The 57,671-nt window shown below is 64.1% G+C and carries 43 protein-coding genes, 2 tRNA genes and 3 pseudogenes (1 of these 48 running past the window's edge); 13 read left to right on the forward strand and 35 right to left on the reverse strand.

The window, feature by feature from the left end:
* Positions 1-239 precede the first annotated feature (239 nt).
* Both AB4Y44_RS12165 and AB4Y44_RS12170 read right to left on the reverse strand, forming a co-directional pair.
* A complete protein-coding gene (locus AB4Y44_RS12165; protein WP_368699764.1) occupies positions 240-740 on the reverse strand; it encodes a helix-turn-helix transcriptional regulator in 501 nt (166 codons plus the stop codon).
* Between the two features lie 45 nt (positions 741-785).
* Positions 786-875: pseudogene (locus tag AB4Y44_RS12170) on the reverse strand (helix-turn-helix domain-containing protein); the annotation flags it as partial.
* Between the two features lie 373 nt (positions 876-1,248).
* Here AB4Y44_RS12170 and AB4Y44_RS12175 point away from each other — a divergent pair.
* Entirely contained in the window at positions 1,249-1,593 is a 345-nt protein-coding gene (locus AB4Y44_RS12175) for a response regulator (protein WP_342923327.1), read from the forward strand.
* A 168-nt stretch (positions 1,594-1,761) separates the two neighbouring features.
* On the opposite strand, the gene AB4Y44_RS12180 is transcribed toward AB4Y44_RS12175, so the two are convergent.
* The 3 genes from AB4Y44_RS12180 to AB4Y44_RS12190 all read right to left on the reverse strand — a co-directional run bounded on the left by AB4Y44_RS12180 (position 1,762) and on the right by AB4Y44_RS12190 (position 3,447).
* On the reverse strand, positions 1,762-2,007 hold the full coding sequence (locus AB4Y44_RS12180; RefSeq protein ID WP_342923412.1) for a hypothetical protein: 246 nt from the start codon (positions 2,005-2,007) through the stop codon (positions 1,762-1,764).
* Positions 2,008-2,833: 826 nt separating this feature from the next.
* Positions 2,834-3,211 carry a type II toxin-antitoxin system VapC family toxin gene (locus AB4Y44_RS12185; RefSeq protein WP_342923328.1) on the reverse strand — a complete coding sequence of 126 codons (378 nt, stop codon included), beginning with the start codon at positions 3,209-3,211 and terminating at the stop codon, positions 2,834-2,836.
* Complete coding sequence (locus AB4Y44_RS12190) at positions 3,211-3,447, reverse strand: type II toxin-antitoxin system Phd/YefM family antitoxin (RefSeq protein ID WP_342923329.1); 237 nt, start codon at positions 3,445-3,447, stop codon at positions 3,211-3,213. The genes AB4Y44_RS12185 and AB4Y44_RS12190 overlap by 1 nt, the downstream gene beginning before the upstream one ends.
* Positions 3,448-3,781: 334 nt before the next feature.
* On the opposite strand from AB4Y44_RS12190, the pseudogene AB4Y44_RS12195 reads away from it, so the two are divergent.
* Positions 3,782-4,228 (forward strand): annotated as a pseudogene (locus tag AB4Y44_RS12195) (PHP domain-containing protein); the annotation flags it as partial.
* A 557-nt stretch (positions 4,229-4,785) separates the two neighbouring features.
* Here AB4Y44_RS12195 and AB4Y44_RS12200 read toward each other — a convergent pair.
* From AB4Y44_RS12200 to AB4Y44_RS12215, 4 genes are all read right to left on the reverse strand, one after another.
* A complete protein-coding gene (locus AB4Y44_RS12200; RefSeq protein ID WP_342923330.1) occupies positions 4,786-6,441 on the reverse strand; it encodes an ABC-F family ATP-binding cassette domain-containing protein in 1,656 nt (551 codons plus the stop codon).
* Positions 6,442-6,602: 161 nt separating this feature from the next.
* Complete coding sequence (locus tag AB4Y44_RS12205; RefSeq protein ID WP_368699669.1) at positions 6,603-7,640, reverse strand: porin; 1,038 nt, start codon at positions 7,638-7,640, stop codon at positions 6,603-6,605.
* 139 nt (positions 7,641-7,779) lie between these two features.
* Positions 7,780-10,293 carry a glucose/quinate/shikimate family membrane-bound PQQ-dependent dehydrogenase gene (locus AB4Y44_RS12210; RefSeq protein WP_368699670.1) on the reverse strand — a complete coding sequence of 838 codons (2,514 nt, stop codon included), beginning with the start codon at positions 10,291-10,293 and terminating at the stop codon, positions 7,780-7,782.
* A gap of 53 nt (positions 10,294-10,346) precedes the next feature.
* The gene (locus AB4Y44_RS12215) at positions 10,347-11,450 is read right to left on the reverse strand and encodes a porin (protein WP_368699671.1); all 1,104 of its coding nucleotides are present in this window, start codon (positions 11,448-11,450) and stop codon (positions 10,347-10,349) included.
* 253 nt (positions 11,451-11,703) lie between these two features.
* Between AB4Y44_RS12215 and AB4Y44_RS12220 the strand changes: the two are divergent.
* Positions 11,704-11,838, forward strand: a pseudogene (locus tag AB4Y44_RS12220) (cysteine hydrolase); the annotation flags it as partial.
* Between the two features lie 11 nt (positions 11,839-11,849).
* On the opposite strand, the gene AB4Y44_RS12225 reads toward AB4Y44_RS12220, so the two are convergent.
* The 12 genes from AB4Y44_RS12225 to AB4Y44_RS12280 all read right to left on the reverse strand — a co-directional run bounded on the left by AB4Y44_RS12225 (position 11,850) and on the right by AB4Y44_RS12280 (position 23,247).
* Positions 11,850-12,572, reverse strand: coding sequence for a trimeric intracellular cation channel family protein (locus AB4Y44_RS12225; protein WP_342923334.1), 723 nt, complete (start codon positions 12,570-12,572; stop codon positions 11,850-11,852).
* Positions 12,569-13,837 (reverse strand): M20 family metallopeptidase, encoded by a 1,269-nt coding sequence (locus AB4Y44_RS12230; RefSeq protein ID WP_368699672.1) that lies wholly within the window; start codon positions 13,835-13,837, stop codon positions 12,569-12,571. Before AB4Y44_RS12230 ends, AB4Y44_RS12225 begins: the two co-directional genes overlap by 4 nt.
* Positions 13,838-13,893: 56 nt before the next feature.
* Entirely contained in the window at positions 13,894-14,322 is a 429-nt protein-coding gene (locus AB4Y44_RS12235) for a MarR family transcriptional regulator (protein WP_342923336.1), read from the reverse strand.
* 207 nt (positions 14,323-14,529) lie between these two features.
* A complete protein-coding gene (locus tag AB4Y44_RS12240; RefSeq protein WP_368699673.1) occupies positions 14,530-15,690 on the reverse strand; it encodes a porin in 1,161 nt (386 codons plus the stop codon).
* A gap of 484 nt (positions 15,691-16,174) precedes the next feature.
* A complete protein-coding gene (locus AB4Y44_RS12245) occupies positions 16,175-16,909 on the reverse strand; it encodes an ABC transporter substrate-binding protein (RefSeq protein ID WP_368699674.1) in 735 nt (244 codons plus the stop codon).
* Positions 16,910-16,997: 88 nt separating this feature from the next.
* On the reverse strand, positions 16,998-17,774 hold the full coding sequence (gene benD / locus AB4Y44_RS12250; RefSeq protein WP_368699675.1) for a benzoate diol dehydrogenase BenD: 777 nt from the start codon (positions 17,772-17,774) through the stop codon (positions 16,998-17,000).
* Complete coding sequence (gene benC / locus AB4Y44_RS12255) at positions 17,771-18,793, reverse strand: benzoate 1,2-dioxygenase electron transfer component BenC (RefSeq protein WP_368699676.1); 1,023 nt, start codon at positions 18,791-18,793, stop codon at positions 17,771-17,773. Before benC ends, benD begins: the two co-directional genes overlap by 4 nt.
* A gap of 52 nt (positions 18,794-18,845) precedes the next feature.
* A complete protein-coding gene (gene benB, locus AB4Y44_RS12260; RefSeq protein ID WP_368699677.1) occupies positions 18,846-19,334 on the reverse strand; it encodes a benzoate 1,2-dioxygenase small subunit in 489 nt (162 codons plus the stop codon).
* Positions 19,331-20,701 (reverse strand): Rieske 2Fe-2S domain-containing protein, encoded by a 1,371-nt coding sequence (locus tag AB4Y44_RS12265; RefSeq protein ID WP_368699678.1) that lies wholly within the window; start codon positions 20,699-20,701, stop codon positions 19,331-19,333. Before AB4Y44_RS12265 ends, benB begins: the two co-directional genes overlap by 4 nt.
* Positions 20,702-20,814: 113 nt before the next feature.
* Positions 20,815-21,750, reverse strand: a complete 936-nt coding sequence (gene catA / locus AB4Y44_RS12270; RefSeq protein ID WP_368690461.1) for a catechol 1,2-dioxygenase — start codon at positions 21,748-21,750, stop codon at positions 20,815-20,817.
* Between the two features lie 41 nt (positions 21,751-21,791).
* Positions 21,792-22,082 (reverse strand): muconolactone Delta-isomerase, encoded by a 291-nt coding sequence (gene catC, locus AB4Y44_RS12275; protein WP_254317753.1) that lies wholly within the window; start codon positions 22,080-22,082, stop codon positions 21,792-21,794.
* A 28-nt stretch (positions 22,083-22,110) separates the two neighbouring features.
* On the reverse strand, positions 22,111-23,247 hold the full coding sequence (locus AB4Y44_RS12280; RefSeq protein ID WP_368699679.1) for a muconate/chloromuconate family cycloisomerase: 1,137 nt from the start codon (positions 23,245-23,247) through the stop codon (positions 22,111-22,113).
* 194 nt (positions 23,248-23,441) lie between these two features.
* Here AB4Y44_RS12280 and AB4Y44_RS12285 point away from each other — a divergent pair, with 194 nt between their 5' ends.
* Complete coding sequence (locus AB4Y44_RS12285; RefSeq protein ID WP_368699680.1) at positions 23,442-24,362, forward strand: LysR substrate-binding domain-containing protein; 921 nt, start codon at positions 23,442-23,444, stop codon at positions 24,360-24,362.
* Positions 24,363-24,471: 109 nt separating this feature from the next.
* Here the strand turns inward: AB4Y44_RS12285 and AB4Y44_RS12290 are convergent, their stop codons facing one another.
* The 3 genes from AB4Y44_RS12290 to ssuD all read right to left on the reverse strand — a co-directional run bounded on the left by AB4Y44_RS12290 (position 24,472) and on the right by ssuD (position 27,341).
* Positions 24,472-25,797 (reverse strand): type II toxin-antitoxin system HipA family toxin, encoded by a 1,326-nt coding sequence (locus tag AB4Y44_RS12290; RefSeq protein WP_342923346.1) that lies wholly within the window; start codon positions 25,795-25,797, stop codon positions 24,472-24,474.
* Between the two features lie 2 nt (positions 25,798-25,799).
* Positions 25,800-26,045, reverse strand: a complete 246-nt coding sequence (locus AB4Y44_RS12295; protein WP_342923347.1) for a helix-turn-helix transcriptional regulator — start codon at positions 26,043-26,045, stop codon at positions 25,800-25,802.
* Between the two features lie 150 nt (positions 26,046-26,195).
* On the reverse strand, positions 26,196-27,341 hold the full coding sequence (gene ssuD, locus AB4Y44_RS12300) for an FMNH2-dependent alkanesulfonate monooxygenase (RefSeq protein ID WP_342923348.1): 1,146 nt from the start codon (positions 27,339-27,341) through the stop codon (positions 26,196-26,198).
* A gap of 214 nt (positions 27,342-27,555) precedes the next feature.
* Between ssuD and AB4Y44_RS12305 the strand changes: the two genes are divergently transcribed.
* Both AB4Y44_RS12305 and AB4Y44_RS12310 read left to right on the forward strand, forming a co-directional pair.
* Positions 27,556-27,933 (forward strand): DUF427 domain-containing protein, encoded by a 378-nt coding sequence (locus tag AB4Y44_RS12305; protein WP_342923349.1) that lies wholly within the window; start codon positions 27,556-27,558, stop codon positions 27,931-27,933.
* Positions 27,934-28,082: 149 nt separating this feature from the next.
* The gene (locus AB4Y44_RS12310) at positions 28,083-29,585 is read left to right on the forward strand and encodes a diguanylate cyclase (RefSeq protein WP_368699681.1); all 1,503 of its coding nucleotides are present in this window, start codon (positions 28,083-28,085) and stop codon (positions 29,583-29,585) included.
* Positions 29,586-29,810: 225 nt separating this feature from the next.
* Here the strand turns inward: AB4Y44_RS12310 and AB4Y44_RS12315 are convergent, their stop codons facing one another.
* The 6 genes from AB4Y44_RS12315 to AB4Y44_RS12340 all read right to left on the reverse strand — a co-directional run bounded on the left by AB4Y44_RS12315 (position 29,811) and on the right by AB4Y44_RS12340 (position 35,000).
* A complete protein-coding gene (locus tag AB4Y44_RS12315) occupies positions 29,811-30,089 on the reverse strand; it encodes an HU family DNA-binding protein (protein ID WP_028207645.1) in 279 nt (92 codons plus the stop codon).
* 600 nt (positions 30,090-30,689) lie between these two features.
* Positions 30,690-31,247 carry a helix-turn-helix domain-containing protein gene (locus AB4Y44_RS12320; protein ID WP_368699682.1) on the reverse strand — a complete coding sequence of 186 codons (558 nt, stop codon included), beginning with the start codon at positions 31,245-31,247 and terminating at the stop codon, positions 30,690-30,692.
* Between the two features lie 13 nt (positions 31,248-31,260).
* The gene (locus AB4Y44_RS12325; protein WP_368699683.1) at positions 31,261-32,556 is read right to left on the reverse strand and encodes an NAD(P)/FAD-dependent oxidoreductase; all 1,296 of its coding nucleotides are present in this window, start codon (positions 32,554-32,556) and stop codon (positions 31,261-31,263) included.
* Positions 32,557-32,738: 182 nt separating this feature from the next.
* Entirely contained in the window at positions 32,739-33,422 is a 684-nt protein-coding gene (locus tag AB4Y44_RS12330; protein ID WP_368699684.1) for an amino acid ABC transporter permease, read from the reverse strand.
* Complete coding sequence (locus AB4Y44_RS12335) at positions 33,419-34,150, reverse strand: amino acid ABC transporter permease (RefSeq protein ID WP_342923354.1); 732 nt, start codon at positions 34,148-34,150, stop codon at positions 33,419-33,421. Before AB4Y44_RS12335 ends, AB4Y44_RS12330 begins: the two co-directional genes overlap by 4 nt.
* 16 nt (positions 34,151-34,166) lie before the next feature.
* The gene (locus tag AB4Y44_RS12340; protein ID WP_342923413.1) at positions 34,167-35,000 is read right to left on the reverse strand and encodes an ABC transporter substrate-binding protein; all 834 of its coding nucleotides are present in this window, start codon (positions 34,998-35,000) and stop codon (positions 34,167-34,169) included.
* Positions 35,001-35,234: 234 nt separating this feature from the next.
* Here AB4Y44_RS12340 and AB4Y44_RS12345 point away from each other — a divergent pair, with 234 nt between their 5' ends.
* On the forward strand, positions 35,235-35,894 hold the full coding sequence (locus AB4Y44_RS12345) for a hypothetical protein (protein WP_368699685.1): 660 nt from the start codon (positions 35,235-35,237) through the stop codon (positions 35,892-35,894).
* Between the two features lie 376 nt (positions 35,895-36,270).
* Positions 36,271-37,482 carry a GNAT family N-acetyltransferase gene (locus AB4Y44_RS12350; RefSeq protein WP_368699686.1) on the forward strand — a complete coding sequence of 404 codons (1,212 nt, stop codon included), beginning with the start codon at positions 36,271-36,273 and terminating at the stop codon, positions 37,480-37,482.
* Positions 37,483-37,498: 16 nt separating this feature from the next.
* On the opposite strand, the gene AB4Y44_RS12355 is transcribed toward AB4Y44_RS12350, so the two are convergent.
* Entirely contained in the window at positions 37,499-38,194 is a 696-nt protein-coding gene (locus AB4Y44_RS12355; protein ID WP_368699687.1) for a pyridoxamine 5'-phosphate oxidase family protein, read from the reverse strand.
* A 245-nt stretch (positions 38,195-38,439) separates the two neighbouring features.
* Between AB4Y44_RS12355 and AB4Y44_RS12360 the strand changes: the two genes are divergently transcribed.
* Both AB4Y44_RS12360 and AB4Y44_RS12365 read left to right on the forward strand, forming a co-directional pair.
* A tRNA-Asn gene (locus AB4Y44_RS12360) sits at positions 38,440-38,515 on the forward strand.
* 5 nt (positions 38,516-38,520) lie between these two features.
* Positions 38,521-38,596, forward strand: a tRNA-Gly gene (locus tag AB4Y44_RS12365).
* 39 nt (positions 38,597-38,635) lie between these two features.
* On the opposite strand, the gene AB4Y44_RS12370 is transcribed toward AB4Y44_RS12365, so the two are convergent.
* The gene (locus tag AB4Y44_RS12370; RefSeq protein WP_368699688.1) at positions 38,636-43,828 is read right to left on the reverse strand and encodes an AAA family ATPase; all 5,193 of its coding nucleotides are present in this window, start codon (positions 43,826-43,828) and stop codon (positions 38,636-38,638) included.
* Positions 43,829-43,908: 80 nt separating this feature from the next.
* On the opposite strand from AB4Y44_RS12370, the gene AB4Y44_RS12375 reads away from it, so the two are divergent.
* The 3 genes from AB4Y44_RS12375 to AB4Y44_RS12385 all read left to right on the forward strand — a co-directional run bounded on the left by AB4Y44_RS12375 (position 43,909) and on the right by AB4Y44_RS12385 (position 46,104).
* A complete protein-coding gene (locus AB4Y44_RS12375) occupies positions 43,909-44,139 on the forward strand; it encodes a hypothetical protein (protein ID WP_368699689.1) in 231 nt (76 codons plus the stop codon).
* 28 nt (positions 44,140-44,167) lie between these two features.
* Entirely contained in the window at positions 44,168-45,475 is a 1,308-nt protein-coding gene (locus tag AB4Y44_RS12380; protein ID WP_368699690.1) for an MFS transporter, read from the forward strand.
* Between the two features lie 254 nt (positions 45,476-45,729).
* A complete protein-coding gene (locus AB4Y44_RS12385) occupies positions 45,730-46,104 on the forward strand; it encodes a response regulator (protein ID WP_368699691.1) in 375 nt (124 codons plus the stop codon).
* Positions 46,105-46,107: 3 nt separating this feature from the next.
* Here AB4Y44_RS12385 and AB4Y44_RS12390 read toward each other — a convergent pair whose 3' ends face one another.
* The 3 genes from AB4Y44_RS12390 to AB4Y44_RS12400 all read right to left on the reverse strand — a co-directional run.
* On the reverse strand, positions 46,108-51,264 hold the full coding sequence (locus AB4Y44_RS12390) for an AAA family ATPase (RefSeq protein WP_368699692.1): 5,157 nt from the start codon (positions 51,262-51,264) through the stop codon (positions 46,108-46,110).
* A complete protein-coding gene (locus tag AB4Y44_RS12395) occupies positions 51,261-57,191 on the reverse strand; it encodes an AAA family ATPase (RefSeq protein WP_368699693.1) in 5,931 nt (1,976 codons plus the stop codon). The genes AB4Y44_RS12390 and AB4Y44_RS12395 overlap by 4 nt, the downstream gene beginning before the upstream one ends.
* 129 nt (positions 57,192-57,320) lie before the next feature.
* Positions 57,321-57,671, reverse strand: partial view of a response regulator gene (locus tag AB4Y44_RS12400; protein WP_342923363.1) — the 3' portion only. The gene runs 306 nt beyond the window's last position; only the last 351 of its 657 coding nucleotides appear in the window; its start codon lies off the right edge, out of view; its stop codon occupies positions 57,321-57,323.

Raw genomic sequence — 57,671 nt, forward strand, 5'->3', positions numbered from 1 at the left:
CACCAGCGTCGTGTCCGGCTTCATGGCAGGCCCCGCAGCGGTTGCAGCAGTCTGCCAGCTTGCCAGCGCTCAAAAACACGACATCTGTAAATAGCCAGAACACGACATTAGGACGTAGCCCCCACAGTAAAAACTGCGATAATTTATGTTATGTCAAATCACGTAGTGTTCCTAAGTAGAGCGTTGAAACGTATTCCGTAGCGCCCTCATCAGCGCGTCGCCCTCAATTCCCTCGACTGTCATGCTTTGTCAGCAGTCTGCTCGTAGGTGGAACGCGCCAGATGCTCGTGCAATCCGGCTATCAATTCCGCACGCCGGGCCGGATAGCGCGAGCCCTCGACTACCGAAAGAATCCGGTCGGTCCGGAATGTCCGAAAGGCGCCTCGCAGTTCACACCAGGCGGCAAGCACGCGGGCGCTATCCATCAAGCCGATCTGTACGGGCCAGACCACGCGTTGCGAGCGACGCCCGGCTGCATCGGCATAGACGATCTTCAGGCGGTATTGCGCCCGGATTGCTGCACGCAGACGGTCGAGCTCAACCACATTGTCGGGAAAGGACGTTGCCGACGGCCCAGGCAGCGCCAGCGGCAGATCGAGCGTCACAGCCGCATCCGGCGGCAACACGGCGCTGATTTTCGCCCTCGCTGCTTTGGCAGCTGCTATCAGCACGTCATCGCCGCGCTGATCGACGTAGCGCAGACCCAGCATGATCGCCTCGAGCTCCTCGCGCGCGAACATCAGCGGCGGGAGGAAATAGCCGGGTTTCAGCAGATAACCGACACCCGCACTGCCTTCGACGGGTACACCCTGCGCCATCAACTCCGCCACGTCGCGATAGATCGTCCGTTCCGAAACAGCAAGCTCGTCCGCGAGCCGGGCGGCGTTCGGTTGCCGAGCTTGTCAGCAAGCTCGGATCGTTGGGCATTGTTTCGCGTGCAAAAAATGGCTAGTACCCTATGCGTAATCGCGCGAGCAGTTGCATCACGAGGGAGTATTTCCGCAGCTGGCTGCGAGCGCACGGGTCGATCTCTGGTTACCTGCAGACAGCGCTGTGGCGTTGCTCGGTCACCGGACATTGCGCTTACCAAAGGGCTAGCATACCCCGTACCTTTGTACTCTTCCCGGACTGGTCTTTAAGGACTAGGCTACTCATCGTGTCGTTGCGTTTCGCCGATTCAGGGCAAGATGAAAGACTTACATTGTCTGGAATTCACGTGCATACCGAACCAAAAAAACTATTGCTGTCGTGGACGATGACGCGGCCGTCAGGATCGCGATCGCTGGTCTGGTGAATTCGATGGGCTGGGATGTGCGCCCGTTTGCCTCCGGATTCGAATTCTTGCGGTCGAACATCATGAGTGACGTCGCATGCCTGATTACCGACGTGAGAATGCCGAATATAACTGGGGTGCAGCTGCACGACCGACTCGTAAGTCAGGGCTTCGTTGTACCCGTAATTTTTATCACGGCGTTTCCGACAGCCGATCTCACTGCGAAACTGAACAAGGATGGTGTCATCGCCATTTTTGAGAAACCTGTCGACGCAAACGTGTTGGCAGACTGCATCAATACGAATCTAGGCAAGCCGTAGTAGGCTGGATCGGCTCGTGCTCGTGCTCGTGCTCGCGGTGCGGTACTTACGCACGCCGTCGAAAGCCTTGTTGACTACATCGGCGTCAAGTTGACGCAGAGCCGTATTGCAGCCATTGCAATTGTTGGTGCTCTTAGTTCCTACGTAAGCGGGCGGCCACCCTCGCAATTACCGGATCTGGTGTGCAAACATGTGACGTTCCTGCGTGCCGCTTATAGATAAGGATACCTTATCGGTTAGGACAGCATTCCAGATAGCGCCTTGCTCGTCGACCGCTATGCAGCCGGGTTGCCAATGTTCAGGGTTGCGCAGTTGGTTCACCCAGCCTTGAACCTCTCCTTGGAAGAAGACCACGACGCCACCCTTGCCAACCAGCGCCTCCTGCTCGCGATAGCGACGCGCATCATCGAACATTGTCACAGTCGAATTTCCTTGGTCAATCGGTGACGGCTTCGACCCGAAACTGGTTGCTGAGCGAAACCGTCGAATCCTTACCGCACGACGTGCACGTAACCTGGTCAACAAAGCCCGACAGATCACCCTCGTGGCATGCGCCTGCAAGCGTGCTCTCGAAACGATTGTGTTCCTTGCACCAGGGGCACTTCCAGTCGTCAATGGATAGGGTCGGTCGCGGCATATCGCTTTCCAATTTTCCGATATGTTGCGATTCGCGGTGAAACGCCGATTGCGCGCCGCGGACCCGTTCAGTAGAGAAGTTTTATGGCGATAACAAATACGATAAAGCAAAGTGCCCAAAGCACTATAGGTCCAGAGGCACCCTTGAACTTAAACCCCAGCCCCTCGAACTCGATCCGGCCGGATGAGCTCTCCAGAAACACGACTATGCATATTGAAGCGAACGCTGCGGCCGGTAAGCCCATGGTAGCCGCGAAGTGCTCCTGGCCAATACGCCAGACATCCGGGCTCAAGATCATCGCGATCGCCGCAGCCACGATGAACGTGCCGCAAAAAATGACGGCCGCGACTAGAACGAGCCGGTGGGCGATCTGCGGGCAAGCGGTTGTTCAGCCCTGTCGCGCTCACTAGTGGATGCGCTAGCGGCAGCCCCCCCACGACGACGTCTACTTAAGTTCCACGTTACAAGACCAAGCACGGTAAGGACAAGCACGACCCCAAGTGCCGCTACCACGCGCACAAACAAAGCAGCGTGTGAACCGATATCGGTCATCATCGTGCCACTCCTCCTATGAAGGCCAATCAGTGAGTTTGCACTGTTTTCCTACACGGTGATGACGAGTTCGGTGTACTTCGACAGATGCCCGTCCGAAGTTACCAACCGCAACGGCTCCGACATTGCCTGCGCAACCAGAAGTCGGTCAAATGGATCGCGATGAATGTCAGGCAGGTTGCGAACCAACGCTGCGTGAACCGCCCGTACCGGCAGTTCCAAGAATCCGCTGGCTGCAATCTCCGAGACAAGCAGATCGACGTCGGCCTCAAGTTTGCCTAGACCGACCTTGATTGAGGCCTCCCAGATGCTAGCGGCGCTTACAAATACTTCCTCGGCTTCCAGAATCAGCGTGCGCGCCGCTTTGGTCAGCTTGCGGTCGTCCATGACCGACCAGAGGTAGACGTGTGTATCAAGAAGCAGACGCATCAACGACCCTCGAAGGCTGCGATCAGATCATCGGGGAGCGGCGCATCGAAGTCGTCCGCAATACGGACCTTGCCCTTGAGGCCACCGAAGCGCCGCGTGACCTTCGTCTTTTCAATTGGCACCAGTCGGGCGGCCGGCTTGCCGGCCTTGGCGATGACGATTTCCTCGCCGCCGGCGGCGGCATCGACCAGCCGCGAAAACTGCGTTTTCGCTTCATGAATATTGACGGTCTGCATAACTACTCCTAGTGGACTAAGCCCATGTTAGTCCACCTGCTCACGCCGGTCAAGCGGCAACCGCTTGTCAATGAATAAACGGCACAAACACACGAGGCTCGAACTGCGACTGCGTCTCGGAATACGCGCACTCCTCGGCTTGTTCAGAGGGAGTTTGGGACCAACAGACCCAAAATGCGCGTGTGTGGGCACTTCCACCCCTTGATCTCTACCGATCTCCCGGCGCACACTGTATAAACGTACAGCATTGGAGGCGGTATGGGGCGACGCGACGTCTGGGTGATGGCGGCTGGATGGAAGGCCGATGCGAAGCCATGGTCCCGCGCCTGATCCAATGTCCACGCCAGCCTATGGCGCGCTGCCCGACTACGCGGAACTGCAGTGTGCTTCGAACTTCTCCTTTCTGCGTGGCGCCTCACACGCGGACGACCTGGCCGCGCGGGCGGCACAGCTGGGCTATAACGCGATCGCCGTAACCGATGAGTGTTCGCTCGCGGGCGTGGTGCGCGCGCACCTCGAGGCGAAGGAGGCGGGTATCCCGTTCATCGTCGGCTCGGAATTCGCGTTGACCAATGCTGACGGTGCGCCGGCCCTTCGGTTTATTGCACTCGCCATGACGCGGGACGGCTACGGCAATCTGAGCGAATTGATCACGCTTGGGCGCATGCGTGCGGACAAGGCCAGCTACCGGCTCGCCACCCGCGACCTTGACCACCCGGAATCGTCGCAGGGGCACCTCAAGGGCCTTCCGGATTGCATTGCGATCCTGAGCCCAGATTACCAACCAGGCACACCTCCTGCGCCGCCAGCCCGTGCCGCCTCACAGGAGGAACCCATGACGTCCGCCCCCACATCCGGGCAACCCACCGGCGCCGGCTCGCACCCTGAGCCGACGCGCGCACAGCGCGTCGCCGCCTGGCTCGGTCTGTGCGCGGTGCCACTCATCTGGCTGCTGCATCTGGCGCTCGGCGTCACGCTCGTTTCGACGGCCTGCGCCGACGCTGTCACGCAGGATCCAATACCAGGCTGGCACGGCACGCAGTGGATCCTCGGCATCGCCTCGGTCTGCGCGCTCGTGCTTGCGCTCGCTATTACGTACGCTGCTGGTCGCGCCTGGCGCAAGATTGCCTACGTCGCGCACGAAAAGCACGACGCCAGGCGCTTCATCGCATGGTGCGGCGCGACAGCTTCCGTAGCCTTTACCTTCGGTCTCGCGTTTTCGATCTGCATACTGATCGCGGTACCGATCGAGCGTCTCTGTACGGCCTTCGACTAGGCATCGCGATCTCCGCGTTGCAACCGCCGCCAAACAGCCCGAATACGCCTGTATAGCGCCCGTTATCCGATGGATCGGATGACGGGATCGTAGCGCCATCCCTCGCGGCTCCATTGCATCGTATGCGTCGGCGCGAGCGCGGCGATGAAGTCGGCGTCGTGCGAGGCCACGATCAGCGCGCCCGGGAAGTCGGCTAGCGCCTCTTCGATCGCGCGCACGGATTCCAGGTCCAGGTGGTTGGTCGGCTCGTCGAGCAGCAGCAATTGCGCCGGCGCGCCGCGCCAAAGCGCGCAGGCGAGCGCGGCCTTCAGCCGCTCGCCGCCGCTCAGATGGCGCGACGGTTGCGTCACGCGCGCGGCATCGAGTTGCAATAGCGCGAGCCGGCTGCGCAACTCCCCTTCTGCGAGCGGTGTGTCGAGCAACCCGAGCTGTTCGACGATCGTGCGGTCGGGATCGAGCTGCGCGAGTTTCTGGTCAAGGTACGCGCTGCGGACATGCGTCACGCTGTGCCCCGCTTTGGGCGCGAGCTGTCCCGCGAGGAGGCGCAGCAGCGTCGACTTCCCGCATCCGTTCGGGCCCGTCAGCGCGACGCGCACAGGGCCGCTGCACGACCAGGTGAGCGTGGCGGCGGGATCGTCGTGCGCGTGCCAAGGCAGCCTCGCGGCTTCGAGCGTGAAGACCTGGCGGCGCGCGCTGACCTCCGCGCCCGGCAGCGCCACCAGCACGGGCGCATCGGGCTCGACACGCGCGGCGGCCTCGCTAACGCGCTCATCGAGCGCCGCCTTGTGCTCGCGTTGTTCGGCCCTCACCTGCCCCATCACATTGCGCGCACCGCACTTGATCCCCTCTTTCGCCATCGAGGATAGATTGGCCGTCTTCGCGTCACGCAATGCTCCGGCGGCATGTCGCTGGATCGTGTCGTGTTCGCGCTGAAGCCTGCGCGCGGCGCGCTCGCGTTCGGTACGCGCATGGCTGAGCGCGTTTTTTGCCGCCTCGTGTTCCGCATCGCGCTGGCCGCGGTAGCTGGCATAGTTGCCGCCATAGCTTCGCAGTCCCCTGGGCGTGACCTCGACGATGCGCTGCATGTGCGCAAGCAGCGCACGGTCATGGCTCACGACGACGAGGCCGCCGCGCCATCCCGCCAGCGCGCCGCGCAGCCACGCGCGGCCGACGGCGTCGAGGTGATTGGTCGGCTCGTCGAGCACGAGCAAGCCGGCGTCCGCCAGCAGCGCGCCGATCAGGGTGACGCGCGCAAGCTCGCCGCCGCTGAGCGTTTGCGCCAATGTGTCGGACTCCAGATGATCGAGCCCCGCCGCATCGAGCGCCGTGCGCAGGCGCGCGGCGAGATCCCAGCGCTCGCCGATTTCGTCGAAATCGCCGGTGTCGGCCACGCCGTTTGCCAGCCGCGCCAGGGCCGCGAGCGGCGCGTCGAGCCCCGCGACCTGGGCGACGGTCTGGCTGTCGTGCGATGCGTCGAGGGGCTGCTGGGCCGCGAACGCGACCCTGATGTGCCGGTCAATCGAGCCTGATGTCGGCGCGATTCGCCCGGCGATCAGTTGCGCGAGCAGGCTTTTGCCGACGCCATTGCGGCCGACAATGCCCGTGGGCACGCGATCGAGAACGAGGTCCAGCGAGTCGAATAGCGTGACGCCGCTATCGAACCGGAACGAAACGTGATGGAATGCGACAAGCGTCGCGGCTGGCGTGACTCGCGCCATAAGCTTCTCCCGAATGTATGAATCCACTCGCGCAGCGTGTATCACGCTGGCGCGAAAACATTTTTGGGGAAAGCTTAGTTGTCCACTTTGGCTGGAGTCCGGTGTGCAGGTATGGAAGGCGCATGATAACAACGAGCGATGCCTGGCACAAGCCGTACGCTTTAAAAGCGATCGATCATGCCGAACTGCACGCCGCGCACAGGCGCGCCCGGCCATGAAGGCGGCAGGCCGGTGACGTTCACGCCGCGCAGCGTGAAGGTCGCCTCATTGCGATTGCGCAGCCAACCTGCGCTCGCGTAGAGCAGTACGCGCTTCGAAAGGTCGTACTCGCACGCGGCGCTGAACTGGTCGGCGTCGTTGTCGGCGCCCGAGAGGTCGTGCACCCACGCGTAACCGAGCGAAGCGCGAAACCGCGAGGTGATCGCATAGCGCGCCGAGACCGAGACGCCGTTGTTGTGGTTGCGCGGCGTGCCGCCATCGCCGTTGAAGTACGCGAGAAATCCGGTCACCGGGCCGAGCACGTACGACACACCGCCCAGATTGGCTCGCAGCGCGCCATCGCCGTTTTGCTGTTGATGCGCGTAGGAGATGCGAAACGGCCCGTGCCGCCACTCGACGGTTTCGATGTTGCCCGCCAGCCCGTTACTGCCCGTGGACGGATCGCGCAGCGAGGCCATCAGCGTGGTCGAGAAGCCGTAGATGTCGGGAGACAGATACGAGATCGCGTTGCTTTCATAAGGCGTGATCTTCGAAAGATTGTTGAGGCCCGAAGCGATGGTGCCCGCGCCGAACGCGTCGAGCTGTCCCTTGAACGGGATATAGATCGGCGAGTATTGCCGCCCCACGCGCACCGTGCCCCACTGTGTGCCGAGTCCTATCCACGCCTGGCGGTTGAAGATCGTGTTGGCGACGGCAAAGGTGCCGTCGTTGGAGCCGAAGCCGTTTTCCAGCTCGAACAATATCTTGATGCCGCTGCCGATATCCTCCACGCCGCGCAGCCCGAAGCGCGAGCCGCGATACGCGCCCGAGTCCATGCGTGCGACCCAGCCCGCGCCCGGGTTCGTCACTTCGATGCTCGTGTCGAGTGCCCCGTATAGCGTGACCGAGCTTTGCGCGTGTGCGCTTATCGTGTGCAACGTGGCGAAGGTTGCCGCAGACAACACCGCCCAGGCGCGCGTCGCGCGCAATGTTCGACTCATGAGGGAAAAGCGGGTGAAGCGCACGAGCGGTGCGTCGCATGCTGCATGAAGGGCGGCAGGCGCCGTGCTTGTGGCCTGCCGCCGCGTGGAAAAACCGCAAGCCGCGGCCACCCGTTGCTGCCGGGCGGCCGCGCGTTGCTTATTGCTTCGGCAGCGCGTAGGCAATCACGTAGTCGCCGAGCTTCGTGCCGAACGAGCCGTGCCCGCCTGCCGCGATCACGACGAACTGGCGGCCATTCACCGCATACGTCATCGGCGTGGCCTGACCGCCTGCTGGCAGACGCGCTTGCCAGAGCCGATTGCCGTTGTTTACATCGAAGGCGCGCAGGTAGTTATCCGCCGTCGCGCCGATGAAGATCACGCCGCCCGCCGTCACCATCGGGCCGCCCAGCATCGGCATGCCCGTGCGGAAGGCCACGGGAATCGGCGAACTGTCACGCGTCGTGCCGATGCGCTTTTTCCAGACGATCTGATTGGTCTTCAGGTCGACGACGGAGATATAACCCCACGCCGGCTGCTTGCAGGGCAGCCCGATCGGCGACATGAACGGATTGAGCGTCACGCCATAAGGCACGCCGTATTGCGGCTGGATGCCCGCCTCCGTGCCGCTGCCCTTCGCGCCCGGCTGCGGCTCGATCGGATTGCCAGGTCCGCGCGGAATGAGCCGCGAGACGAATGGCAGCGCGATGGGGTTCGCCACGGCGATCTGCCGGTCGGTGTCGATAGCGAGGCCGCCCCACTCGAACATGCCGAGGTTGCCCGGGAAGATCAGCGAGCCTTGCAGCGAAGGCGGCGTGAAGGTGCCTTCATAGCGCAGCTGGTGGAACATCACGCGGCAGATGAGCTGGTCGTACATCGTGGCGCCCCACATGTCGGCGTCGGTGAGATTCTTCGACGGCCGGAACGTGAGCGCCGAGAACGGCTGCGTGGCCGAGACGTGGTCGCCGGGCGCGGCGCCCTGCGGCACCGGCATTTCGGGCGCGGGCACGACGAGTGCGCCCGTGCGGCGGTCGAGCACGAACAGGTTGCCCGTCTTCGCAGGCGCGTAGACCACCGGCACGGTCTTGCCGTCCTTGTCGGTGATGTCGGCGAGCGTGGGCTGCGAGGGCTGATCCATGTCCCACAAGTCGTGGTGCACCGTCTGGTAGAACCAGGCGAGCTTGCCGGTCGACGCGTGCAGCGCGAGCAGGCCCGTCGCGTAGCGCTCGAGGTCGGGCGTGCGGTCGCCGCCCCAAATGTCCGGTGTCTTCACGCCCATCGGCAGATAGACGATGTCGAGCTTCGCATCGTAGGCGGCCGGCGCCCACGAGTTCGGCGAGTTCCACGTGTAGTGCTCGCCGGGGCCCGGAATCTTGTTCGGGTCCGCCGCGCCCGGATCGAACGCCCACAGCAGTTGACCCGTGCGCACGTCGAAGCCGCGAATCACGCCCGAGGGCTCGCGCGTCGAAAAGTTGTCTTCCACGGCGCCCGCCACGACGATCACCTTGTTCGTGACGACGGGCGGCGAAGTGGGCTCGTACATGCCCGGTGTCGTCACCGGCATGGCGTGCTGCAGGTCGAGGTCGCCGTTGTTGCCGAAGCCCGCGCAGCGCTCGCCCGTCAGCGCATCGAGTGCGTAGAGGTGGCCGTCGTTCACGGGCAGCAGGATGCGGCGCATGCAGGTGCCGTTCGCGGCGACCGGCGTCGCTGCGGCCGCGGGTGCGCTCGCGGGCGCGGCGGCTTCCGTCGCCGACGCGGGATCACTGGCTGGCGCAGCCGCTTCGGTGCCCGACGCCGCCGCGGGCTTCGTCGCCGTCGCGGCCAGGTCCGCCGCCGCGGCGTTCACAGACGCCGCCGAAAGATCCACGAACGACACGCCCCGGCAGGTCACGTGCTGGAACGAGGGATCGGCCTGCAGCTTCGGATCGAACTTCCATTTGAGCTCGCCGGTTTGCGCGTCGAGTGCGAACAGGATCTGGTGCGGCGAGCACAGGTAGAGCAGATCGCCGATCTTGATCGGCGTGACTTCGTTGGTGATCTCGACCGGATCGTTGGGACCTTTCGTGTCGCCGGTGCGGAAGGTCCAGGCCACCTGGAGGTTATGCACGTTCTCGGGCGTGATCTGCTGCAGCGGCGAATAGCGCGTTCCTTGCTGGTCGCGTCCATAGGCGGGCCATTCGGACGGCTCGATGCCGTCGACGTTCGGTGCGGGCGTGGCCCTCACCGCCGCGAGCGAGCCGTTGATCTGCTGCGGGTCGTTGAAGTGCGCATACACGAGCACGCCGCCCCACACGAGCAGCCCGACCACGAGCGCAAGCACGCCGAACTGGCGCGGGCGCTCGAGATGCCAGCTCATGAGCACGAGCAGCCAGATGCCGAACACCACCAGCACGCCCGAGCGCGGCACGAGGGCCCAGAAGTCCGGCCCCGACTCCCAGAGGCCCCAGATCGCCGTCCCGATCAGCACGATCGCATAGAGCACGAACGCCGAGGGGCTCGCGCGCCACAGCAGCCACGCGAAGACAAGCAGCAGCACGCCCGTCACGACGTAGTACGGCGAGCCGCCGAGCGACATGAGCCACGCGCCGCCAGCCAGCAGATACACCGCCGTGAGCAAGGTGAACAGCACGGAAATGACGCCGATGAAGCCCAGCGGTTTCGATAGTCTGGCCATGATCTCAACCTTCCTCGAAGAATGTCGTCTGCGATGGCGGAAAAAGCGTGGCGTCAGAACACGTGCATCATCCCGACATAGGCGCCCGTCTGCGATTGGCCAGCCATGGGGCTGGTCGGCGTGCTCGAGTCGCGCGGCGTCGCGAACACCGAGAACGTGCCGTTCTTGCTGTTGTCCACGTAGGCCACCGTGCCGTACAGGAACGTGCGCGCACTGAGGTTGTACGTCGCGCCGAGCGCGTAGAGCATGGCGTGGCTCGCGGGGTCGTGCGAGGCGTCGCCGCCGCCCTCGCCGACGTGAATATAGAAACCCGCGGCGGTCACTGCCCACTTCGGCGTGGCCTGGTAAGTCGCGCCCAGCCAGTAGTGGTCGGCGGTATCGGAAATGCCGGGCGGCGAATCAGGTGCGGAGTAATGCGTGTACGCGGCCTGGATCTTGAACTTCTGCACGCGCAGGTTGCCGCCCACGAAGTATTCGCGCGAGGCCGTGAAGATGTTGGAAAAACGCCCGCTCGAATCGCGCAGTTCGTCGTAGATGCCGCGCAGGTCGAAGAGCGGCGAGTGATACGAGAGCATGATGCCGTCCGAGCGGCCGAACTCGCCTTCGGCGCCGGCGTTGAAGTTGCCTGGCTGGTTGCCGAACGAATACTGGCCCTGCACGTCGAGACCGTTCCACACCGGGCTGTGATATTCGACGTTGTTGCTCGTTTGCTGCCAGTTGCGCCCACGCACGAGCGAAGCCGACGACACCGCCTGCTGCACGAACGGGTCGAATGCCCACACGCCGTCGCTGTCGATGAAGAGATTACGGCCGGCTTGCAGTTGCCCCCATGTGTCGTTCTTCAAACCCACATACGCGCGCCGCGACCAGAGCCGGCCGCCGCCTGTGGTGCCGTTCATGATCTGCACGGCGGTTTCGAGGTTGAAGATCGCGGCGCTGCCGCCGCCCAGGTCCTCAGTGCCTTTGAGGCCGAACATGCTGGTGCCCCAGTCGCCGCCTTCGGCGCTCCAGCGGCTCGAACTGCCGCCGCTGCCGTTCGCGATGTGATTGAGGTATTCGATGCCGCCATCCACGCGGCCATACATCGTGACGCTCGATTGTGCGCTCGCGGCCGAACTGGCGGCGAGCAGAACCACTGCGCCCAGAGTCGTTTTCACGTTGGCTCCCTCGTGGAGTCTTCTTGCTTGGTCCGGTCCATGCCGGGGCGGATAACGTGGTTGAACGTGCAGACAAGCCGGCGTGGCCGGGCCCATGCCAGCCACATCGCGCACTAAAAAGCATAGCGCGTGGTGAAGAAAGCCGTATTCTGGCTGGACGGTGGACAGTTGCATGCGCGCGACGGCGCCACTGGCGCCGGGCATATTGCGTGCCGCGCCGCACCATGCGCGGCGCATCGTGGGGGCGACTGCCACGCACGACAAACCGAACGCGAACGCGGTGCTGATCCGCGCGCATCACAACGCGACGCTTTCGAACATCCGCAGCTTCGGCCCGACGATCAGCGCGGTGCGTATCGGCGAAATCGCGTTCGAACCTGCGGCGTGAGGTGATTGACGCTAGCGCGCGTCGTGCCGCGAATCGGCCTTCGCGGCGTCGCCACGCTGCGCCGGTTGCGGCTGAGCCGAGCGCACAGCGTGAAAAACCGGCAAACGCCAGCCGAAGTAGAGCGCGGCCAATCGCAGCGACACGCAGGAAATCACGGCCACCCAGGGGGTCCAGAACGTCGACCAGCCCGCGTACGTGAGCCCCACCTGCACGGCGGCCCCAAGCAGCGCCGCCGACGCATAGATCTCGCGCTCGAGTATGGCGGGCACGCGAGAGAGCAGCACGTCGCGCATCACGCCGCCGCCTACCGCGCTCACGATGCCGAGGATGATGGCCGGCTCCGCACTCTGGCTGTACGCGAGCGCCTTCTGCGCGCCCGCCACGGCAAAGAGCCCAAGACCGATCGCATCGAACAAGAGCACGGGATGACGCAGTCGCCGCACCTGCGGATACGCGGCAATGGTCAGTCCCGTCGCCAGCAGCGTGACGGCGAGGTAGGCCCAGTTCGCGAGCCCCGCGGGCGGCACCGCGCCGATGCAGAGATCGCGGATGATGCCGCCGCCGCACGCCACCATGAAGCTCACGACGACGATGCCGAACAGATCGAGCCGCCGCTGCCGCGCGGCCACGGCGCCGGAGATCGCGAAGGCGAACGTGCCGATCAGGTCGAGTGCCGTATAGGCCGTGTGGGCGTTGAGATGCGCGCCCACGTGCGCCCCGAGTGCCACGCTCACGCCGCCTCGCTTTCGCGGCCGAGCCACGCGGCGGCCGCGCACAGCATCGCTTCGAGGCCGGTGCGCAAGGTAGGGTCGAGCGCCGGCGCGAACTTCGGCGAGTGGTTGCTCGGGATTTCGTTGAGCTTCTTCGCGGCCCTGGCTTGTGCGTAGACCTCGGGGTCGGTGCTGCCCACGAACCAGAACGCGTACGGCACGCCCCATTCGCGGCCGAACACGCTGAAGTCCTCGCTGGCGGCGGCCGGCTGCGTTTCGTAGGCGCGCTTGCCGAACCATGCCTCGAAGGCCTTGCGCAGGCGCGCCGTGGTGGCGTCGTCGTTCACCGTGAGCGGATAGCTCGACAGCATCGTGAATTCCGGCTCGCGCGGCGCATTCGAGGCCGCGCATTCGGCGCAACAGATGCGGCGGATCGCGCCCAGCATGTACTCGCGCACGTCGTCGTCAAAGGTGCGCATGTTGAGCTTGAGCGTGGCGTCGTCAGGGATGATGTTTTCCTTCGTGCCCGCCTGCAACGAGCCCACCGTGAGCACGGCGGCTTCGCGCGGCGAGATTTCGCGCGACACGATGGTCTGCAGGCGCAGCGTGGTGGAAGCCGCCATGATCACCGGGTCGATCGAGGTTTGCGGCTGCGAGCCGTGCGAACCGCGGCCGAACAGCTTCACCTTGAGGCTGTCGCCGGCCGAGAGGATCGTGCCGCTGCGATAGCCCACGGTGCCCGCCGGGCCCACCATCACGTGCTGGCCGAGGATCACGTCGGGCTTCGGAAAGCGCTCGATCATGCCGTCGTCCATCATGCTGCGCGCGCCGCGGCCCACTTCCTCGCCGGGCTGGAACACGGCAAGCAGCGTGCCGCTCCATGCGTCGCGATGCGCCGCCATCAACTGCGCCACGCCAAGGAGCCATGTCACGTGCAGGTCGTGCCCGCACGAGTGCGCGACGCCGACCTGCACGCCCTCCTCGTCTTTCGCGGTCACAGTGCTCGCATATGGCAGGCCCGTGGCTTCGGCCATGGGCAGCGCGTCCATGTCGGCGCGCAGCATCACGACCGGGCCCTCGCCGTTGCGCAGCACGGCCACGACGCCCGTCACGCCCACTTCGCGGGAGACTTCGTAACCGAGTTTTTCCATGCGCTGCGCCACGAGCGCCGCCGTGCGGAACTCCTGCATCGAGAGTTCGGGATGCTGGTGCAGATCCTTGTAGAGCACTTCGAGCTCGGGCAGCAGCGCGCCAATGGCGGGGGTCACGGTTTCGACCAGATTGGGCATGGACGACTCCTTCATGCGTATTTCATTGTGCAATGTGCGGCGTGCGCGCCGCGATCTCAAACACCGTCGATCAGGCTCTGCGCAAGCTTGGCTAGCAACTGGTCGAGCGTCTTGCGCTCGTGATCGGTGAGGACGGCCGCGAGTTCGGCTTCGAGCTTCGAGCCGGCCTTTTCCGAGGCATTCGCCACTTTCGCGCCCTCGGGCGTGACGCGCAGCACGACGCTGCGCCGGTCCTGCGCATGCGTGCCGCGGCCAATCAGGCCACGCGATTCGAGCTCGCCGAGCGTTTTGGAAAGCAGCGTTTTTTCGATGAGCGCGCGCTGCGAAACGATCTTGGGCGTGATGCCCGGCTCGGCGCGGATGATGCGCAGCACGCGCATGGCGCGCACGTCGAGATCCCAGCGCTCGCGGTAGACCGCGTTGGCGCGCTCCATCAGCAGCGCGCTCGTTTGATCGAGCCTGAAGGTGAGGAAATCGGAATACAAATGCGTGCTCCCATCCGTACGCTAGCTGGACGCCAGTATAGTCAAATAGTTGAAAATTTCAACTATCTGGATCGGGGAAACAGGCTTGAGCGGATGCAGGCGTGCAGATGTGACAACGCGGCGGGTCCCCGTTTTCGAGGAAGCCCGCCGCGCAAGGGGAAGCGTCCGGCGGGGACAGATGCCCGCCGAAGCCATCGCCGAATCGACTTAGAACGCGTGACGCATGCCCACCGTCACGGCGACCTGCGTGTCGGTCGACGAAGGCGAGAGCGTGTTGATCATGGCGTGCGAAAGCACGGAGCCTTGCGGTGCGCCATGCACGTTCTGGTACACGCCTTCGAGGTAGAAGTCGGTGCGCTTGCTGACGGCGTAGTCCGTCTGCAGCATTGCCGTGTTCCAGCCCGGGTTCGTGCCGTTGTAGGCGCCGTGCGTGTACGTGTAGGCACCCGAAACGCTCCATGCCGGCGTGAGCGCGTATTTCACGTTCGCCTCGAAGTTGTCGAGGCGCAGCGAACCCGCGAGCGAGCCGGCCGAGTCGTCGTTCGAGCCCAGATAGGTGCCCGTGCCGAACGAGTAGACGCCTGCGGCGTTGTCGATCTGCGAATGGCTCCAGACCAGACCCACCGTGGCCGGGCCGTACGTGTAGTTGCCGCCGAGCGACCAGACGCGCTGACGTTCGGCCAGGAAGTTCGCGCTCGTGTCGCCGGAGGTGACCGCGCCGCTGCCGTTGCCCGCGTTGTTGAACTGCAGGTAGCCGGCTGCGAGGTTCAGCGGGCCCTGGGTATACGAGACGGCGAAGCCGTACGAGCGGTTGTTCGCGAAGTCGCCGGCCTTGTTGCTGAACGAGTACATCGTCTCGAACGTCACGCCGTACCAGGTCGGGCTCGCGTACTTGACGGAGTTATTGATGACCACCGAGTTCGCGGCGAGGTTGTCGTTCTCGAACGGGTGAGCCGCGAGGCTGCCGCCCCACGTGTTGAATTCCGCCGTGAGCGGGCCCACGAGGTCGTTCATCACGTCGAACTGGCGGCCGAACGTGAGCGTGCCGTACGGGTCGCTTTGCAGGCCCACCCACGCCTGCGAACCGAAGCCGAGACCCGAGAACGCCTGCGCCCCGTTGTTGAGCAGGAAGCCTTGTTCGAGCTTGAAGATTGCATGCAGACCGCCGCCGAGGTCTTCCGAACCCTTGAGGCCGAACACCGTGTTCTGCGTGGAGCTGCTGTTCAGCTGCCAGTTGCTATGGCCGAACTGGTTGTTCGTGTAGACGAGACCGGTATCGATCAGGCCGTAAAGGGTCACGCTGCTTTGCGCGTGCGCCGAAATAGCAAAGGCGCTCAGCAGTGCCGCGGCGAGTAGCGATTTTTTCATGTTTTCAAGCTCCGGATTTGGCGGTGGGTCAATGCATCGAATTCAGGCGGCCGGCACCATCGACGTGCAATCTCATTTGCGTTCATTCCATTTCGGTGCAGATTCAAAAGCCAAAAGCTATCCGCCGATGATTATTGCGAATTACGCAATTCATCGATGTTGAAAATGCAATGGCAGAATGGAAATCGGGCGGTGAGTGCGGCGCGAATCGAACACCCGCATCATAGGGCGTCGAAAATAAAAATGGTGTCGAAATTCGAGCGACGTGGCGTCGATGGCACAACCGCGCCTGGCAAGGCTCGACGCGCATCGAGGAATGTGCGGGGCGTGAATATCGGCGAACAAATTACATAAAGCTTTCGGGTTGTCGCATTAAAGCCGGCGACAAAGGCCGATTATCTTCATCGAAAGTCGCCGATGCTAATCGGCCCACGGAGCGTGGTGATTGTTCTCTCAATGCGCACTCTCTTTTGGCTTGATTCGTTTAAGCGGCCGGCGCAACCGAGGCGCCCGCTATTGCGTGGCGCGCCAAGGCCTCTGCAACGAATCCCGATGCCTTCATCATTTCGACGAACGCGCCAAGCGCTTCGGTGGCCTGCGGACCGCGGCGCTTCGCGACGCCCATCGCCTGGCGAATCACCATGAAGCGCTCGTCGAGCAGACGCAAGCCGCCAACTTTCGCGACATCGGCTTCGAGTTGCTGCTTTACGCCGGCGGCCACTTCGAGCCCTTGTTCGAGGAAGGTTTGCACGACAGTGGGTGAGGTCGGCGCGCGCACGATCTGCGCCTGCTTCAATTCGCGCGTGAGAAAGAGGTCATAGGCACTGCCCTTGCCCACGGCAACGCGATTATCCGGTTGATCGACTTCGGCATTGGTGCGCAACGGCGAATCGTTGCGAACCAGATAGAAGCCTTCGATCAACACATAAGGCGCGGTAAACGCGATCGTCTCGCCTCGCTTGGGATCGACGGCGAAGAAGCCGAAGTCCGCACGTTCGTCGCTCACGGCTTCGACGGACTTGCCCGCTGCGTCGAATACGACAAGTTCGAGCGGCACGCCCAAGTGCTGCGCGAAAGCACGCGCGAGATCGACGGAAACGCCGAACGGTTCGCCCGACGCCGCATCGCGATTCGCGAGTATCGGATTGCCGAGATTGATGGAGGCACGCAGCGTGCCTGTGGGCGCGAAGGCTTTGACGAGAGCGGGATCGATGTTCATGGGTGGGGAGCGCGGGCCGAAATCGGGGTCTTTCGAGGATATCACCCCACCCGCCTGTGCGCGTCCACCATCACCCTGTGTGCATCGCTCAGCCCGTGTCGCCACCGGCGACCGGCAGGATCGAGCCGGTGATATAGCTCGCCTCGTCCGAAGCGAGAAAGAGGATTGGCGCGACCTGTTCGTCGAGGCTGCCGTAGCGCTTGAAGAAGGTCGATTCGGTGACCTGGCGCACCGCCTCGCCCATCCAGGCCTTTTCCTGCTCGCTGTCACCCGCGGCATTGCGCGGAACGCGGCGCGGCGGCGCTTCGGTGCCGCCCGGCGCCGTGGCGACCACGCGGATATTGTGCTCCGCGTATTCCATCGCCAGCGATTGCGTCATCGCATTCACGCCGCCCTTCGCGGCCGAATACGGCACACGGCGAATGCCGCGCGTGGCGTTCGAGGACACGTTGACGATGGTGCCGCGCCCGCGCTCGAGCAGATACGGCAGCACGGCATGGCACGCATATAGCGTGGGCATGAGCGAGCGGCGGATTTCCGCATCGATCTGCGCCGGCTCGAATTCCGCGAAAGGACGCATACGGATCGCGCCGCCCACGCCGTTGATGAGAATGTCGATGCCGCCAAACGTCTGCGTGGCGAAATCCATTGCCGCTTTCGCGCCCTCATACGTTTCGAGGTCGGCGACGAAGCCCGCCGTTTGCGCGCCCTGCGCCTCGGCCGCGACTTCCGCGACGAAATTCGCGCGATCGACGAACACCACCTTGCCGCCTTCGGCCGCCGCACGCAGCGCCACGCCGCGGCCGATTCCCTGCGCCGCCCCGGTGACGACGACGACCTTGCCTGCGAATCGTTGCATGATCATGCCGCCTTCGGGACTACGTTGGGGGTGAACTTCTCGTAATGGAAGCTGTTGGGCTTCACGCCTTCGTCGTCGAAATACTTGCGTACGGCGTCCACCATCGGCGGCGGGCCGCACAGATACACGTCGACGTCGCCGTCGTTCAGGGCGTCGGCGGGAATATGCTGCGTGACCCAGCCTTTACGCGGATGAGTCGAATCCGCGTCGGCGATCACGGTAGCGAAGCTGAAGTTCGGCAGCTTCGCCGCGTAGGCTTCGATGGCTTCGACCAGCACCAGGTCCAGGTCGCGTGTGACGCCGTAAATCAGATGCACCTTCTGCTGCGCGTTGGTGCGCGCGAGCACTTCCAGCATCGAAAGGAACGGCGCGAGACCCGTGCCGCCCGCGAGGAACAGCAGCGGCCGCTGCACGTCGCGCAGATAGAAGCTGCCGAGCGGCCCCGTCAATTCGAGCTTCACGCCCGCTTGCGCGGCTTCGAGCCACGTGCTCATCACGCCGCCCGGAATCTTCTTGATCAGGAAGCTGATTTTCGATTCGCCCGGCGCGGAAGAGAAGGAATACGAACGATGCTGGCCGCTGCCCGGCACGTCGATGTTGACATACTGGCCCGGCAGGAACACGGGGCCCGCTGCGTCGACGTCCAGTTCGAGCACGACCGCGGCGTCGTTGTGCTGTTCGACCTTAGCCACCGTGGCCGCAAACTTGCTCTGCGCTGTCTTGCAGACCGTGGACGACGCGGGAATCGCGATCACGCAATCGCTTTCCGGCACCATCTGGCAGGTGAGCACGAGACCGCTGTCCTTTTCGTCTTCGGTCAGCGCGTCCTCGATATAGTCTTCGCCCAGGTCATAGCAGCCGCTTTCCGCGCGGCACTTGCAGGTGCCGCACACGCCGTCCGAGCAATCCATCGGCAGGTTGATGCGCGCGCGAAAGGCCGCATCGAGCACTTTCTCGCCTGCCTTGCAGTCGATGAAACGCGTTACGCCATCTTCGAAATTGAGTGCAATCTTGTAGCTGGACATGGTGTCTCCTTCTATCCCATGTTGAAACTGAGGCTCGATGTCGAACGTGACTTCACACGTGATAAACGTCGAGCACCTGCCGGATGTAGTCGTTCTTCAGCACGATCTTTTTGCAGGCGATCAGGAAGCCGTCGCCGGCTCGGCGCAAGGTGACGAACATCGTGCCGAAGAAGTGATCCGTGGTCCGGTAGCGATGATTGAGCGTGTGGAAGTTGTAGCGCACTTCCACTTCGTCGCCGCGGTCCGCCAGCACTTCCACGTTCGTGACGTTGTGGCTCGTGCGCGGCTCCGGCATCGAGGCGCCGCTGCGTTCGGTCTTGATGCGAAACACGCGGTCTTCGAGGCCGCCGCGATCGGGGTAGTACATCAGCGAGATCTGCGATTCGTGGTCGTCGGTGAGCTGGTCATCGTCGTCCCACGCGGGCATCCAGTACGTGACGTCTTCTGCGTAGCAGGCGAGCCATTCTTCCCACTGGCGATCGTCGAGCAGGCGCGCTTCGCGGTACAGCGCGGCGCAGATTTTCTGGTAGTCGTTGCTCATGCCTGCGCTCCCGCTTGTTCGTGATTCCGTTCCTGCTCGAGGGCGTCGCGCATGGCGTGCACCCAGTATTCGTGCTGAACCACGAACAACCCTTCGTCTTCGCTGCGTTCGCCGGAAATGACCGGCTTGAGGCCCATCTTCTTCGCGTTGTCGTCCGCGCCTTCGACCCACAGCGGCGCGCCGCGCGAGAGATCGTTCCACATCGCCGTGGTGCCGGCGTAGCCCGCCTGGCAGGCGCGGAACTCTTCCAGGTCGTCGGCGGTGCCCATGCCCGTGACGTTGAAGAAGTCCTCGTACTGGCGAATGCGCGTCGCACGGTCTTCCGCGTTCTCGCCCTTCGGCCCGAAGCAGAAAATGTTCACTTCGGTCCTGTCCACGCTGATCGGGCGCACCACACGAATCTGCGTGCTGAACTGGTCCATCAGGAACACGTTCGGGTAGAGGCACAGGTTTCTCGTCTGATTGACGATGAAATCGGCCTGCACTTCCCCCACGCGCGCCCTGATTTCGTCGCGATGCTTGTAGACCGGCCGCACTTCGGGGTTCATCGTGTTGGTCCACAGCAGGATGTGGCCGTGGTCGAAGCCGTAGACACCGGCCACCGACTTGCTCCAGCTGTTGGCGTCCACCGCCTGGGTGCCGTCTTCCTTGCGGCGGCCCATGGTCGCGGCGTAATTCCAGTGCACGGTGCTGACGTGGTAGCCGTCGCAGCCGTTCTCCATCTGCATCTTCCAGTTGCCGTCGTAGACATACGAGGAGTTGCCGCGCAGCACTTCGAGGCCGTTCGGCGACTGGTCGACGATCTGGTCGATGATGATCTTCGCTTCGCCGAGGTAGTCTTCGAGCGGCTGCACGTCGGCATTGAGGCTACCGAACAGAAAGCCCCGATAGTTCTCGAAGCGCGCGACCTTCTTCAGGTCATGCGAGCCCTGCTTGTTGAATTGCACCGGGTATTCGGTGGTCTTTTCATCCTTCACCTTGAGCAGCTTGCCGGTGTTGGAGAACGTCCAGCCGTGGAACGGACAGGTGAAGCTGCCCTTGTTGCCATGCTTGCGCCGGCACAGCATGGCGCCTTTGTGCGCGCAGGCGTTGATCACGGCGTTCAGCGTGCCGGTCTTGTCGCGCGTGATGACGACCGGCTGGCGACCGAGCCACGTGGTGTAGTAGTCGTTGTTTTCGGGAATCTGGCTTTCGTGCGCGAGGTAGACCCAGTTCTTCTCGAAGATATATTTCATCTCCAGTTCGAACAGGTCGGCATTGGTGAAGATGTCGCGGCGGCAGCGGAACACACCGTTTTGCTTGTCGTCCTGCACGGCGGTGGACAGCAGGTGATCCAGGTCACTGGCTTTGTCGATGATGGCTGACATATTAGCTCTCCTATGCATACTCCACACGCGGTACGGAGTTCCTGCATCGGTGTCGATTGATGATCGCGGTGAAACGGGGGGCGGCGGCGTGACGCCGCCGCCGTGCGGGACGGTTACGCCGCGGCTGCAGCGCGCAGGCGGTGAACGAGCTGGTTGTCCTTGCCCTGGACCAGCGGCGTGAGCGTGAAGTTGAACTCGATGTCCTTGTACGTGTCGGCTTTCAGGCCGAGCGCCGTGCCGCCGGTCTTCTCGACCACCGGCGGAATCAGTTCTTCACGCGTCGCGTAGGCGAAGTCATCCCAGATCAGCGGGTCGCCTTCAATATTGAACTGCGTGGTGAGCTTGCGGCTGTTGTCGGCCGAGACGAAGAAGTGCACGTGCGCCGGGCGGTTGCCGTGGCGCCCGAGGCCGTCCAGCAGGCGCTGGGTCGAGCCCTGCGGCGGGCAGCCGTAGCCGACCGGCATGAGCGTGCGGAATTCGTACTTGCCGTCCGCGCCGGTCTTCACCGCGCCGCGCAGGTTGAAGTCGTCCTGTGCGCCGGTCGGGTCGAAGTGCGAATAGAAGCCCTTCGAATTGGCGTGCCAGCATTCGACCAGGGCGCCGGCGAGCGGCTTGCCGTCGAGGCCGGTGACCGTGCCGTGAATGACGAGCGGCCCGGCATCGGCGTCGGCGTTGAGGTCGATGCGCGAAACGCTCTCGCGCACCGGCGCGCCCGCCACATACAGCGGGCCTTCGATCGTGCGCGGCGTGCCGCCTTCGAGACCCACCGCCTTGTCGGCGGCGTCCATGCGGATGTCGAGGTACTTCTCGAGGCCGAGACCGGCGGCGAGCAGCGCCGCTTCGCCGTCCTGGCCGAGCTTGTTCAGATAGTTCACGCCGGCCCAGACTTCATCGGGCGTGATGTCGAGATCGTCGATGGCCTTGAACAGGTCGCCCAGCAGTCGATAGACGACCTGCTGGAAACGCGCGTTGCCGCTGCCGCCGTTGAGATTCGCAGCGGCCTTCAGCAGGTCCTGCACTTCCTTCGTGTCGAATACTTTTGCGCTCATCTTTGTCTCCTGGTGCTTGCTGGTATTGAGGGGGAATCAGCTCAGGCGTCGTTGTCCCTGACGGAGGACGGGTGGCGACACAACGGCGTGACCGTTATCTTCATGTACGGAAAAAGTGGCAAGGCGGTGAGAATGTCGTGCAGCTCTGCATTGCTCTCGACATCGAAGATGCTGTAGTTCGCGTACTCGCCCACCAGTCGCCAGATATGGCGCCACTTGCCGCTGCGCTGCAGCTCCTGCGAGTACTCCTTTTCACGCGCCTTGATTTCGTTGGCGACGTTGGCCGGCATGTCGGCCGGGATGTTCACATCCATGCGTACGTGGAAAAGCATCGTCTTGTCCGTTTATCAGGTGTCCGGATTACTTCGTGACTTTCATCAGGCCATCGCGGGTGAAGCGCCTGACCTTCGCTTCGTCCAGTTCGATGCCCAGGCCCGGGCCGTTCGGCACCGTCAGCTCGAAGTTGCTGTAGTCCAGCGGGGTCGTCAGAATTTCTTCGGTGATCAGCAAGGGGCCAAACAGTTCGGTGCCCCACTGCAGGTTGGCGAAGCTCGCGAACAGGTGCGCCGACGCCACCGTGCTGAACGCGCCCTCGAGCATCGTGCCGCCATACAGCTCGATACCCGCGGCGTCCGCAATCGTGGCCACGCGCTGCGCCGCGAACAGTCCGCCGCTTTGTTCGATCTTGATGGCGAACACATCGGCGCCCTCGTTCTTCGCGATCTCGAACGCGCTTTCCGGTCCCTGGAGGATTTCATCGGCCATCAACGCCACCGGGAACCGGCGCATGAGGCGCGCCAGCGCCGCAGGCGAAGCCACCGGCTGCTCGACCAGTTCGCAGCCGGCGTCCGCCAGCGCCGGAATCGCCCAGGCCGCCTGCGTCTCGCTCCAGGCCATGTTGACGTCCACGCGCACGGCGGCGCGATCGCCTACCGCCTTCTTGATGTCGGCCACGTGCTTGATGTCGGTCTTGAGGTCCTTCGCGCCGATCTTCAGCTTGAAGATCTTGTGGCGGCGCACTTCGAGCATGGTCTCGGCTTCGGCGATGTCCTTGGCGGTATCGCCCGAAGCGAGCGTCCATGCCACCGGCAGGCGTTCTCGGCGGCGGCCGCCCAGCAGTTCGCTCACCGGCACGCCGAGGCGCTTGCCCTGCGCGTCGAGCAGCGCGGTTTCCAGCGCGCACTTGGCGAAATGATTGACCTTCACGAGCTTGCCCAGGTGTGCCATGAGCGCCTGGATTCGCGTGGCGTCCTGGCCGATCATCGCCGGGGCGAAGTAGGCGTCGATCGCCAGCTTCATCGCTTCCGGGCTTTCGGGGCCGTAGGCCATGCCGGCAATCGTCGTACCTTCACCGATGCCGGTTATGCCATCGCTGCAATACACCTTCACCAGCATCAGGGTTTGCCCGTACATCGTGGCGACGGACAGCTTGTGTGGGCGAATCGTCGGCAGATCGACGAGGCGGGTTTCGATACGTTCGATCGTGGCGGAAGTCATGTCGAAGGCTGCGTAAGTGAAGAAGGTCTGGTGGATTTATACACGCCGCGCCTGAGCCTGATCCAATACTATTTGCGTTCAATTCCATACCTTTATAATATGGAAACCCCGAAATCGCCCATGAACAGACCGATATTGCGGCGCACCATATTCTCAGAGTATCGACAATTGGATGCTTCATTTGGGAAAAAACCATGGACCTCCGCCAGCTTCGTTATTTCGTTGCCGTCGTGCGCGAGCGCAATTTCACGCGCGCCGCGGAACAGCTTTGCATCGCTCAACCGCCGCTGAGCCGGCAGATTCAGTTGCTCGAACAAGAGATCGGCGTGCCCCTGCTGATCCGCAATACGCGACCGGTGCGCACGACCGATGCGGGGCGTCTCGTCTACGAGCAGGCCATGCAGATTCTTGGGCGCGTCGAACAACTGCAGGCGACCGCCAAACACGTGGGACTGCATCACCGCACCGTGTTGTCGATCGGCTTCGTCGCCTCCGTTCTGTATTCGGGGCTGCCGCCGTTGATGCGCAAGCTGCGCCAGAACGCGCCCGAACTCGACATCCAGATGGTCGAACTGATGTCGGTGCAGCAGATCGAGGCGTTGAAGGAAGGCCGCATCGACGTCGGCTTCGGACGCGTGCGCCACAGCGACCCCAACGTCGCGGGCATCGTCCTGCGCGAAGAGCCGCTGGCGGTGGTGGTGCCGATCGGCAGCGAGATGGCGCAGGAGTCGACGCCCATCTCCATCGAGCAACTGGCCGGGCAGAAATTGATCGTCTACCCCAAGGAGCCGCGCCCCAGTTTCGCCGATCAGGTATTGAACGTGTTGCACGGCGACGGCGTGCAACCGGGTGAGGTGCTGGAAGTGCGCGAAATCCAGACGGCGCTGGGTCTCGTCGCGGCCGAGTTCGGCGTATGCGTGATCCCCGCTTCAGCGCGGCAACTGCGCCAGGACGTGCACTACCGGCTGATCGACAGCGACCACGCGACGTCGCCCATCATCCTGAATCATCGCGTGAACGACAACTCCGTCTACGTCGATCTCGTGAAGCAGCTGGTCAAGGAAATGTACGCCGAGCCCCAAACGTGGCTGCCCGCGAAGAAGCAAAAGGTTTGAAGCGACGTGCCGCCGCCTACGCCAGTTCGTTCAGGAATGCGCGCACGGCCGGCGAATCCTCCTGAACGTAATGGATGCCCGCCTCCACGGTTTCCCGCTGGGCACACCGTCACTGCCCTGCCAGCCGCTCCGCCGAAAAACGCAATCCGTCGAAGAGCCGCTCTGCCACCCGCTCGGGAAAGCCTTCAGGCAGCGTCGCCGCGACTTCTTCGATCGCACCGGGCGTACGCGCCAGCACGCGCTCGATCAGCGGCCACGCGTCCGGCCCGTAGTGGCACAGCTGCGCGGTGGCGTCGAAATGCGTGCGCTTCACGTCGCGCATGCGATAGTGGCGCGCCTTGCCCCACACCGCCATGGCGAGCGACGCCTTGTGCCACGACCATTGATTGCCGCCGTCGCCCTCCACGGGCCAGATCGACATGACGTCATAGAGCGGCGCGAGCTGAAAGCGCCCTGCCGGCAGCAGGCGGATGCTGAAATTCTTCGCGTGGCCGTCCGGCGCTGCGAGCATCCAGAAGACGATTTGCGCGGTGAGAAACGTTTCGAGGTCCTCGCGCGCCCGCAGCGACTGGCGCAGGAGCCCCGCAATTTCGCGCACGCCGGGGCCGCCGTGCGCTTCGTATTTGCGATGCGGCGGCACGCCGAGCGCCTGGCAGAAGTCCTCCTGCGGCAGGCGCAGCAAGCCACCGGTGCGCGAGCGCGTACGATCGAAGCGCTCCACGCTGAGCACCTTCTGCGCGCCGAACTGGAGGATCTGCGCCTGCGAAGCGGGCAACCCGTAGGCCCTCAGCAGTGCCAGGCAAAGCCATTCGTTCTCGACCGAGGTATTGAAGTCCACCTTGCGATGGCCGATCAGCCCCAGTGGCAGCTTGAGAATATGGGTGGTGGGCGTGGCGCCGCGCGGCAACAGCCACTTGCCGCGGTGGCGCAGGAGCGCGGTCTTCTCCTGCGCGCCCGCCAGCGAAATGCGCAGATCGTCGGTCTCGAGCGCCCCACCGGGCAGCGCACCGGCCGTTTCGAGCAGCAGGCGCTCGATGACGGCATCGCTCAGCGCGGTGCCTTCGATGCGGTCGATGCGCCCCGGCGTTTCATCCTCGCCCAGCAGTTGCACCGCGCCCACGCAATCGCGCCCGATGGCCTTGAGCAGGTCGAAGGCCTCGAGCGTATCGGTGCGAAAGCGCGTCGCAATGCGGCGGCGGATCGGCTCGCTGTCGGGCAGGAGATTGTCGAAATAGTGCGTCACGCGTTCGCCGCGCAACGGCACGTCGCCGATGCCGAACGGCAGCGAGAGCGAAAGCGGCCGGCCCACCGCCGAGCGCTTCCAGGCGTCGTCATAGCGCAGCTCGGTGTCGCCGGCGGGCGTCATGACCCACGTGCCGACACGCTCGCCATTGGCCCAGATCGATAGCGCGCGCGAATGCGATTTGCGGCCCATGCTCACCACTCCGGCGCGCCGGCCGCCGCCTCGCGCGACTGCACGCAGAGTTCCAGCCCGTAGAGCGCGAACAGCGCGAGCATCTGCTCGAGCGAGAGGCTGGCGGCGCCCGTGGTTTCGAGCGCGGAAAGACGCGGCTGGCCGATGCCGAGATGCGCCGCGGCCTGCGCCTGGGTCAGGCCGCGCGCCTTGCGCGCCGATTGCAGAATCTCGCCAAGCCCGCCTGGCGTCTGGACGATGATCTTCATGGCATATTCCTGTGAGGCATAAATTGATTATATGCCTGTGGGGAATATTTCGCCAATATCACTCACACGAATAAATCGCAAATATCGCTCACACGAATAGACGTCCGGTGCCCTCCCTGGACCCGGCCCGCTTGCCGCGCACGGCGGTGCTCACGCGCGCGCGGCCTCCTGGGCCCGCTCACGTGCACGCACGTCGAACGCGCCGCCCGTCAACGCCTGGTCGCGCAGCGTCACCGGCTTCTTGCCCGGCAGCAGCGGGAACACCAGTTCGGCAAAGCGGATCGCCTCTTCGAGGTGAGGATAGCCCGAGAGCACGAAGCTGTCCGCGCCGGCGTCCACGTATTCCTTCAGGCGCGCCGCCACGGTTTGCGGGTCGCCCACGAGCGCCGTGCCCGCGCCGCCGCGCACGAGGCCCACGCCGGCCCACAGGTTCGGGCTGATCTCGAGCTGGTCGCGGCTGCCGCCGTGCAGCTCGGCCATGCGACGCTGGCCCACCGAATCCATGCGCGCATAGTTTTCCTGGGCGCGGCGGATGTCGTCGTCGTCGAGCTTGCTGATGAGGCGCCCGGCGGCGGCCCACGCTTCTTCATTGGTCTCGCGCACGATCACATGCAGGCGCACGCCGAGCCTGAGCGTGCGTCCATGGCGCGCCGCCCGCGCGCGGATATCGGCGAACTTCTGCGCGACGGCCTCGGGCGGCTCGCCCCACGTGAGATAGGCGTCCACGTGCTTTGCCGCCAGTTCGTGCGCCGCCGGCGACGAGCCGCCGAAATACAGCGGCGGATGCGGCGTCTGGACGGGCGCGTGATAGTTCTGCGCGCCCTGCACGCGCAAATGCTTGCCCTCGAAGTTCACCGTCTCGCCGCGCAGCAGGTCGCGCCAGATCGTCAGGAATTCGTCGGCGGCTTCGTAGCGCTCGTCGTGCGCAAGGAACACGCCGTCGGCCGCGAGTTCGGTGGCGTCCCCGCCCGGCACGACGTTGAGCAGCAAGCGGCCGTTCAACGCCTGGTCGAGCGTAGCCGCCTGGCGCGCCGAAGCGGTGGGACCGCCGAGCGACGTGCGCAGCGCGACGAGCAGCTTGATGCGCTGCGTGACGGGCGCGAGGCTCGCCGCCGTCACCCACGGGTCGAGGCAACTGCTGCCGGTGGGAATGAGGAGGCCGTCATAGCCGAGTTCTTCGGCGGTCACGGCGATCTGGCGCATATAGGCGTTGGTCGGCGCGCGGCCGAAATCGGATTTGCCGAGGTAGCGGGTGTCGCCGGAAGTCGGCAAGAACCAGAAGATATCGAGGCTCATCAGTGATCCTGCTGCGGGTAAATGAAGGCGCGGGTGAAGACTGGAAGCGCGATGGCATGCGGCGCAATCGCGTGACTATCGTCGCCCGTGCGTCGAACTCAGTCGCGCCCTCATTGAAACAGCCTGCAGCGTTTTCCCCTACCAGTTAATCTGCAATTGCATATGATGTATTCGGCTAAACACCCGTATTTCCCCTTTCGCGAGGAACCCAGCCATGGACACCCGGACCGTCAAGATTCCCGGCCCCGATCACCCGATCACGGTCGAACCGGCGCACACGCGCGTGGTCGTGAAAGCAGGCGGCCGCGTGGTCGCCGACACGCGCCGCGCGCTCACGCTGCAAGAGGCGAGCTATCCTGCCGTGTTCTACATACCGCGCGAGGACGCCGACATGTCGCTGCTCTCGCGCACGGAACACAAGAGCTGGTGCCCGTACAAGGGCGAGGCTTCGTACTACTCGATCACGCCAGGCGGCGCGCGAGCCGTGAACGCGATATGGACTTATGAAACGCCGCATGAAGCGGTGTCGGCGATCAAGGACCACCTCGCGTTCTATCCGGATCGCGTCGATTCGATCGAAACGTCCGACTGAGCGCCCTGCGCCGCCTTTCGATGCGTAACGTATCGCCAGGCGAGGTGACATCTGCATCGTCGATGCCCACTCGGGCCCCAAGGTGTGCCAGGATTCGGTAGCTCGTGCGGCGCAGCCCGCCGCCCCCCGTTCCCTTACATCCAACCGACATGCAACAAGGCACCCCGGCCACCGCGGCCAGTTTTGCCAACATGGGCGTCGATCTGCTCGACTTCTTCGACGTGACGCCCACTTCGCTGTGGCTCGAAGACTATAGCCAGCTGCGCGCGCTGTTCGAGAGCTGGCGCGCACAAGGCGTGACCAGCCTGCGCCAGTTCCTCGAAGACGATCCGCGCCGCGTGGCCGAATGCTCGGCCTGCATCCGCGTGCTCAAGGTCAACCGCCATACGCTCGATCTCTACGGTGCGCGCGACTATGAAGAGCTCGCCGCGCATCTTCCGCAGGTGCTGCGCGACGACATGTTCCAGGCGCACGTTGGCGAACTCGAGCAGATGTGGTCCGGCCACACCACGTTCGAGAGCAAGAGCGTGAACTACACGCTGCGCGGCCGGCGCATGGACATCCTGTTGCGCGGCGTGATCCTGCCGGGCCACGAAGCCGACTGGAGCCGCGTGCTCGTAGCGATCGAAGACGTCTCGGCGCTCGAAGAAGCGCGCCATCGGGCGACCGTGAGCGAGCAATACGCGCTCGGCGTTTTCGAACACTCGCCGGTTTCGCTGTGGGTCGAAAACTTCTCCGCCATTCGCGAGCTGCTCAACGAGGTCCGCGAGCAGGGCATCGTCGACTTTCGCACCTTCACCGACGTCCACCCGGAATTCGTCGAGCGCTGCATGAGCGAAATCCAGGTGCTCGACGTGAACCACTACACGCTGGGCATGTTTCGCGCACCGGACAAGGCCACGCTGCTCGCGCGCCTGCCCGAGGTGTTCCGCGACGAAATGCGTCCGCACTTCCGCGAACAGTTGCTCGATCTCTGGGAAGGCCGCCTCTTTCAGCAGCGCGAGGTGGTGAACTACGCGCTCGACGGCAGTGAGGTCAACGTCCACCTGCAGTTTTCCGTGTTCCCGGGCCACGAAGCGCAGTGGGACCTCGTGCTGCTCGCGCTCACCGACATCACGGCGCGCAAGAAAGCCGAGGCCTACCTCGAATTCCTCGGCAAGCACGACGTGCTCACGAAGCTCAAGAACCGCTCGTTCTATGTGGACGAACTCAATCGTCTGCATCGCAAGGGGCCGTTCCCGGTGAGCGCGATCGTCGTCGATATGGACAACCTGAAGACGGTGAACGACCAGCTGGGCCACGCGGCCGGCGACGCGTTGCTGCGCCGTGCCGGTGAAGTGCTCGCGAAAGCGATCCAGAAGCCGTATCAGGCCGCGCGCATCGGCGGCGACGAATTCGCCGTGCTGATGCCCGGCGCCGACCTGCGCGATGCGGAAACCGTAGTGGGCAGCATTACCAAACTGGTGGAGTTGAACAACCAGTTTTACGGCGGACCGAAGCTGAGCTTTTCAATGGGCTTTGCGAGCTGCGAGGAAGGCGAAAGCGTGGAAGCGATGCTGCGTGAAGCGGACGCGGCGATGTACGAGGCCAAGCGCCGCCGCAACGAAACGAGCCGCTCATCGCTGGAAGCCGACGCCGCGCGTGATGCGTGAAGCTCGAGAAACGCTTCGGATACCGTAAGAAAGGCAGGGAAGAAAAAGCGGCCGGCATGTGAACATGCCGGCTTGCCGAGGGTCTTGCACCCTCGTTTCACACACTCAGGCCAGCGGCGCGACGCCACCTGCCCGAGTGCGGGCCACCGCACTGGCGTGATGCTGCGCCGCGCGCCAGCAAGCTAGCCGGCAACGCGCGCGTTCGCCATGACGGCGGACCTGGCATCACGACGCGTTGACGGCGTCCTTGAATGCCTTGCCAGCGGTGAACTTCACCGTCTTGGCGGCGGCAATCTGGATCTCCGCGCCCGTGGCAGGGTTGCGGCCCACGCGGGCGGCACGCTGGCCAGTCGAGAACGAGCCGAAGCCGACCAGTTGCACGGAGTCACCCGAGGTGACCGCACGCGTGACGACGTCGAGGATCGCGTCGATAGCTGCGCCCGTGGCTGCCTTGGTCTCGCCCGTGCTAGCGGCGACTGCGTCAATGAGTTCCTGTTTGTTCATCTGCTACCTGTGTTGAGTTGAGAAAACCTGCATACCCTACCTCACGCGGGCGAAACAGGCAAATCGCGTTGCATATGGAAACGCGCCGATCGCCCGCCCGGCACGTGTTTTGCCTCCCACGTGCACGACGGCGAAAGCCGAATCAATAGCACAACACGGAGTCAGTGTGTAGACAAAAACACGTTAAAAATTGGCAAAAATGCACAAAAACGACATTGCGGCGGTTTCAGGCGGGTTTATACAGGAATGATTCGTGCAGATGACCGCTGAGACATAGCGAAACTCGGCGATATTTCCGGTAATCACCAAGCCAGAAAAAAATGTCTCGCCGGGACTGCCGCCAGCCGGCTCTCACTCCTCGGAGAGGTCGCCCGGGCAGCATCCGGCGAGCCAGGCGGGCCGCATCGACCGCGGCGCCTGGGTCGCCTCGCAGCTTCGGCAGCGTCCTCCGGAGTGGGGATCGCGGCGACCCGATCGCATCCTGTCTTTCAGTTGCGCAACGTAGGGTGGCATGCACGCCTTTCGCCTTTGGTGTCGTCCACGCAAAGGGAGATCGCGTCGTCAGCCAACGGATTGATCAGTGATGCTGATTACCGGGGCTCAGGTGAAAACCCATAGCACGCGCGCGGGCGCGTCGGCGAGATTGGCGTAGCGAAAGCGGCAACGCGCCGGCAACTGGAAGCTGTCGTTGGCCCGCAGCGTCACGGGCTCGTTGCTGCCCTCTACCCAGACCGTCAACTCGCCTTCGAGCACGAAACCGCCCTGCTCGTCGCTGTCGTCCACGGGGCGCTCGCCGCTCGTCGCGCCGGGTTCGAGCCGGCTCTCCAGCATCGAGAAACCCGACGACATGCTGGGCGAAACGAGCACGTCCGTAATGCCGCCTCCATAGTAGAGCGTGCGCCGCTCGCCAGGCCGGGTGACCCACGGCAGCTCGCGCGGCATGCTCACGCTATAGAAGTACGTGGTGGGCGTTTGCAGCGCTTCGCCGATGGCCGTGAGATCCGCCACCGTGGGCCGCGAAAGCCCCCGCTCGACCTGAGAAAGAAAGCCCACCGAGCGGCCGATCTTTTGCGCGAGTTCGGCCAGCGTCACCTTCTTGTGCTTGCGCAGATCGCGAATGAGGATCGCGAGGCCTTCGATTTCGTCCTGCTGGTCCATGCGGTTCTCTCTGTCACACGACATCGCGCAGGCGATACCACAGCTTGCCGAGCGCCTCGAGCGGCGCCGCGAAGCGTTCGCCGCCCGGAAAGCGCGGACTATGAATGCGCTCATAGAGCGAGAGCAAGTGCGGCTCGCCGAGGATGGCGTCGGCAACGGCACGCGCCGCCGCGAGCGTCGGCAGGATGCCGTGCCCCGAAAAGCCCTGCAGCCAGTAGCGATCGCGTGCGTGACCGACGTCGGGCGTGCGGCGGATGCTGATGTCGATATGACCGCCCCACGCGTATTCGAATTCGATGCCGCGTAACTGCGCAAACGCACGCTCGAGATTCGGCCGGATCGCGGCGCCGATGTCCTTCGGGATGCCGCCGAGATACGTGCACGCGCCGCCAAAAAGCAGGCGATCGTCCGGGCTCAGGCGAAAGTAGTCCGGCACGAACTGATTGTCGATCACGCAACTGTTGCGCGGCAGCAGCGAGCGGGCAAGCGCAGGGTCGAGCCTGCGCGTGGCAATCTGCCAGGTGCCCACGGGCAGCACGCGGCCCGCCAGCTCGCGATCGAGCCGGTCGATGTAGGCATTGCAGGCGAGCACCAGCGTGCCGGCGCGCACCGTGCCTTCCCGCGTGCTCGCCACGTAGCCCCCCGGCGCTTCGCGATAGGCGAGCACGCGGCTTTGCTCGAAGATGGCGCCGCCCGCGCGCTCGATGGCGTCGGCGAGGCCGAGCGCCAGCTTGAGCGGATCGAGATGCCCCGCCTCGGGATCGTAGAGCGCCGCGCGATAACGGCGGCTGCCGATCCACTCCGGCATCTCCGGCTCGCTGATGACGCGCAGGCGATCGTAGCCCCACTTCTGCGCGGCCTCGTCGCGCGCGGCTTCGAGCATGGCGACACGCGAGCGCCGCACCGCCGCCCACAGGCTGCCTGGCCGGTAGTCGATGTCGAAGCCGTGCCGCGCGGGCAACTCGCGCACCTCGGCGGCGGCCCAGCGCATGCTGTCCCACAACTCGCGCGCGCCCGCCAGACCCAGCGCCTGCTCGAACGGCGGCATGTCGCACGACCAGCCGGGCAGCGCCTGACCGCCGTTGCGCCCCGAGGCGGCCCACGCCACGCGGCTCGCCTCGACGACCGCGACGCGCCGGCCGGCCAACGCGAGCCGCAACGCCGTGTGCAGACCGCTGAAGCCCGCGCCCACGACCAGCACGTCTGCGTGGTAATCGCCCGCCAGCGCGGGGCGCTCGGGCAGCGCGCCGCGCTGGGCGTAGTGACGGGCGTAATAGCTCTCGATATGACGAGTCGATTCGGCGAACATGACGTGTCCGTGAAATTTTTCATGTTAAATTTCATGAAAAACTAGCACGATAATTTCATGTGCGCAAATCGGCATATTCCCGGTGGCGACACTCCCGGACTCCGCCTAGCCGGGCTCACGCCGGGCAGGTACGGCCCGGGCAGGCCGGTGTTCGCGGTTATATCGTCATCCTCATCAATTGGTTAGAAGCCCGGCTCACGTCGCGTGAGCAGCGCATTGGCGATCCACTGCAACGCACCGCACAGCAGCAGATAGACGAGCCCGACGAACAGGAAGATTTGCGCCGGGTACACCAGCAGACGGTTATTGAGCTGATTGGCGAGGAACGTGAATTCCGGCACGCCGACGATATAGGCGAGCGACGTATCCTTGATCAACGCCACCCACTGGTTGACGAACGACGGCATCATCACCCGCACGGCTTGCGGCAGGATGACTTCGCGTAATGCCTGCCAGCGCGTCAAGCCCAGCGAAAGCGCTGCTTGCCGCTGCCCTTCGCTGATCGACGTGATGCCCGCATAGACCGAATGCGACAGATACGCGCCGCCGATCAGCGCCAGCGCGCACACGACGGTCGCAAGACCAGGAACGTCGATGTGCAGCAGGATCGGCATCAGGAAGAAGGTCCAGAAAATCAGCATCAGCACGGGTATCGCGCGAAAGAACGCCACCGCCGCGGTCAGCGCGAGACGCACGACGCCGCGAGTCATGGCGAGCGCGACACCCAGCGCGAATCCGGTCAGGGCCGCGAGCAGCGCCGACACCACCGAGAGCGCGATCGTCAGCGCAACGCCTCCCAGCGGCCCCGCCGGAAACGCGCCGATCAGCAAATAACGCAAAGCAGCAAACCACGCGAACCCGTTCACGCACGGCCTCGCTGCAAACCGTGCAGGCCGGCGCGTTGCCAGAGCACCAGCGCGACCTCGATGACCGCGATGGCCAGCACATAGAATACGGTCGCAGTGCCGAATGCCTGGAAGGTCCTGAAGCTTTCGGTATCGACCTGCCGCGACATGTACGACAGTTCGCCCACGCCTATCGCCATCGTCAGCGACGAGTTCTTGATCACGTTCATGTATTGGCCAGCGAGCGGCGGCGTGGCGATGCGCAACGCTTGCGGCAGGATCACGTAGCGCAGGGTTGCGTACCGGCGCATGCCAAGCGCCGCGGCCGCCTGCCACTGCGCGTGGTTCACGCCGCGCAAGCCGGCCAGAAACTCTTCGCCGATGAACGCCGTGGTGTAGCAGGTCAATCCGACCCAGCCGGCGAACAGTTCGAAGCTCGGCCAGCGCAGCGTGAGCGGCCCAAGCGTCGCCACGTGCGGCGTGTTAAGCCAGGTCATCCAGCCGGACGGCAGCACGGCTGCAACGCCGAAGTACCAGAACAGCAATTGAACGAGCAGTGGAGAATTGCGGAAGACGAACACGTAGAGTCCCGCAGCGCGCGCAATCGCGCGAGTGCGGGCCGTGCGCGCAACCGCCAGCAGAAAGCCCAGCGGCGTCGCACATGACGCCGCGCAGGCAGAGAGCATCAGCGTGACGAAGAAACCTTGTTCGAGCCACGCGAGATACTTCGGTTCAAGCCAGTTATGCATGAATCGGGCGCCGCGCTCAACTGTTCTTTTGCGGGTCGCCGATCTTGAAGAGACGGGGCAGCGGCGCGGCACTCTTCGGGCCGAACCACTTGTCGTAGATCTGCGCGGCCTCGCCGTCGCTTTCCAGGTGCGTCAGCGTGCTGTTCACCGCATCGAGCAGACGCGTCTCGCCTTTTGGCACGCCAACGCCTTCGTAGTCGTTCGAGATCGTGAACGGGGAAATCTCGTAGGCCGCCTTGTCCGGCGCGCGTGCCAGCAGCGCGACGAGCTTCGGGCCGTCCTGCGTGATGGCCTGCACGTTGCCCGTGCGCAGCGCAGCGAAGGCGAAAGGCGTGTCATCGTAAGCGACGATGGTTGCACCCGGGAATTTCGCCCGCACCTGCTGCTCGTTGGTCGTGCCTTTGTCCGCGCCGATACGCAGGCCATTGAGCTGTTCCGAAGACTTCAGCACGCCCTTCTTCGCAATGAACTGGGTGCCCGAGGCGAAGTACGGCGTGCTGAAATCCACTTCCTTCCTGCGATCGTCGGTAATCGTAAAGTTGGCGAATACCAGATCGACTTTTCCCGACTTCAGAAAGGCGATGCGATTGGCGGGATTGGTGGGTTGAACTTCGAGCTTCACACCCAGGCTTTTGGCGACGGCGCGCGCATAGTCCACGTCGAGCCCAACGATCTGATTGTCTTGCGGATCGACGAAACCGAACGGCGGATTGCTGTCGAATGCAGCGACGCGCAACACGCCCGCCCGCTTGATGTCGTCCAGACGATCCGCCTGCGCGGACGTCGATGCCAACACCAGAAGTGCCGTCAACAGTGCGCCTGGCACTGCGCCCCAGATGCTGCTTTTCATTATCGGTTTTCCTTTTTTCTCGTTGCCCTTGCGCTGCCGCTGAACCTGTGCGCCGGCGAAGTACGCAGCCTATCTGCACGACGGGTGCGAACGAACCAAGTATTTTTCAGATCGAAAGCATGGCTGGCGATATCGGCCAAGGGCCCGCGGCATGTTGCAAGTAATGTTGACGCACGCTTTTCTGCATATAGCCTCGCGCTGCAACTCTTGCCGGGAAAATCCATTGAGCCGGTAATGTCGACTATCGCGAATGCCATCGACATGCATTTCTTTCGGGCGAAAAAATTGAATGCGAATAGGTTCTTAAGTTCTTACAAATTCAAGGGGTTATCACCCTTGACCTGGGCACATCGGCTGCTTAGCATCAACGTGGGACTTTGCTTTGAGTTCTTCATCGATGCGTCGATGAGTCAGTTTCAGGACTTCAGCATGGCTCGCTGCGAAGCCCGGTTTGTCTGCATTAGGGGGGCTTGTATGTCTTACCGCCGCTGGACGTCTCCTGCCGAGACCGCAGAATGGATCATCCTCGTCGGCGCGGCGTTCGCAGTGCTGGGTGGGTGGATACCCTGGATGGGCCACGCGCCTTACTACTTCGTTGCCGGCGTTGCGCTGATCGGCGCTGGCATCCTCATGCTATGGAACCGCTCAGCGGGACTATGGTGGTATTTCGGCATGTTCGCCGCCGCCCTGGGCTGGTCGATCTTCAAGGTTGGGCTGGACGGCTTTAGTCTGCTGCCGCGACTCTTCGTGCTCGCCCTGATCGGCATCGGGATAAGCCTGGTCGTTATCACCAGCAGTTCGGCAGTCGGCCGGCCACTCCGCGTGGCGGCAATCATCACGGCTGTGTTCTACCTCGTCGCAATTGCCAGCATGCTCTGGTCCGCCATCGCCTGACCAGGATTGAATGCGACCGTTCGCGATCAAATTTTACGGGCTCGGCAATCGCCGTGTTCGTCGTCGGTCGGATCTCCACGTAGTTGATCATTCAACGGACTAATCGAGCGGCAACTCATGCCGAAGGCCAAACGCATTCATGCGATGGTGCGGTGCGTTTTACCGCAAGTCCGTATTCTTCCTGCCACGCTTCCACCAGGCATTAGTCGTCCACCGCCAATTTCAAGCAATCGGAATACTTTCGCGCGCTGTGCGAGTTATTTCGATGGATCATATGGATATGCCTCCGACGTTCATACGCATCTCGTTCGGAGTCCATAGCGACAAGGAAAATGTGAGATTGTAAAGCTCCGCCGAATCGGACTACCGGGACAATATGATGCGAAACTCACCGACCGAGACTGCTTTCCTTCCCGACGTCGCCGCCCGCGCGACCACGGGGAGTCTTCGCCACGAGATCCGCGTATGCAGCACGCACGCGGACTTCCTGAAACTGCGCCCTTGCTGGGAAGCCGTCTGCACGGCGTGCCCGGCGACACTCGAGTTTACCTACTGCGAACTTGCGGCGGCCAGGGCATTTGCGCGCGGCGCGGCGGTCAATGTCGCGCTGGTCTACGACGGCGCCGCGCTCGTCGCGCTCTGGCCGCTGTGCATTGCGCGCGAAGGCGCATACCGGGTCGCGCGCGCACTCGGCTGCGGCAGCAACGAGGAATATGGCGGCCCGCTCGTTTCCGACCGAGGCGACAGGCGCTTCCATGACGCCGCCGTCGATGCGTTGCGCAGCGTCGACGCCGACGTGCTGGAGATACGCTTCGTCGAATGCAACGGCCCGCTTCACGAGTCGCTCTCGCGTGCGCCTCTGTCGTGGGTCTTGCGCGCGCTGCCGGAGCGTTGGCGCCTGCTGTCCGGGTACTCCATGGAACTGTCGCGGTTCCCCAGCTTCGACGCCTTCATCGCCACGAGGCCCGACTCGCTACGGCGCCCATTGCGACGTCTCGCAAGGCGGCTTTCGGAGGACGGCGCAGTTGAATACGGCTGGTGCAAGGACGTCGACGACGCCCGAGCGGTACTTACGTGGCTCTTTGCGACCAAGCGTAACTGGGTGCTCTCTCGCGGCCTCGACGCCCCTTATCTGATGAATGACGACGTGCGCGACTTCTTCATCGAACTCGCCGGACGGACCGATCTCGTCACGACTCCATTGGTCTCGTTCGTCAAACTGGACGGCGTTCCGATCGCGGCATCCGTCAATCTGACCGGGCCGCGCAGACTGGAGTATTTCATCACGACGTATGACGAGGCCTACGCCGCCCGCTCCGTCGGCAACCTGCTGGTCGACAGCATGGCGCGATGGGCGCTCGCGAACGGCCGTGATTTCGACTTCCGCCCATACTTCTCGAGCTACAAGGAGCGTTGGTCAAATCATAAAAGCTGGTACGAGTCGCATTTCGTCGTACTCACCTGGCGCGGCAGGCTCATTGAAATTCCCCTCGCCGCGGAGCAGCTTCGGCGCGTATTGCGCAGAGCGCGCGAGTTTGCCATCGACCCGCTGCGCGCGAAGCTGCACTCCCTCACGTCGGCGCGGTGAACGCCGCAGTCCGTGGTCAGCCTTCGTGCCGTTTTGACCAGGTCTTCACGTAAGCCGGAGCCTCGCGCTGCTGCGGCGTTGCGGTATCGGCCACGGGCGGCAGCGGTGCGAGCGTCATCGGCAGCACGCCTGCCCAGACGGGACGATCCATGTCCTCCTCGTCGTCCTTCGGGCCGCCTGTGCGGATCTTCGTCACGGATTCCGCGAGCGCAATGCGCATGACCGTGGTCGCCGCCAGTTCCTTGCGGTTGCCCGCACGCACTTCATGCCGGCGGCCTGGCGCGATGTGCTCCATGAAGGCATCGAGCACGGCTGCCTTGTGTTCGTCTGTCACCACCTCGAACACGCCGTAGATCACGGCGGAACGATAGTTCATCGAATGATTGAACGCCGAGCGCGCGAGCACGAGGCCGTCGAGATGCGTAACGGTCACGCACACCTGGGCGCCGTCGGCGGCGAGGCGCAGCATGCGGCTGCCGTTCGAACCGTGAATGTAGAGATGATCGTCTTCGCGCCAGCATGCGGTAGGGATGCAATGCACGCCGTGCTCGTCGGCGAAGGCGACGTGGCAGACGTAGGCTTCGTCAAGAATCGCGTGCAGCGTCGCCGCGTCGTAGTGCGCGCGCTGCGCGACCCGGCGCACGCGCGTGCGTTGCGAAGGCGCCGCGCTGGTGTCGGCGGCGGGTTCGTTGACGGCATCGGCGAAGGACATCGTTTTGCTTCCTCTACGGTTCGGGTTGAGATGCCGCCTACGATAGACAAGGCGTGGCCCCATGGGTAGATCCAGACTTGCCTTGAGTGATGGAGCCACGGGATGACCGGGGACCGATTGATCGTTGGTAATACATCGTAAACCGTTAAATTCCCAACCCAATCCTCCCTAATACGCCTCGTCGAGATTTGTCAGGAAAAAGCTGCAGGATAAAAAAATCTCCTGTACAATCCGGCCTCCTTGATTCCCCGATAGCTCAGTCGGTAGAGCGCCGGACTGTTAATCCGTAGGTCCCTGGTTCGAGCCCAGGTCGGGGAGCCAGACATGCGGGAGTAGCTCAGTTGGTAGAGCGCAACCTTGCCAAGGTTGAGGTCGCGAGTTCGAGACTCGTCTCCCGCTCCAGCACCCAGGCAGGCCATCCGCCTGCGATCGGCACAGCGTCTAATCGTGCCTGCCCCTGCCTCTGCCTTGAGGCAGCGAAAACCGGAAGCACGCCCCTTTCCCCTCCAGCGAAGCCGCTTCGATCTGTCCGCCGTGCGCCTCGACGATCGACTTGCAGATCGACAGTCCCATCCCCATGCCCGCGTCTTTGGTCGTCGCGAGCGAGTCGAACAGATGGCGCACGACCTTCGCGGCGATACCTGGGCCCGTGTCGGTGACCGACACCCACAGCGCGGCGTGCGCATCGCCGGACGTCTGGATCTCGATCTGCCTTTCGCGTCCTGACGTCTTGCTCATCGCTTCGAGCGCATTCAATATCAAGTTCATGATCACCTGCTGAAGCAGGATGCGGTCGCCTTCGATGCGCAGCGGCTGTGCCGCGAAGTTGCCGGTCACGCGCACACCGCCGCTGTGTATCTGCTCGCGCAGCAGCCCCACGACTTCGCGGATCGCTTCATGGATATCCATGGGCCCGATCTTCGGCGGCGACTTTCTGACCATCGCCCGGATGCTCTCGACGATATTGGCCGCGCGCTGGCTGCTCGTGGAAATCTGTTCGAGCATTTCGATCGCCTCGCCCAGATTGGGCACATCGCGCCGAAGCCACTGCATGGCGGCGATCGAACTCATGCCGATCGCACTGACCGGCTGACTGACTTCGTGAACGATGAACGCAACCAGCTCGCCGAGCGCCATGAGATTCGCGGCGCGGTCCAGCTTGCCTTGCGTGTCGCGAAGATGCCGTTCCGCCGCCGCGCGCCGTTCGTGCTCGGACTCGATATTCTGGTAAAGCTTCGCGTTTTCGAGCGAGATGGCCGCCTGCGAGGCGAGCACTTCGAGAATGCGCAAGCGCGCCAGCGTAAACGTGCCCGAAATCTGGCCGTTTTCCAGATAAAGCAAGCCCGTGAGCTCACCTTGCTTGATCAGCGGCACGCACATGATCGAGCGCGAGCGGTGCGACCTGACGTACGCGTCGGTGCCATAGTGCGAGTCGGCCAGTGCGTCGTCCAGCAGGACCGACTCCTTGGTGCGAAGCGTCGTGTACGCGATGGAGGCGGGCAGGATGTCCGATAGCGCGGTCGTGCGCTCGAAGTCCACTTCCACCGCGCCATTGCCGAACGTGGCTTGCGCGACGACATTGAGCATCCCCTGGTCGAGCAGACACAGCACGACGCGGTCGGCACCGGCGTATTGAAGCGCGATGTCCAGCAAGACCTGAATCAGTTGCGGCAGCGCGATTTCACCCGACAGGGCCTGCGCCGCGCGGATCACCGCGTCCACGTCGAACTGATGCTCGGTGCCGCCGAGCATCAGGCCCGCAGCACGAGGCAACGCGGCCCGCGCCACGCCCAGCGAAGGGAATTCGTCTTCGAGCTGCCTGACCTTCGCATCGGCGCCCCAGCAGGCGTAAGCGCTGCGCGCCTGCACGAGGTAGCCTTGCTCCGCCGCATGCCAGCCCTGATGAGCGCAAAAGCGCGCGGCCAGCTCCCTGGCGAGGCCTTGAAGATGGAAGGCCCGCGTTTCCTCGGCAAGCGCGATCGCTTCCTCGTACAGCCCTTGCGCGCGCGCCGCGTCTGCCAGCGTGAACGCCAGTTCGGCCCGCACCAGCCGCTCGCGCGAGCGGAAGTTATCGGGCGATGCGTCCGCCCATACGTCAAGCACCACCAATTGTTCGTGCACGACCTGCAGATGCGCGTCGCGCGCCTGCCCTGTCGACTGGCGGCTCAGCGCGAGCCGCAGCAGTGCGCGGTAGAAGATGAAATCCACCATTTCGATGAACGCTGGCGACGACCAGGCCGTGCGGCTCGCTTCATCCTCGGCGCGCAACGCCGTCGAATAATGTCCGAACAGATAGGCGGTCTGAAGCTGGTAAGTCCAGAACGAGAAGGCCGCGAGGTCGCGGTTCGACGCTCTGCTCAAACACTCCTTTAGCAACGCCATGTAATCGGCGTTCGGGTCTTCCACCCCCACGTCGACGGGCACGCCGCGCATGGCGCGAATCAGCCACGCCTGGGCGAGCACGGCGTCGATGATCAGCGAAAATCCTGCCTGGCGCGCCACCTTGATCGCGTCTTCCACGCACTGCTGCACATCGGAAAGCGCGACGCCCGCGAAGATCAGGTTCGCCGCCAGGTTGCGCCGCGCATAGACCGAGAACGTGATGTCCCCTTCCTCCGCGGTGCGCCGTATCGATTCCTCGATATGGCGTCGCGCCGACGACGCCACCCCGGTCCAGGGCAGGTTGACCGTGCCGTAGCACATCTGCACCCGCCCCTGATATTGCGCGATGCCGCGTTCCGCCGGCAAGCGCATCGCCAGTTCGCCGAATCGCGCAACGGTCGCGTAATCGCTGTAGCGCGCCCCGACCACGCAGCTCAGGCAAACATAGGCGTAACACGACGCGTCGGAATGGCCATGCTGCAACCCCATGTTCGTCATGCGCAGAATGAGCAGTTCGACGAGGCGCTGGCTCGTGAAGAGCGCCGCCGGAATCAGGTCGGCGAGCACGTCCATCGCATTGCGCATGCCCTCGTCCTGCAACATCGGCAGACCGACCAGCGCATCGATGCTGCGTCCCGCAAACAACTGGCGGAACCGCGCGTATTCGCGATCGACGTCTTCCGCTGTCGGCATGAGCGGCAGCACGACTTCGGCCTCTTCGGCGAGATAGCGCAGGCCGACCGCCACGGCAATATCGGGCTGGTCGTTCGTCACGTAGAGCGCCGCACGAAGGCGGGCCAGGGCGGCGCGGTCCTTGAAGTCGAGCAATCCGGCGCGCACGCTGTTCAGGCGGCGCAACGCCGGATTGATCTCCATGCACAGAAACTCGCACTCGCCCCAACGCAGATCGATCAGCGCGCCAACTGCTTCCGGCGCCGAACTCCCTTGCAGAAAGGTGCGTGCATGCAAGAGATAGGAGATGGCCGAAGCGTAGGCCGTCGCCTCCTTGGCGCTGCGCGCGGCCTCGAGATTGATCATGGCGAACTGATGGCGCTGCTCGGGCGCCGTCACGATGGACACCGCCTCGTTCAACTGATTCGCGACGACGAATACGCTAATCGATTGCGCCTGGTATTCGCGGCTCGCCAGCAATTCGCGGCCGATCTCCAGGTGACCCGTTTCGCGCTCGTCGAATCTCAATCCGTTGTACACCGCGTCGCGCACGCGGTCGTGCGCAAACGCATAAAGCTCGTCGTTCAGATTGAGCAACTGCGCGTCCACCGCTTCACTCAGGCCTGCCTCGACTTCCGCCCGAGTGAGCCGCATGGCCGCCACGATCGTATTGAGCACGGCCGGCTCCGCCAGCAACGCAAGGCAGCGCAGCACCGCCCTTGCGTTGGCGCTCAAGGTGCCGATCTTTCCCGAGATCAATTCGATCAGGTTCGGCGTGCGCATGCGCCCTTCGATAGCCGGAACGCTGGCCTGCCACGCCCGCGTGGACTCGCTGCAGGCAAGCACGCCGTCGTCGATCAGCGCACGCACGAACTCGATCGTGAAGAGCGCATTGCCGCCGGTGCAGCGCCAGATCGCATTGCTCAGCATATCGAACTGATCGACCGCGCCTGGCAGCAAGGCCGTCAACAAGGCGCCGACATCGTCGTGCGAGAGCGGGCCCAAAGGCAGTTTCTGCCACAGCCCCTCTGCACGTAGTGCGCCGCCGCGCGGACCGATGCCGTTGCCTTCGTTCTCGCGCATCGCGCCCACGAACAGCACGTGCCGCCCGGCGAGACTGCGCGCGGCATGCGTGAGCACTTCCAGCGTGCCTTCGTCGGCCCATTGCAGGTCGTCGAGGAAGAAAATCAGCGGCCGCCCGCGTACGGCAAACGTGCCCAGCAGACGCGTCATGGCGTCGAGAAAGCGCGGGCGCTCCGCATGGGCCGATACCGCCGGCCGGTACGCGCGCTCGCCGACGATGCGCGCGAGTTCCGGAAAAATCGTCGTGACGATGGAGACCTCGTCCGCCAGCGTGTCGGCGATACGCCGCTGAAGCTGCTCGAAATCTGCGGGCAGATAGCCCAGCGCACTGCGCAGCAACGAATGGAGCGCGCGGGCGAGACTGGCATATGGCTTCGCGCCGTCCGCCTGTTCGCATTTGCCTTGGGCGAATTCATGCGGCGTATCGGCGAGCCGCTGCCGCAAATGCTGAACCAGCGCCGTCTTGCCGATGCCGGCCGGGCCCTCCACCAGCACGAGCGGCGTGGGTTCGCCCACCGACGCATCGAGCACCGCCTGCAGCAGCCGGTTCATCTCGCGTTCGCGGCCGAACAGCAGGTCCGAGCGGCGCGGGCCGCCATCGACACCGTGCACAGCCGCCAATGCGACAGCTGGCGCAGGCGCATCGTCCCCGCTCCCCGGAGCATGCAAGGCGAACAGATCCTTGACCACCTCGGTCGCGGCCTGGTAGCGCTCCTGCGGCTCCTTCGCGAGCAGCCGCAACAGGATCGGCAAAAGCTGCGGCGCAATGGCTGAGGCGGCGCTGCCATCCAGCGGGCGTCTTGCGATATGCGCGTGAATCTCTTCGGACGGCGCGAGATCCGGGAACAGCACGCTGCCCGTGAGCATCTGATAGAAGATGCAGCCGAGCGAATACAGATCCGAGCGCGCGTCGACGGGACGGCGCAGTCGCCCTGTCGCTTCCGGCGCCACATAGTGCACGCGCTCCGGGTCGACGTTCGCGAGCATGTCGCTGTCGAATGCTTCGGCGTCCGGAACGGCGCGCAGCGCGCGAAAACCCGTGAGCCAGGCGCGGCGCCCTTCGCTGTGCACCATGAAGTTCGCAGGTGTCAGCGCACCATGCACGAGCCCCGCGGCATGCGCCGACGCCAGCGCCAACGCCATGCGCGCCGCGTGGCGCATGAACGCTTCGAGCGGCATGGCCGCGCCGACGAGGCCGTTCAACATCTGCCCGCGCGGGTCGTGCAGCAGCATCGCGGGATTCTGGTTGTGGATCACGAACTGGATGGGCCGTAGCGCGAACCCATGTTCGAGCCTGGCGCGAATGCCGTATTCGTGGCGCAGCTGGGCGAGCCCGGCCGCGGGCGCCGGCGACAGCGGGATGGCGGCCAGCACCGACGAACCCGGTTTCTCCACGCGATAAAGCTGCACCGCGCCGTCGCGCAACAGCGTCAGCTTCGCATCGATCAAGCGGGTTGCCAGATCGGCAGAATCGGCCTTATTCCAGTCCGCCACCATGCTTTCCCTCCTTTTGTTCGCTTTGGACATGGAAAATAAAAATTCGGACATATTGGATTCAACCGGTAACGGCGTTCGCAATGCGCGCTCAATTCGAGCGTCAAAGGATTGTTCGTGAATTCTTTCCTAAATCATATCCGAATGATCTGATGCATTTCTTTAGTTTTTTGTACAAAACCAATCGCGCCCTGCATGGCTCGCCCTGCGTCTGGAATAGCGGGAGTGAGTCAGGTGTTTTGATGGCCTGGTACGTTATCGGCGCCGAGGTCGGTTCATCGATCGCCCATTACGCCCGCGCGCACCGAACGTGACCTCCCTCAACCCAGTCTGGCCTCGCCGATGAATTCCCTCAATTCGCCTCAGATTCCCTTTGTGCCGCACCGTCCACTGGCGGCAAGCGATCACCGCACGCTCACCCTGGCTGCGCTTGGCGGCGCACTCGAATTCTATGATTTCGTCATCTACGTCTTTTTCGCCGCCGCCATTGGCCAATTGTTCTTTCCACCCACCATTCCCGACTGGCTGCGCCAGTTGCAGACTTTCGGCATTTTCGCGGCAGGCTATCTCGCGCGGCCGCTCGGCGGCGTGATCCTCGCGCATTTCGGCGATCTGGTCGGCCGCAAGCGCATGTTCACGCTGAGCGTGTTGCTGATGGCGCTGCCCACGCTCCTCATGGGCCTGCTGCCGACGTTCGGGGCCATCGGCATTGCCGCGCCCGTCCTGCTGCTGGTGTGCCGCGTGCTGCAAGGCGCAGCAGTGGGCGGTGAAGTACCCGGCGCATGGGTCTTCGTTTCCGAACACGTGCCACCGCGCCATGTCGGTTACGCGTGCGGCCTGTTGACCGGCGGGCTGACGTTCGGCATCCTGCTTGGCTCGCTGATCGCCTCGGGCGTGAATCATCATTATTCGCATGCGGAAATCGCAGCCTACGCATGGCGGATTCCGTTTGTGATCGGCGGCCTGTTCGGCATTCTCTCGGCCTTCCTGCGCCGCTGGCTCGACGAGACACCGGTGTTCGTCGAAATGAAGGCGCGCCGCTCGCTCGCCACCGAAGTACCGCTCAAGACCGTGCTGCGCGAGCACGGTCGCGCCGTGATCGTGTCGATGCTGCTCACGTGCACGCTCGCCGCGGCAATCGTCGTCGTGATTCTCATGACACCCACGCTCGTGGCGAAACGTTTTCGTATCGACCCCGCCGCCGCGCTGCAGGCGAATTCGGCCGCGACGCTCTGCCTGTGCGTCGGCTGCGTGATTGCAGGCATGCTGGCCGGCCGCATCGGCACGAGGCGCACGATCTTCGTTGGCTGCCTGCTACTCGGCGCTTCGTACTTCGCCATGCTTCGGCACCTCGCCGCCGATCCGGGCGCGCTGCTGCCGCTCTATGCCGTGTCGGGCTTCTTCGTCGGCGCGGTGGCGGCCATTCCCGTGGCCATGGTCAATGCCTTTCCGCCCGCCGTGCGCTTTTCCGGCATCTCGTTCTCGTACAACGTGGCCTACGCGGTATTCGGCGGCCTGACGCCCGTTTTCGTTTCGCTGATGCTGAAATGGAACCCGTCTGCCCCCGAACTCTATGTGGCTGCGCTCAGCGTCATCGGCGCATTGACGAGTCTCGCGTTGCCCCGCACGTCTGAAATGGCGAAAAAATAACTTTCCATTCCGAAATTATTCGAAATGAATCGTTAGAAACCTGCGCGACCTGCACGCCCATCGCGAGCGCCGTGCAGCGTTCGCACGCGCATCGATCTCGCCGACGGCTTATGCATGGTTGCCGGTGTTGTTAATATTCACGCCCGCTATACAAGCGTATGATTCCGCCAGGCGAATTCCGTCATTACTATCAGCGCTGTCGACCCGCGCTGACGTTCTGTTCCGGCGCGCCATTGTTGTTCAGGAGATCATGCGTGTCCGCCGCTCATCACGTCTGTGTGGTCGACGACGATCAGTCAGTTGGGCTTGCACTTGCCAGCTTGCTGCGTTCGCTCGGCTACGAAGTCGAAACCTTCGAATCGGGGCATGACGTCCTGCGATGGCTTGCGCACCATCGCACGGCATGCGTCGTCTCCGATCTCCAGATGCCGGGCATGTCCGGCCTGCAAATGTACGAGGGCATGCTCGACATGGGCATCGATGCGCCGTTCGTGCTGATCACCGCCTATCCGACCGCCGAAGTCGAGGCGCGGGCCATGGCGATCGGCGTGCGCGCCTTCCTCACGAAACCGGTCAGCGCGCAGGCGCTGGCCATGCACGTCAGGCAGGCGGTCGCCCCAGCCGGCTGACGTTCAGAACTGCTCGTCGTCGGGCGCCGCGAACGCAGCGGCGAGCGTGAATACGAAGCGCGCACCGTGCGGCGTGTTCGGCTCGAACTCCAGCGCGCCGCCATGGCGCTCGACGATCGAGCGGCAGATCGACAAGCCGAGGCCCATGCCCGTCGCCTTGGTCGTCACGAACGGCTCGAACAGCGAACCCTCTACGCACGCCTGCAGCCCGTGGCCCGAGTCGGCCACCGTGATTTCGGCCCGGCCTCCTTCCACATGGCGACTGGAGAGTTCGAGCACCCGCGCACGCGAATCGACGCTAGCCATCGCCTCCACCGCGTTGACGATGAGATTGAGCGCGACCTGCTGAATCTGCACGCGGTCGCCCTTGACGAAAAACTCCGGCGCGATGGCGTTGTCGACTTCGACATGGTTATTCTCGACCTCGGCGCCCGCGAGCATCAGCGCTTCGGCAACCGCGCACCTCAGGTCGAACACGATCAGCGTGGGCGGCACGTTCTTCGCCAGTTCGCGTATGCCGTGAATGATGCTCGACGCGCGCAGGCTTTCGCCCGCCACGAGCGTGAGCATCTTGCGCGCCTCATCTAGCGCGGGCGGCTCGCGCTCGAGCCAGTGCACGCCCGCCGAGGCAGACGAATGAATCGCGCTGATCGGCTGACTGATTTCATGCGCAATGGATGCCACCAGCTGGCCCATGCTCGTGAGGCGCGTCACGCGCGCAAGCTCGGCCATGGCGTTGCGCAGCGCTTCCTCCGTATGCGCGATACGCTGATTCTGCTCGACGACGTCTTGATACAGCCGCGCGTTTTCGAGCGCGATGGCGGCCTGCGCGCCAAGCACGGAGAGCACCGCGATCTTGTCCTCGGTAAATGCGCTTTCGCTGAGCCGGTTCTCCAGAAAGATCACGCCGACCAGACCGCCTTGCTTGAGCAGCGGCAGGCAGAGCACCGACTTCGCCTGGGTCCTGCGCACATAGTCGTCGCGCGTATAGCCGCCCTCGGTCGACGCGCTGTCGAGCGCGAGCGGCTGCCCCGTGCGGATCACCGTGCGCACCAGCGTAAGCGGCAGGTCCTCGCTCGAAATCGCTCGCCGCACGACATTGACCTCGGCGAGCTCGGCGCGGGTCTCGGCTTCGGCGTGGATCTGCAAGCCGCCCTCATGGTTCAGTGCGAGCACGCAACGCTGCGCGCCCGCGTGTTCGAGCGTCACGAGCGCGAGCGTTTCGATCAGACGGCTGAGCACGATTTCACTGGACAGCGCGCTCGAAGCCTTGATGATCGCGGCAATATCGAGCTGCTGCGAGGGATACTCGAACGCCGGCATCGGCGCGCTGGCCGCGGCCTCCGTCTTGACGCCGCCTTCCGTCATAGCGCGCACCCTGGCATTCGCGCCCCACCATGCATAGGCATGCGAAGCATCGCGCAGGTAGGCGTCGGCAACCGCGCCTCGGCCTTGCTGACGATGGAATCCCGCCGCGAGTTCGCACGCGAGCGCCTCGACATGCAGAATCCGCCGTTCGTGTGCGTGACGAATGGCCTTGTTATACAGGTGTTCCGCCTCGCGGGCGCGGCCGTCGAGCCGCGCGATTTCGGCATCGACGAGCGCAGCCCGGCCCATCAGGTTCGCGGGACCGACATGCGCCCACGCGGCCAGCGCCTCGCGATGGGCGTCGAGCGCTTCACGGTGCGCGGCCTGTTCGGGCGGCGTCGCCGCGGTTTCGCACAGCTTCGCCCGCATGAGTGCGCCAAAAAAGCGATATTCGATCAATTCGAGGAACATTCTCGACGCGCCGATAGATCGCCTCGCCGCCAGCTCGGCCTCGAGCGCCGCTTCGACATCGCCTGAGATGTAGCTCGCCTGCAGCCTGCACGCCCAGTAGGCAAAGCCGACGCTCGTATTGTTCGCCCGAACCGCTTCGATATCGCGCTGGTATTCCTCATCGCCGGGTTGATCCGCCGTCTCGCGCCATCCCGCATCACCCAGTTGCTCGACGAGCTGGATCTGCGCGCGGAACACGCCCGAATACAGATAGAAGCGCGACAGCCGGGCAACGTTCAGACCGTTCTTTGCCTCCGTCAACACTTCGTCCAGCGGCCGGCCCGCGAGCAGCAGCACGCTCACGACATTGCGCGCGCCGGACACGTCGAACACCAGATCGCCGTCCTCTCTCGCCACCTTCTTCGCCTGCTCGATATAGGGCATGGCGTCCTGGGCCGGGCGGCTCCAGGGAATCACGAGGCTGCCAAAGCGCATGTAGATGCGCGCCTTGTAGCGCGACCGCTTGCAGCGATCGACCACGTCGACGGCCAGTTGCGCGAACTCGTAGCCCGTCCGGTAATCGCCATAGCGTTCGGCGAACACGAGATTCAGGCACACGAAACCATAGGCCGCGGAATCGGAAAGACCGTGCCGCAAACTCAGCAAGGTCAGGTTCAGCAGAATGACATCGAGCAGGTTGGCGTTGAAAAAGAGCGCGGGCGGGATCAGATCGGCGAGCACATCGAGCGCGCAGCGCCACACCGGGTCTTCAACCCACGCGTTATCGGCCAGCTGTGCCACCGACCGTTCGCCCAGTTCGCTGCGCAATTGCCGGTAAAGGCGATCGACCTCGCTGTCGGCAGGACGCTCGTCGATGTTCACGCCAAGCCGGGCCAGAAAATCGAGCCCCGTGGTCAGCGCCTGAATCTGCCGGTTCTGCGCGGTTTGCAGGCTCGCCGTCAGGCGTGTCAATTCCGCCCTCAACGCCATGCTCACCGGCTTGCGCCCGAGCGCCACCAGCCGCGCCTCGGCGGGCGCGAGCGTGCCGATCAGGCATTCCACGTCGGCCCGGTGGAATTCGGTCCACTGCGCCGTGTCTTCGTCTGTGCTTTCGTCGATCAGCGCCGCCGCCGTTTCGAAGTAGACGAGCGCCGACGTGTACGCGGTCGCCATCTTCGCTCTTTCGCCTGCGAGCAGATTGAGGTACGCAAAGCGCTTGCGCTCCTCGGGCGAGACGATCCGCGATGCCCCGCGATTGATCTGGTTCGCGACGACGAACAGTTCGTCGCTCGGCTCGTCCTCGCGCAGGCGCATGGCGAGTCTGCGACCGATGTCGAGGTGCTGGGCCGCCTGTTCGCTTTCGCTCATCGAGGCATATGCGGCTTCGCGAATGCGGTCGTGCTTGAAGCGCAGCATGTCCGCGTCGCGGTCGATCAGCGATGCGTTGAACGCCTCGCGCAGGCTCGCCTCCAACGCCTGCTTCGTGAGATTCGCAGCCGCCGCGAGATCGGCGAGCTTCGCGGCGCCGCCGAGGCAGGCGAAGACCTGCAATGCGTCGCACGCAACCTCGCCCAGCCGCGCGAAGCGCAGCAGCATGAGGTCCGCCACGTTGTCGGAGTACAGCTTGGCGCGAATCCGATCGACGTCCCGCAGGCGCAACGCGCCCTTTTCCTCGAACTCGATCAGCCCTTCGCTCGCGAGTTCCGCGGCAAGCTGGATCGTGAAGAACGGATTGCCGCCGGTCTTCTCCCGGATGATGTCGATCACGGGCAGCGATGCGTCGAGCTTGCAGCCCAGCGTATCGCCGACGAGGCGCGCCATGTCACCGCGTTCGAGCGGCTCGACCTCGATCATCTGATGCCGGTCTTTCGCCTCGGCAATCAGCCGGGCGAGCGCATGCTCCGGCGTCACTTCGTTGCTGCGAAACGCCGCGATCAGCATGACATGCGAGAGTTCGCCGTCGCGGGTCAGATAGTCGAGGACCGTCAGCGTGCCTTCATCGACCCAATGCATGTCGTCGAAAAACAGCACGAGCGGGCGCTCGGGCGGCAACACGCCTTTGAGCAGATCGGCAATCGTGCGCAAATAGAGCGCTCTGTCTACGTTGAATTCCGTTTCGGCTTCGCTCGACAGATCGCCCACTATCAGTTTCAGGTCGGGCAGGAGGCCATAGAGAATCTCCGCGCGCTCGCCCATGCGCGCTGCGAGCCGCTTGCGCGTCGCGGCGAAGCTCGCGTCTTCGAGGCCGAGAACCGGACGCAGGAGCCGCTCGAGCGCGCGGGCCAGCGCACCGTAGGGCTGCGTCGAATCGAGCTGTTCGCACGCGCCGCGCGCATACGCGATCGACGTCGTGCCGATCGCGCCTGCCCACTGATCGACCAGCGAGGACTTGCCGCTGCCCGAGTATCCGGCGACGAAGACCAGTTCGACCGCGCCGCTCGCGCTCACGCGACGCAAGGTGGCGTCGAGCACGTCCATCTGTTCGCGGCGGCCATGGAGCGCGCCGGTATGCCGGCTGTTCGCGACGCTCGCGTGCAGGTCCAGTGGAAACACTGCCGTCCCGCTGCGCTCCGAGCCGGCGTTCAGGCACCGCATCAAATCGGCCTGCAGCCCCGCGGCCGACTGGTAGCGGTCGTTGGGATTCTTGGCGAGCAGTTTCATGACGACCGCTTCGACCTGGCGCGGCAAGCCGAGCGCATAGGCGGAAGGACGCATGGGTTGCTTGGCGAGTTGCGCATGCGCGAGCGCCATTCTGTCGACACCGGTGAACGGCAGCACGCCGGTCAGCATTTCGTAAAACAGGCAACCCAGCGAATACAGATCGGCGCGATAGTCCAGCATCCGCTCCATCCGCCCGCAAAGCTCCGGCGCCATGTATTCGATCGACCCGCGGCCGGCGTGATGCAGATTCGGTTCGCGATCCGAACGATCGGCCGCCATCGCATGGCCAAAGCCGAGGAGGCACGCCGATGCTTCGGCATTGTCGAGCAGAATATGATCGGGATTCAGGGCGCAATGGATCAGCCCGGCTTCGTGGAGCGATTCCACGGCGGCGGCTATCGCAATCGCGGCGCGCAGAAAGCGCTCGAGCTTTTGCGGCGAGCGCCAGCGCGCGCGCAGGAGCGTGCCGCCGGGGTCGTGCAATGCGAGCGCAAAGAAGCCGTTTTCCCGCAGCAGCGCATGAGGCCGTGCCGCCCACGGCGCGGCGAGACGCGTGCGCAACGCGTATTCGTGCTCGAGCAGCGCGCGCCGCTCGTGCTCCTTCGGACCGTCTTCCGTCACCACGAACAGGGCGCGGGCGCCTTCCTTGTTCACGCCGCGATAGAGCGCCGGCGGGCCCGCCACGAGCTGGGTGACATCGTAATCGGCCAGCTGGTCCAGAATGGGCGCGCAATGGCTCATGCGGCCATCCCGTTCGCGTGTGCCGCGACAGCGTCGCCGGCACCGCTGCCTGCCGCGCAAAGCTCGAAGCAGAATGTCGCGCCCGCCTCCTGATTGTTGAACGCCCAGATCGAACCGCGATGCTCCTCGATGATCGAGCGGCAAATGGACAGGCCAAGCCCCATGCCGTCCGACTTCGTCGTGAAGAACGGCTCGAACAGCCGGTCGACGATATCGGCGGCGATACCGGTACCCGAATCGCACACACACACGCGCATGGACTCCGCCCCAACGAGTTCCACCGAAATTTTGAGCACCCGCGTGCTGCCCGGGCACTTCAAGATCGAATGCATGCCATTGAAGATCAGGTTCATGATCACCTGCTGAATCTGGATCTTGTCGGCGGCCACTTTGGGCAAACCGTCTTCCGCCACGACCCGCAGGCGGATATTGTTCTTCTCCATTTCCTGCCGAACCAGCGCAACCACTTCGCTCGCCGTTTGCGTCAAATCGATGGCGGCGCGATTCGGGCGCTCCTTGCGCGCGAGCGCGCGCAGGCGGTTGATGACTTCGCTCGCGCGGTCCGCGTCGCTCACGATGCGCGTGAGATTGTTGCGCGCTTCGGCGATCGAAGGCACCGCGCGGTCCAGCCAGCGCATGCCCGCCTCGCCATGCGTGATGATCGCCATGAGCGGCTGTTTGAGGTCGTGCGCGAGCGAGGCCGTCAGTTCGCCGAGCGTCGAAACGCGCGTGACGTGCGTGAGTTCCGCCTGGGCATGCAGCAGCGCGTTCTGGGCCTGGTGAATTTCGGTCATGTCGGCGAGCGCTCCGACGTATTCCACGGCCCGGCTCGCGGATTCGATCGGCCTCGCCATCATGCGCAGGTACTTCACCGCGCCCGTCTCCACGCGCACGCGATACTCGGCCTCGATGATCGACGCGCCTTGCTCCGCCTCGCGCAGCGCGCGCCTCACCTGATCGACATCGTCGGGATGAATACGCTCGAGCATGAGATCCATGTGCGGTCGCGCGGGCGCGTCCATTTCGAGGATCCGGTAGGTTTGCGCGGAGCACGTCATGTCGCGCGACTCGACATTCCAGCCGATACTGCCGATGTTGCTGAGCCGCTGCGCCTCGGAGAGATACATCTCTCCGCGCCGCAAGGCGTCTTCGAAGGCGCGCCGGTCCGTAATGTCGATCGTCGCGCCGATATACTCGCGCGCGCCGCTCTCGTCGCTCGACCACGGCCGGAAAATCACCTGCAGGCGGCGCAGGCTACCGTCGTCCTGCACTGTCGTAAATTCGAAGCTATGGGTCGCGTCCTCGCTGATCGCTTTCACGAAGACTTCCTTGAAGCGCAGATGATCGTCCACGTGCACGCGTGCCAGACACATCTCGATCGTCGGCCGCTCGCAGGTGAAATCCACGCCCCACAACGCGTAGTTTTCGCGCGACCACAGCAACTCGTTCGTGATCGTGTTCCAGATGAAGGTGCCCGTCTTGCTGATGCGCTGGCCCTCTTCGAGGAACGCCTCGCTGCGTCTGAGCCGCGCTTCGGTCTGGCGGCGCTCGACGTTCTCGCGCTTGAGCGCGGAATAGAGTCGCGCATTCTCGATGGAAATCGCGGCCTGGGTCGCCAGCATCTTCATCAGGTTGATGCGCGCGACATCGAACACGTATGGGGTGACGCCGTTCTCCATGTACAGCACGCCGACGAGCCCGCCATGCCGCAGCAACGGAAGGCAGAGCAGCGAGCGGCAGCGGCCTTTACTGAGGTAGTGGTCGTCGCGGAAGTCGTTCGGCTCCGCGCCATCGTCGATGACGACGTTCTCGTGAACCCTCATGACATGGCGAATCACGGTAAGCGGAGCTACGGTTTCGCACAGCCCCACGTCGCGCGCCTGCACCGTGATGCCGCTCTCCGCGCAACCGGCTTCCGCCACGATGCGAAAGCTCTCGCCCGACCACAGAATGAGCAGCGCGCGCTGAGCGCCGCTGTGGCGCACCGCGATTTGCATGAACGCCTGCACGAGCTTGTCGAGGTCGATCTCGCTCGAAACGGCCTGAGACAACTGGACCATCGCCGCGACATCGACCGTGCCCAATGGCGCGGCATGGCCGCCCGAGCCGGGCACGATGGGCGCGGCATCGCGCAGGTAATGAAACGCCTGCTCGAGGCTGCGCACCTTTGCGTCGGCGCCCCAGCGCGCGTAAGCGTCGCGCGCCGCGCGCAGGCATGCGTGGGATACCGAAGTCAAACCGCGTTGCAGGTAGAAATGCGCTGCGCATTCGCGCGCCATGGCCTCGTAATGCGGCTGCCCGTTCTCGCGCGCCAGTTCGATGGCACGCTCGTATTCCTGCTCCGCCTGGACATAATCGCCCACGAGGCGCGCATATTCGGCCGTGACGAGCGCAAGGCGGCTGCCGAAGTTCTCGGGCGCGCTTTGCGCCCATGACTCGAGGCGCTCGATGGCGTCGATGAGCTCGCGCTCCATCACTTCGCGCGCGGCCTCCTGCCCCGCTTCCTGCCGCACCTCGTCGATCACGCGGATCAGCGCGAGCGCGCGCAGAAAGTAGTAGGTCACCTCGATCGGCATGGCCATCACCGCGCCCAGCAGCGGCTCGATCTCTCTTGCGCGTGCAACGGTGGCGGCGAAGCGGCCGTGCAGAAAGTCCAGCTTCATTTCCATGATTGCCGCGAAGGCGATACCGCAGCCAAACTGGCTCTCGCGCACGACCGCGACGAGCGCGTCATGCGTGGACGCAATGCCCCGCTCCGCCGCATCGACGCCCTGCAAGCGCAGCAGGAACAGCAATTCGAGTTCGATCGTGACGGAAATGGTCCTGTTGCGCAGCTCGTTCGCAAAACGCAGATTCTCGCGGCACAGGCGGGTCACCTCGCTGAGGTGCTCGCCGCGCTCATAGGACTGCCAGATGCTCTCGAACGCGATATAGCCGGCGTAGATGAAGTCGCCGGCTTCCACGCACTGGCTCATCGCGCGGCCCAGCACGGGAATCGCCGCGCGAAACGGCCGCCGCCAGATCAGGATGTGGTCGCCGTGCAGGTGCAGCAGCGTGCCGGTCAAACGCGCTTCGCCATAGCGCTCGTTCACGGCGAGCGCCAGCTCGGAGAAGCGCAGTGCGAAATCGAATTCGCGCGTGGTCCCGACCAGCAAGAGCGCGTAGATCGCGTAGACATAGCCCGTCAGACGCGTGTTGCCGTGCGTCAGGCACAATTCGGCCGCCTTGAGCACGAGAATCGGGAACAGCTTCTGCTCGCTGATGTACGCGCTCGGGATCGCGTCGATGATGAGGCCGATCACGGCCTCCTGCATGGGGTCTTCGAGGCAGCCGCGCGTGAGGAGCGCCGCCACCTGGTGCGGCGGGCACAGCTCGCGCAATGCCGCGAGCTTTTGCGCGACCAGCGCATCGTCGATGCCTTCGCCCTGCACCTCGACGTTCAGCAGCGCCAGCGCCCTGAGCGTCGTGTCGATCGCACGCCGGTAATCGCCCGATGCCTGGTGAATGCGGATTTCCATGCGCAACGCGGCCGCGCGTTTGAGCAGTCCGCCCGCGCGGTTGCACGCCTTGCGCACCGTTTCGAGCGCCTGGCCGAAATCGCCCGTGAGGGACTCGCATTCGGCCATGTCGAGCAGCAGCCGGAATACGTCGATACGCGTCTCGCTCACGCCGTATTGGACGATGAGCTTTTCCGCCTGGGCGAAATACTCGCGCGCGGAACTCCACGCGGCGGCCGCCTTGGCCGCGTTGCCCGCCAGCACGTCGAGTTCGGCAAGCCGCGTGCGGTCCGCTTGCGAGAGGATGCGCTGCGAGCGGTTCAGGTGGCCGACCACCTCGAACACTTCGGCCGTGCCCGGGGCCGTTGGCATCGCAAACAGCAGATTCGTGCCGATCTGCGCGTGCGCGAGTTCACGCTCGGTTTCGCCGAGCATCGCATACGCGGCCTCCTGCACGCGGTCGTGCGCGAAGCGGTAGGCCTCGCCCTTGCGCGAGACGAGGCCCGCCGTCTCGGCTTCACGCATCGTCGCCAGCACGCGGCGGCTGTCGGTGCCGAGCACGCGGGCCAGCGCGCCGACGCGCGCCGTTCCCCCCACGCACGCGAAGACCGCCAGCACATGCTTCGTCTCGTCGTTCAGGCGCGTGAGACGCAGCGTGAGCAGGTCGACCACATTGTCGGTGTAGCCCTTGTCGCGAATCCTGTCGATGTCCCACGTCCAGCCCACGCTGTGCGAGTCCGGCACGATGAGCCGCTCCTGAATCAGCTCGCGCAGGAATTCGATCGTGAAGAACGGATTGCCGCCCGTCCTTTCGAAGATCGCCGAAGCGAGCGGCGCGACGGCTTCGGGCGGCTCGACCAGTGTCTCGGCGATCAGCGTCACGACGTCCGCGAGCGCGAGCGGCGCGAGGCCGATTTTTTCGGTCACCTTGCGGCCGAACAGAATGCCGTTGAGCCGTTCGCTGGCCACGCGCGAGCGCCCCAGGTCGATGTTGCGGTGCGCGAGCACCAGCAGCAGGTTCCCGAGTTCGGCATCCGAAGCCAGTCCGTCGATGATTTCCAGCGTGCCGGAATCGAGCCATTGCACGTCGTCCAGGAAGAGCACGAGCGGTTGCTGCCGGTCCGAAAACAGCATGAGAAAGCGCTTGACGACCAGCATGAAACGGTTGGTCGCCTCTTGCGGCGGCAGGGCTTCGATGGCGGGCTGCGGCCCCACGATGGCGCCGATCTCCGGCACCAGATTCACGATCAGCTGCCCAGCCTTGCCCACGGCTTCATCGAAGCGGTCTTTCCATAGCGCGATTTCCGGACCGGTCTTCCGCAGGAGTGGACGCACGAGCCCGCGCAGCACCTGGACGAACGCCGCGTACGGCACGTTGTCGTTGTACTGATCGAATTTACCGAGCGTGAAATGAACGCCTGCCGAACCGATATTGCGCTTGAATTCCTCGATGAAAAACGTCTTGCCGACGCCGGGCTCGCCCTCGACGATCACCGCCATGGCGTCGCCGGTCTGACGCACTCGCTCCAGTGCGCCGTGCAGCTGTTCGAGTTCGCGCTGCCGCCCATAGGTGCGCACGGGAAACACGACTTGCGATTGACGGTCGCCCCGGCCGAGCAGCGCGGGCGAAAGCTCCGAACCCTGGGTCACTTCGTCGAGGCAAAGCTGCAGGTCGGCCTCGACGCCCGCGGCGCTCTGATAGCGGTCGCCGGCGGCCTTGGCCAGCAGCTTGTTGACGACGAATTCGATCTCGGGCCGGATTTCGGGAACGACATTGCGCAGCGGCCGCGGCGTGCTCACGAGATGCGAGTAGATCCATTCGTCGCGCTCGCGCGCCTCGTACGGCATCTGCCCGGACAAGAGCTGATAGAGCAGCACGCCGAGCGAATACAGGTCGCTGCGCGGATCGCTGCGCTGGCTCACGGCACTGGTGCGCTCGGGCGCGAGATACGGGAGCTGGCTCATCGGGACGAGGCCGGGTTCGCCGCCGGCCGCGTAATTGCCCTCGATACCGCACGCGCTGCCGAAGCCCGTGATCCACACGCGCTGTTCACGATCCGCGAACAGGTTCGCGGGGCTCAGGTTGTGGTGAACGAGTCCGTTTGCATGCATGCCCTTGAGCGCCGAGGCGAGCGACACGGCGAGCGCAAGAAAGCGCGGCAGCGGGCGCCTGTGCGCGATCTCGCCGCCGAGCGGCACGCCTTCGCAATGGTCCAGCGTGAGGAGAAACTGGCCGCCCGAACGAAACAGCGCGCGCGGGCGTATGCCCCATTGGGTATCGATTGAATCGCGCGAGCTGTATTCTTTCTCGAGCGAAGCGAGGAGTTCGCGCGACGCGCGTTGCTCGAACGGCGCTTTCACGATGAGCGGCTGCTCGCTCGCGTCGGCGCACACGCGGTACATCACCAGGTCGTCTTCGCGATGGAGCATTGTCGCGCTGGTGATGCGCCCGTGCGTTTCCGCGGCGCCTGTCGCCTCCCAACCCGGGATCCCGGCGATCGCATGCCGACCCGCTCTAGCTGCCATACCTCTCCTCATCGATGTCGTGCCGGCGAACCGTCAATTGCGCGCGTGCTCCGCGGCGCTGATGACCTCCATCTTCCTCACGAGATCGGCGACCGACTGGGCTTCGAGCTTGCGCATGGCCGAGCTGCGGTGAATCTTGATCGTGATCTCGCTCAGCTTCAGTTCGCCCGCAATCTGCTTGTTCAGCAAGCCTTCCACCACGTACGCAACGACTTCGCGCTCACGCGCCGTCAACTGGTCGTAGCGCGCGCGCAGCGTCGCCTCCGAGCGGGCGCGTTCGCGCCACGCGGCGTGACGCGCGATGGCCGTCGAAACAGCGTCGATCACGCGCTGTTCGCGAACGGGCTTGGTGAGAAAGTCGATCGCTCCCGCCTTCATCGCGCG

The organism is Paraburkholderia sp. BR10937 (assembly GCF_040965695.1).
Lineage (GTDB): Bacteria > Pseudomonadota > Gammaproteobacteria > Burkholderiales > Burkholderiaceae > Paraburkholderia.

What these genes read in the sequence shown, in the direction of transcription:
- AB4Y44_RS12165 (WP_368699764.1), bottom strand. Translation starts at nt 740, where the DNA reads ATGTTCGCGCGCGAGGAGCTCGAGGCGATCATGCTGGGTCTGCGCTAC.
- AB4Y44_RS12180 (WP_342923412.1), bottom strand. Translation starts at nt 2,007, where the DNA reads ATGTTCGATGATGCGCGTCGCTATCGCGAGCAGGAGGCGCTGGTTGGC.
- AB4Y44_RS12185 (WP_342923328.1), bottom strand. Translation starts at nt 3,211, where the DNA reads ATGCGTCTGCTTCTTGATACACACGTCTACCTCTGGTCGGTCATGGAC.
- AB4Y44_RS12190 (WP_342923329.1), bottom strand. Translation starts at nt 3,447, where the DNA reads ATGCAGACCGTCAATATTCATGAAGCGAAAACGCAGTTTTCGCGGCTG.
- AB4Y44_RS12200 (WP_342923330.1), bottom strand. Translation starts at nt 6,441, where the DNA reads ATGGCGCGAGTCACGCCAGCCGCGACGCTTGTCGCATTCCATCACGTT.
- AB4Y44_RS12205 (WP_368699669.1), bottom strand. Translation starts at nt 7,640, where the DNA reads ATGAGTCGAACATTGCGCGCGACGCGCGCCTGGGCGGTGTTGTCTGCG.
- AB4Y44_RS12210 (WP_368699670.1), bottom strand. Translation starts at nt 10,293, where the DNA reads ATGGCCAGACTATCGAAACCGCTGGGCTTCATCGGCGTCATTTCCGTG.
- AB4Y44_RS12230 (WP_368699672.1), bottom strand. Translation starts at nt 13,837, where the DNA reads ATGCCCAATCTGGTCGAAACCGTGACCCCCGCCATTGGCGCGCTGCTG.
- AB4Y44_RS12240 (WP_368699673.1), bottom strand. Translation starts at nt 15,690, where the DNA reads ATGAAAAAATCGCTACTCGCCGCGGCACTGCTGAGCGCCTTTGCTATT.
- AB4Y44_RS12245 (WP_368699674.1), bottom strand. Translation starts at nt 16,909, where the DNA reads ATGAACATCGATCCCGCTCTCGTCAAAGCCTTCGCGCCCACAGGCACG.
- benD (WP_368699675.1), bottom strand. Translation starts at nt 17,774, where the DNA reads ATGATCATGCAACGATTCGCAGGCAAGGTCGTCGTCGTCACCGGGGCG.
- benC (WP_368699676.1), bottom strand. Translation starts at nt 18,793, where the DNA reads ATGTCCAGCTACAAGATTGCACTCAATTTCGAAGATGGCGTAACGCGT.
- benB (WP_368699677.1), bottom strand. Translation starts at nt 19,334, where the DNA reads ATGAGCAACGACTACCAGAAAATCTGCGCCGCGCTGTACCGCGAAGCG.
- AB4Y44_RS12265 (WP_368699678.1), bottom strand. Translation starts at nt 20,701, where the DNA reads ATGTCAGCCATCATCGACAAAGCCAGTGACCTGGATCACCTGCTGTCC.
- catA (WP_368690461.1), bottom strand. Translation starts at nt 21,750, where the DNA reads ATGAGCGCAAAAGTATTCGACACGAAGGAAGTGCAGGACCTGCTGAAG.
- catC (WP_254317753.1), bottom strand. Translation starts at nt 22,082, where the DNA reads ATGCTTTTCCACGTACGCATGGATGTGAACATCCCGGCCGACATGCCG.
- AB4Y44_RS12280 (WP_368699679.1), bottom strand. Translation starts at nt 23,247, where the DNA reads ATGACTTCCGCCACGATCGAACGTATCGAAACCCGCCTCGTCGATCTG.
- AB4Y44_RS12285 (WP_368699680.1), top strand. Translation starts at nt 23,442, where the DNA reads ATGGACCTCCGCCAGCTTCGTTATTTCGTTGCCGTCGTGCGCGAGCGC.
- AB4Y44_RS12290 (WP_342923346.1), bottom strand. Translation starts at nt 25,797, where the DNA reads ATGGGCCGCAAATCGCATTCGCGCGCGCTATCGATCTGGGCCAATGGC.
- AB4Y44_RS12295 (WP_342923347.1), bottom strand. Translation starts at nt 26,045, where the DNA reads ATGAAGATCATCGTCCAGACGCCAGGCGGGCTTGGCGAGATTCTGCAA.
- ssuD (WP_342923348.1), bottom strand. Translation starts at nt 27,341, where the DNA reads ATGAGCCTCGATATCTTCTGGTTCTTGCCGACTTCCGGCGACACCCGC.
- AB4Y44_RS12305 (WP_342923349.1), top strand. Translation starts at nt 27,556, where the DNA reads ATGGACACCCGGACCGTCAAGATTCCCGGCCCCGATCACCCGATCACG.
- AB4Y44_RS12310 (WP_368699681.1), top strand. Translation starts at nt 28,083, where the DNA reads ATGCAACAAGGCACCCCGGCCACCGCGGCCAGTTTTGCCAACATGGGC.
- AB4Y44_RS12315 (WP_028207645.1), bottom strand. Translation starts at nt 30,089, where the DNA reads ATGAACAAACAGGAACTCATTGACGCAGTCGCCGCTAGCACGGGCGAG.
- AB4Y44_RS12320 (WP_368699682.1), bottom strand. Translation starts at nt 31,247, where the DNA reads ATGGACCAGCAGGACGAAATCGAAGGCCTCGCGATCCTCATTCGCGAT.
- AB4Y44_RS12325 (WP_368699683.1), bottom strand. Translation starts at nt 32,556, where the DNA reads ATGTTCGCCGAATCGACTCGTCATATCGAGAGCTATTACGCCCGTCAC.
- AB4Y44_RS12335 (WP_342923354.1), bottom strand. Translation starts at nt 34,150, where the DNA reads ATGCATAACTGGCTTGAACCGAAGTATCTCGCGTGGCTCGAACAAGGT.
- AB4Y44_RS12340 (WP_342923413.1), bottom strand. Translation starts at nt 35,000, where the DNA reads ATGAAAAGCAGCATCTGGGGCGCAGTGCCAGGCGCACTGTTGACGGCA.
- AB4Y44_RS12345 (WP_368699685.1), top strand. Translation starts at nt 35,235, where the DNA reads ATGTCGACTATCGCGAATGCCATCGACATGCATTTCTTTCGGGCGAAA.
- AB4Y44_RS12350 (WP_368699686.1), top strand. Translation starts at nt 36,271, where the DNA reads ATGATGCGAAACTCACCGACCGAGACTGCTTTCCTTCCCGACGTCGCC.
- AB4Y44_RS12355 (WP_368699687.1), bottom strand. Translation starts at nt 38,194, where the DNA reads ATGTCCTTCGCCGATGCCGTCAACGAACCCGCCGCCGACACCAGCGCG.
- AB4Y44_RS12370 (WP_368699688.1), bottom strand. Translation starts at nt 43,828, where the DNA reads ATGGTGGCGGACTGGAATAAGGCCGATTCTGCCGATCTGGCAACCCGC.
- AB4Y44_RS12375 (WP_368699689.1), top strand. Translation starts at nt 43,909, where the DNA reads ATGCGCGCTCAATTCGAGCGTCAAAGGATTGTTCGTGAATTCTTTCCT.
- AB4Y44_RS12380 (WP_368699690.1), top strand. Translation starts at nt 44,168, where the DNA reads ATGAATTCCCTCAATTCGCCTCAGATTCCCTTTGTGCCGCACCGTCCA.
- AB4Y44_RS12390 (WP_368699692.1), bottom strand. Translation starts at nt 51,264, where the DNA reads ATGAGCCATTGCGCGCCCATTCTGGACCAGCTGGCCGATTACGATGTC.
- AB4Y44_RS12395 (WP_368699693.1), bottom strand. Translation starts at nt 57,191, where the DNA reads ATGCTCCATCGCGAAGACGACCTGGTGATGTACCGCGTGTGCGCCGAC.